The sequence below is a fragment of the Caballeronia novacaledonica genome (assembly GCF_900258035.1).
Lineage (GTDB): Bacteria > Pseudomonadota > Gammaproteobacteria > Burkholderiales > Burkholderiaceae > Caballeronia > Caballeronia novacaledonica.
In genome coordinates this window covers 1-54791 of record NZ_OGTP01000009.1, presented here as the reverse complement: position 1 = coordinate 54791, position 54791 = coordinate 1, and the positions used below count along the sequence as shown (strand labels likewise).

The window sequence follows — 54791 nt, the reverse complement described above, 5'->3', positions numbered from 1 at the left end:
CGCGCATCCGTTCGACCCTTCCAAGGCGCTGCGGCTCGCGGTGCTGGCGAACGGCGAAATCTCGCGCGTGCGCGAAATCTTTCGGTACATCTGGCGCGAGGGGCGCGATCCCGCGACGCCGGAGGGCTTTCGCGCGTTGTGCGAGCATGTCGGCATGCCGGAGGGCGAAACGCGCATCGAGGACGAGGACGTCAAAGCGAAGCTGCGCGATAACAACGACCGCGCCGTGTCGATGGGCGTGTTCGGCGTGCCAACCTTTCTCGTCAACGATCAGATTTTCTGGGGCGAGGACACGCTGCCGATGGTGCTCTACGTCGCGCGCTCGCCGAACTGGCTCGAAGGCGCGGAAGTGAAGCGCATCAGCGCGCTGCCGATCGCGCCGCGCGACGCCGATTTCGGCTGACGGCGGCCGGGCCGGCGGGCGCGCCTATGCCGCGCATAGCGCGCTCGCTATGGCGTCAAAATTGGATAAGCGTTTAACTTCGGGTGAGGGTTTGCGAGTTCGCGCCCGCGCCCTGAATCCAACCGCTTCGCAGCCCATGAACGATCCCGCCGACTCACTCGACATCTGGCTCATCCGCGTGTTGCGCACGCTGTTGCTGGAACGCAGCGTGACGCAGACCGCGCAGCGGCTGAACCAGACGCAGCCGGCGATCAGCACGGCGTTGCGCCGTCTGCGCGAAATCCTGAACGATCCGATTCTCGTGCGCGGCAAGCAGGGCATGGTGCCGACGGAGTACGGCGAGTCGCTGCTCGCGCCGGCGCAGCGGGCATTGCGGGAAGTGGAATTCGTCGCGACGCCGCACGGCGATTTCGATCCGCAAAGCTCGCGCCGCACCTTTCGCGTCGCCGCGCCCGATTATCTGAACGATTTCTTCATGCCGACGCTCGTCGCGGCGTTTCGCGATGCGGCGCCGAATGCGCGTCTGGAAATCGAATCGCTGACGCCGATGCGCGATCACGAGCGCATGCTCGACGAAGGCGAAATCGATCTGATGGTCGCCAACTGGACGAAGCCCGAGCCGCGCTTCGAACGCCAGGATCTGTTCACCGACGTATTCGTCTGCCTGATGCGCGCGAACCATCCGCTCGCCCGCGAGCCGCTGACGGCGGAACGCTACGCGCTCGCCGCGCATCTCGCGCCCACGCCGTATAGCGGCGGCAGGCGGCATCCGATCGACGTCGGCCTCGCGCGCGCGGGCATCGAGCGGCGCATCGTCACGACGATTCCCTACTTCGGCCTCGTGCCGCAGGTGCTGCTGCAGTCGGACCTGATCTTCACCGCGCCGCGCCGTTTCGCGCAGCACTATGCCGCGATGCTGCCGCTCGCCGTGCTCGATTCGCCGGTGCCGTTTCCGCGCATCAAGTGCTATCAGCTTTCGGTGCCGCAGCCCGATCAGCCGACGGATGTCGCCTGGCTGCGCACGCTGATGTCGGCTGTGTCGGATTCGCTCACGGGCAAAAAGACCGTCACGGCTCCTTTGGGCGACGAGACGCGCGAACTGGGCGAAGTCGCGAAGTAACGCGTGTCGGGCGGGACTTCGGTACTATCCGGAACGACACCTTCGGCCCGATCCGCTCACATGGACGCACTCGACAAACTGATCCAGCTTGCGAGCCTTTCCGGCGCGCTCGATCTGCGCTGCCTTTTGAGCGGCCCGCTGGAACTCGATCACGCGCCCGCGCCCGCCGGCGAAGCGGTGTATCACGTCGTGCTCGATGGCGCGTGCACGGTGCTTCGCAAGGGTCACGCGCCGCTGGAATTGCGGGCGGGCGACATCTTTTTCCTGCCGCGCGGCGACGCGCACGTGCTGAGCATTCAGCCACGCGAAAAAGGCGCGGCGAAGACGGAGATGGAAATGCGCCACAACGGCGCGGTCACGGTGGAAAGCAATTGCGGCGGGCGGGAACCGGGCGTGGACTTGCTGTGCGGGCGCTTCCTTTACGCACCGCGCGCGCTGCTGATCGACGTGCTGCCGGATGTCGTGCACGTGTCATTTACCGATGCATCCGCGACGTATCTCGCGCCGCTCGTCCAGACGATGCGTCGCGAGGCGGAAGAAGCGCAACTCGGCGCGCCTTCGATCGTTACGGCGCTATCCACCGCGCTCTTCACGATGGTGTTGCGCGCGTGGCTCGAAGGACAGCCGTCGCTTGCGGGCGTGCTCGGCTTGCTGGCGAACCGGCGGCTGGGCGCGTCGATCATCGCGATGCTGGAACGGCCCGCCGAGCCGTGGACGCTGGAAATGCTGGCGAAGGAAGCGGCGATGTCGCGCGCGACATTCATGCGCGCGTTCTCCGCGCATTCGGATAGCTCACCGCTGGCGCTGCTGAGCCACATGCGCATGCAACTCGCGAGCACGATGCTCACGCATACGAAGAAGAGCATCGCGGATGTCGCGGCGGATGTGGGGTATCAGTCCGAGGCGGCGTTTTCGAAGCGGTTCAAGGAGGTGTATGGGGTGGCGCCGGGACGCTTCAGGCAGACCAACGGCCTCACCTGAAACGCGGACATTCAGACGGCGAGACGCGCCGCCTTGAACGCCGGCATCCCCACCCGCGCCGCCATCTCCCTCACCCTCAACAACTGCGCCGCGACGGCCAGCCCGATCGACCACGGCGCTTTATCGACGATCCCTTCCACGCCGATCGGACACGTGATCTCCGGCAAGCGATCCGCCGCGACACCGCGCTCCATCAAACGCCGCTCGAACTTCACGCGCTTCGTCTTCGAGCCGATCAACCCGAAGTACGCAAAGTCATCGCGCCGCATGATGCGCTGCGTGAGCGAGAAGTCGAGCGAATGATCGTGCGTCATCACGATGAAGTACGCGCCCGCCGGCGCCTCGTCCACGATCGCATCGGGCAGATCGGTGGCTTCGATCTGCACGTTCGCCGGCACTTCGTCGGGGAAGAGTTCGTCGCGCGCATCGACCCACTGCACGACGCACGGCAGCGTGCCGAGCACCTTCACGAGCGCGTGGCCGACGTGGCCCGCGCCGAACAGGACGACGTGCATCATGACCGCGCGCTCCTCACCGCATTGACCGCTTTCAGGATCTCTTCCGCCGTCGCGGGTGCGTTCAAGGGCGGATTCACCTTGTGATCGCCGACCGCGGAAACGGCGTCGCGGATCGCGAAGAACACCGAGAACGGCAGCAGGAGCGGCGGCTCGCCCACGGCCTTCGAGCGATGGATGCTGTCCTCCGTGTTGCGGTTCTTGAACAGATCGACGCGGAAATCGGCGGGCATGTCGTTCGTCGTCGGAATCTTGTAGGTGGACGGCGCGTGCGTCATCAGCTTGCCCTTGTCGTTCCACCAGAGCTCTTCCGTCGTGAGCCAGCCCATGCCCTGCACGAACGCGCCTTCGACCTGGCCCTTGTCCAGCGCCGGATTCAGCGACGCGCCCACGTCATGCAGCGCGTCCGCGCGCAGCACGCGCATTTCGCCGGTCAGCGTGTCGATCACCACTTCCGACACCGCCGCGCCATACGAGTAGTAGAAGAACGGGCGGCCCTGCATCGTCGCCTGATCCCAGTAGAGCTTGGGCGTCGCGTAGAAGCCGTCGGACCACAACTGTACGCGCGCGAGATACGCCTTCTGCACGACTTCGCCGAACGGAATCGCATCGTCGCCGACGATCACGCGATCGTTCGCAAAGCGCACCTGCGCAGGCGTGACCGCGCCGCCGCCGAACTTCTCCGACGCGAACTTCGCGAGCCGTTCGCGCAACTGGCGCGCGGCGTCTTGCGCTGCCTTGCCGTTCAAGTCCGTTCCGGTGGAAGCCGCCGTCGCCGATGTATTCGCGACCTTGCTCGTGTCGGTGGCCGTCACGCGCACGCGCTCGAAGTTCACGCCCAGCTCGTGCGCGACGACCTGCGCGACCTTCGTGTTCAACCCCTGGCCCATCTCGGTGCCGCCGTGGTTCACGAGCATCGAGCCATCGGTATAGATGTGAACCAGCGCGCCCGCCTGATTGAAGTGCGTCACGTTGAACGCGATGCCGAACTTCACCGGTGTCAGCGCGAGGCCTTTCTTCAGGATTTCGTTGTTCGCGTTGAATTCGTCGATGGCCGCGCGGCGGCGACGATAATCGCTCGTCTCTTCCAGTTCGGCGATCAGTTCGTGGATGACGTTGTCCTCGACCGTCTGGCCGTAAGGCGTCTTGTTGTTTTCGGTCTTGCCGTAGAGATTCGCGCGGCGCACGTCGAGCGAGTCCTTGCCGACCGAACGCGCGACGTTGTCCAGGATGTACTCGATCGCGAACGCGCCCTGCGGCCCGCCGAAGCCGCGAAACGCGGTGTTCGACTGCGTGTTGGTCTTGCCGCAATAGCCTTCGATCTTCACGTCCGACAGCCAGTACGCGTTGTCGAAATGGCAGACGGCGCGCGTCATCACCGGACCGGACAAGTCGGCGGAGAAGCCGCAGCGCGAAGTCATGTCGACGGAAACGCCTTCGATCTTGCCGTCGTCGTCATAGCCGACTTCGAAGTCGTAGATGAAGTCGTGGCGCTTGCCGGTGATCATCATGTCGTCGTCGCGGTCCGGACGCAGCTTCACCGGGCACAGCAGCTTCCACGCGGCGAGCGCCGCGCAGCACGCGAAAATGCCCGACTGCGATTCCTTGCCGCCGAACCCGCCGCCCATGCGACGGCATTCGACCAGCACGTTGTGCGAATGCACGTTGAGCACGTGCGCGACGAGATGCTGCATTTCCGTCGGGTGCTGCGTCGAGCAATAGACGTGCATGCCGTCGTCGTCCTTCGGCACGGCGTAGGCGATCTGGCCTTCGAGATAGAACTGTTCCTGACCGCCGAGCTTCATCGCGCCGCGTTCGTGATGCGCGGCTTTCGCCATGCGCCCTTGTGCGTCACCGCGCGACAGCTTCAGCGGATTCAGCACGTACGATTCGGCACGGCGCGCATCCTGCGGCGTGAGAACCGGCACGAGGTCTTCGAACTCGATCGTCGCGCGGCGTGCGGCGAGGCGCGCCGTATCGTGCGACGTCGCGACGACGATGAACATCGGCTGGCCGACGAACTGCACGATCCCCTGCGCGAGCACCGGATCGTCGTGGATGATCGGGCCGCAATCGTTCACGCCGGGAATGTCCTCGGCGGTGAAGACGGCGACGACGCCCGGCGTCGCGCGCACGGCGTCGAAGTTCATCGACACGATCTTCGCGTGCGCCTTCGGGCTCGTGCCGAGCGCGGCGTGCAGCGTGCCCGCGACGGGCGGAATGTCGTCGGTGTAACTCGCGCGGCCGCTCACGTGCAGATGCGCCGATTCATGCGGACGCGACACGTGGACCTGCTTGAACGCGTCGATTTCGTTCGCGAGCGACTGGGCTTCGGCGAGAAAGGCTTCGGCTTGCTGATTCATTGTCTTGTTCTCCTTCTTCGCTTACTTCGCTTCGACCAGTTCGATTGCACGCACATCCAGCTTCGATTTATCGAGCGGATTCTGCGGACGCGTCTCCAGCCAGAAGCGATACAGCAGGCTCTTCGCGGTGTCGAGCCGATAGTCGCTGCTCGCGCGCATGTCGGTGAGCGGCTGGTAATCCTTCGCGAGCGCGATCATGGCGGCCTGGGCGGTGGCTTCGTGCCAGAACGCATCGGCGAGAACGGCTTCGGCGTGCGCCGCGCGCTTGGGCGTCGCGGCCATGCCGCCGTAGACGAGACGCGGCTCGCGAATCGTGTCGCCATCGGCGATGAAGCTGTACGCGGCGTACACGGCGGAAATGTCGGAGTCGAAACGCTTGCTCAGCTTGTACGCGCGGAACTGGAGATTCGCGCGCTTGCCGTGGCGCGTCGGCACGCGGATGGCGGCGACGAATTCGTTCGGGTGCATGTCCTTCTTCTGATACGCGACGTACAGGTCTTCGAGCGCCATCTCGCGCGTGCCGTCGACGCTCTGCAAAACGACGCGCGCATTCAGCGCGATGAGGCCGGGCATCGAATCGCCGATCGGCGAGCCGTTCGCGACGTTGCCGCCGAGCGTGCCCGCATTGCGGATCGGCAGCGACGCGAAGCGCAGGCGCGTTTCTTCGAGCTCCGGATAGATCTTCACGAGCTCGTCGTACGCGCGATCCACCGACACGCCCGCGCCGATCTCGATCCACTCTTCCGTCGTCCCGACGTGTTTGAACGATTCGATCTGCCCGACATAGACGATGTCGCCCAGATCGCGCAGTTGCTTCGTGACCCACAAGCCGACGTCGGTGCTGCCCGCGAGAATGCGCACGTCCGGATTCTCGTCCTTGATCGCGGCGAGCGCCTCGGCGGTGCGCGGCGCCTCGAACTTGCGGCCGGCGTGCTCGTAGTGGAAGGTGTCGTCGCGCTTCAGGTTTTCGAGCGTGCGCGCGAGCGCCGGCACGTTGACGGGCGCGAGCGGCGCGTGATCGAACATCTGCTCGGCAGCTTCGATGATCGGCCGATACCCCGTGCAGCGGCACAGATTGCCCGTCAGCGCGTCGCTGATTTCCTGGCGCGAGGGCTTCGTCTTCTCGCATGCGCCGGGGCAGCCGGTCGTCGCATGACCGTGCTTTTCGTAGAGCGCGAACATCGACATTGCGAAACCCGGCGTGCAGAAGCCGCACTGCGAGCCGTGGCAATCGACGAGCGCCTGCTGCACCGGATGCAGCGTGCCGTCCGGCTGGCGCAGGTCTTCGACGGTGAAGAGCGCGCGGCCGTCGAGCGTCGGCAGGAACTGGACGCACGCGTTCACGGCCTTGAACGCGACGCCGCCCGCGCCGTCCGGCTCGCCGATGACGACCGTGCACGCGCCGCAGTCGCCTTCCGCGCAGCCTTCCTTGGTGCCGGTGCAGCGCGCGTCTTCGCGCAGGTATTGCAGGACGGTGCGCGTCGTCGACGCGCCGCTCACTTCCTGGATCGCGTTGCGGTGATAGAAGCGGATCGGCTGGGTCATGGATGTCTCGGGGCTCTTCGATGCTTTTCTGCTGGTTGCGCGGAATACGCAGCCGGTGGCATTCGCGACTTCGGGGGACTTTTCGGAATGGTCCTGTCGCTTCGATGGTTCGAAAGCTATCACCACCAAAAACCGCAACCCATAGCCGACATTGCATGAACGACATATTCTTCGTCCGATATGTGCGCTGAGCCTTACGCAGCAAGGCTTCCGAACCCGGCGTCCGATCGTTCGGACAGGCGATTTGTCCCATCCGGTTACAAAACACGTGCGACGTTGCGCCGCAACATATGGGAGAATCACGTCTTCGCGCCGAATTCAACCCCGCAATTTCCCTATGTCTTCCGAGCCTCGCACCAAGCCGCAGGGCGATTTCGCAGTCACGCTGCGGATTCTGCCGGTCGTGCTGTACACGTTCCTCTGCTACCTGACGATCGGCATTCCGCTCGCGGTGCTGCCGGGTTACGTGCATACGGATCTGGGCTACGGCTCGGTGATGGCGGGCGCGGCGATCAGCGTCCAGTATTTCGCGACGCTGATGTCGAGGCCGCTCGCGGGCCGCACCGCCGATACGCTCGGCCCCAAGAAAACGGTGCTGTACGGCCTCGCGGCGTGTGCGGCGAGCGGCGTGCTGCTGCTCGGTTCGGCGCTGGCGGCGCAATGGCATGCGGTGAGTCTCGTGCTGCTCGTGATCGCGCGGCTGGTGCTCGGCTTCGGCGAAAGCTGGGTCGGCACGGGGTCGATTACGTGGGGCATCGGGCGCGTCGGCGTGACGAACAACGCGAAGGTGATTTCGTGGAACGGCATCGCGACGTACGGCGCACTCGCGATCGGCGCGCCGCTCGGCGTCGCGATCGATCATTCGCTCGGATTCGCGTCGCTGGGAGTGATCGTGATCGTGCTCGGCGGCTTCGGTTACTGGCTCGCGACGCGCATGGCGAGCGTGCCGATCGTGCATGGCGAGCGCATGTCGTATCGCAGCGTGTTCTTCCGCGTGCTGCCGCATGGACTCGGACTTGCGCTCGGATCGGCGGGATTCGGCTCGATCGCGACGTTCATCACGCTCTACTACGCCGCGCACAACTGGCCGAACGCGGCGCTGTCGCTGACGGTGTTCGGCACGATGTTCATCGGGGCGCGCTTGCTGTTCGCCAATACGATCAAGGCGTATGGCGGATTTCGCGTGGCGATCGTGTCGTTCGTTTTCGAGTGCGCGGGCTTGTTGATGCTGTGGCTCGCCGCCGAGCCGACGTTCGCGCTCGCGGGCGCGGCGTTGACGGGGTTCGGGTTTGCGCTGGTGTTTCCGGCGCTGGGCGTCGAGGCGGTCGGACTCGTGCCGCCTGCGAGCCGGGGGGCGGCTTTGTCGGCTTATTCGGTGTTTCTCGATTTGTCGCTCGGGCTGACCGGGCCGCTCGCGGGATATGTCGCGGGTGAGTTCGGGTATGGATCGGTGTTCTTGTTCGCCGCGATGGCGGCGGCGGCGGCCGTGGCGCTCTCGGTCGCGCTTTATATGCGCGCGGGGCGCGGGGTGGGGGGAGCGGCGACGGCTTGAGGCGGCTTCGTCGCCGGTGATTCTTGGTTCGCTTGGGTTTTCGCCGGATCCCGATTTCGCGTCGGTTTGTTAGCGTTGCCCCTGTGCGGGGCGGCATCTGGTTTCGCTTCTCTGCGGTGATTTTAGTTCGCTTGGGTTTTCGCCGGATCCCGTTTTCGCGTCGGTTTGTTAGCGTTGCCCCTGTGCGGGGCGGCAGTCACTTTCTTTGCTGCTGCAAAGAAAGTAACCAAAGAAAGCAGCTTTCCCCATCCAAAGTGCTTCATGCCGGCCGCGGCACAGGCGATTGACGAATGGCCCCCAGAGTAGCGAGTGCCCCCACAAAACTCGCGCGGCTTGGATCGCGGACCCACTGCGGCATCGCGCCGTTCAACAAGCTGGTGCAGCCATTGCACGTTCCGGCCCGCTTCGCGGCCGACAGGTACATCGGGTCTGCGCGCACTTCCTTGCTGACGTCTCCGTCGCGTACTTACTCGCACGAGGGTTTCCCTTGCATACCCGACGGCAGCGCGTAGCGCTGTGCCGGCGCTATTTCGTGCTGAACCAGCGCGTTGAAACATACGGTGCCGCAGACCGTGCGCGGGCCAAGCCGCGTGAGTTTTGTAAGAGCACTTGCTACTCCGGGTTCCATTCAGCCAATCGCCTGTGCCGCGGCCGGCATGAAGCACTTTGGATGGGGAAAGCTGCTTTCTTTGGTTACTTTCTTTGCAGCAGCAAAGAAAGTGACTGCCGCCCCGCACAGGGGCAACGCTAATAAACCACTAAGAAATCAGGATTCCACGAAAGCCGCCCCAGCACAGGGGCAACGTTACTAGAACGGGATCCAGCGAAACCAACCCACAAAAAAGCCCAAGCGGCCAGCAAACCTCCCGCCTTGCATGTTTTAAAATCCCCGCTGGCCCATCAGCGTCCGCTTTATGAACCCGACCTCGGAAGACCGCTGGCGCGACTTGCGCCCGGACCCGGACAGCGACACACCGCTCTATCTTCAACTCGCCCGCAAGCTCGCCAACGCCATCCACGACAATCGCTGGAACGCAGGCGAAGCGCTGCCCTCCGAGCGCGTGTTGTCCGATGCGCTCGGCGTCTCGCGGATCACCTCGAGAAAAGCGATCGCGCTGCTCGTCGAACAAGGGCTCATCCGCCGCGAGCAAGGCGCGGGCAGCTTCATCACGCCGCGTTACGAAGACCCGCTCTCGCGTCTGTCGAGCTTCTCCGAAATGCTGCGGCGGCGCGGCTTCAAGCCGAGTTCCAAATGGCTCTCGCGCACCATCGAGCCCGCCAATCGCGATGAAGTCATCCAGCTCGGTCTCTCGCCCGCCGCCACCGTCACGCGCCTGAAACGGCTGCGCCTCGCCGACGACATCGTGATGGCCGTCGAAAATTCCACGTTCCCGGCGTCGTGCATTCCCGATCCGCAAGCCATCGGCGATTCGCTCTACAGCTATCTCGATACGCGCGGGCTCTCCATCGTGCGCGCGCTTCAGCATTTCCGCGCGGTGAACGCGAGCGAGGAAATCGCGGCGCAAATGGGCATCGCGCCGCACGACGCGCTCCTGCTCATCACGCGCGTCGGCTACACGGCCGATCAGCGTGCGATCGAGCTCACCGACACCTACTGCCGCAACGACTACTACGATTTCGTTGCCGAGCTGAGAAAGTAAGCCCGCCCAATGACCGACACCGCCACAGCACAGCCGTCCGACCGATCGCTTTCCATCATGCTGTGGCTCGTCGCCACGGGCTTCTTCATGCAGACGCTCGATTCGACGATCGTCAACACCGCGCTCCCCGCAATGGCCCGCAGCCTGGGCGAAGCGCCATTGCGCATGCAAGGCGTCGTGATCGCCTACTCGCTCACGATGGCGATGATGATCCCCGTCTCCGGCTGGCTCGCCGACAAGCTCGGCACGAAGCGCGTGTTCTTCAGCGCGATTCTCGTGTTCACGATCGGCTCGCTCTTGTGCGCGAAAGCGCAGTCGCTGCAGGCGCTCGTCGCGTATCGCGTCGTGCAGGGCGTCGGCGGCGCGATGCTGCTGCCGGTCGGGCGTCTCGCCGTGCTGCGCGTGTTTCCGGCGGAACGGTATCTCTCGGCGCTCGCCTTCGTCGCGATTCCCGGTCTGATCGGTCCGCTCATCGGCCCGACGCTCGGCGGCTGGCTCGTGCAGATCGCGTCGTGGCACTGGATCTTTCTCATCAACGTGCCCGTGGGCGTGATCGGCTGCATCGCGACGAATCTGTACATGCCGGACAGCCGCAATCCCGCGACCGCGCCCTTCGATCTCGCCGGCTATCTGCTGCTCGCCATCGGCATGGTCGCGCTGACGATCTCGCTCGACGGCCTCGCCGATCTCGGCCTCGCGCACGCGATCGTCATCGTGCTGCTCGTGCTGTCCTTCGGCTGCTTCGTCGCCTACGGCCTGCACGCGACGCGCGCCGCCCAGCCGATCTTCTCGCTCGACCTCTTCAAGATCCACACCTTCAGCGTCGGGCTGCTCGGCAATCTGTTCGCGCGCATCGGCAGCGGCGCGATGCCGTATCTGATTCCGCTGCTGCTGCAGGTGAGCCTCGGCTACACGGCGTTCCAGGCCGGCATGATGATGCTGCCCGTCGCCGCCGCGGGCATGGCGTCCAAGCGCGTCGTCACGCGTCTCATCGAAAAGCACGGCTATCGGCGCGTGCTGGTCGTGAACACGGTGCTCGTCGGCTTGATGATGGCGAGCTTCGGGCTCGCGAGCGCGCATCAGCCGCTCTGGCTGCGGCTCGTGCAACTCGCGATCTTCGGCGCCGTCAATTCGATGCAGTTCACCGCGATGAACACGCTCACGCTGAAAGATCTCGGCACCGGCGGCGCGAGCAGCGGCAACAGCCTTTTCTCGCTCGTACAAATGCTGTCGATGAGCCTCGGCGTGACCGTCGCGGGCGCGATTCTTTCGACGTTCACGGGGCTCCTGCCGCAAGTGACCGAATCGAACTCGCTGCCGGCGTTCCACGCGACGTTCCTGTGCGTCGGCGTCATCACCGCGGCGACGGCGTGGATCTTCGGCCAGCTCGCGCCGGAAGTGCGCGCGGCGCGCCGCAAACCCGATCCGTCCGAATCGAATTGAATCGACGCGCGATCGCGCACCGTGGCGGTGCCGATCCGCACGATTGCGCGGCGCGCGCTCCCGGCTCTGCGGCACGACCGTCCAATCCGCACACGAATAGGCTCGATCGTCGCGAGCGACATCCCCGCCGACCCGCCTGGATATTGAATTTGCACGCTTTTTGCTCGAACTGCCGCGTGCCGATCCGGTAAACTATCTCGATAAAGTCACTTGCCTTGCGCCCAGACACCATGAGCATGGTTGATCTCGACCCTCCCCGCTTTCAGCCGCCCCGGCCCGTCGCCGGCGATGATGGATCGCGTCGCACCGTGCTGTACGGCGAGTACACCGTTTTCAGCGTGTTCCAGCCGGTGTTTTCCGTGTCGCACCGGCGCGCGATCGGCTATCACGCGTCCTTGCGCGCCCGCGACGACGCGCATCGCCACATTCCGTCGCACGAAGTCTTCACGCAAGCGGCGCGGCGCGGCGATCTGCTCGAACTCGGCCGGCTCGCGGAATCGCTGCATCTGGGCAACTTCAATGCGTTCGACAGTCATGACGAATGGCTCTTCCTGAGCCTGCACCCCGCCGCGCTCATGGACACGAGCTACGGCGATGCCCTGCTCGCCGCGCTGAAGGACATCGGCCTGCCGCCGCAGCGTGTCGTGCTCGAAGTCCCCGAACAGGCGGGCGGCGAGACGACGCGCTTCGCCGAGATCATCGATTCGCTGCGCAAGTCGGGTTTTCTGATCGCGCTGGACGGCTTCGGCGTGAAGCATTCGAACATCGACCGCGTGTGGCAACTGCGTCCCGATATCGTCACGCTCGACCGCTGCATCCTGCAGCAGGCGACCGAGCATTCGCATATCGAGCGCGTGCTGCCGCGTCTTGTCTCGCTGCTTCATGAATCCGGCCAGCTCGTGTTGATGGGCGGCCTCGCGACCGAGCGCGACGCGTTGATCGCGCTCGAATGCAACGTCGACTTCGTGCAGGGCGCGTATTTCGCGCAGCCGAGCGTCGAGGCCGTGCACAGCGAAGTCGCGGCGGCCGTGATGGACGCGCTGTCGGCGGCGTCGCGCGAGCGCGTCGCGGCGCGCGAACGAGCGCAGTCCGCGCGTCTCGGACCGTACGTGAGCGGGCTCGAACGCGCTTCCGTCAAGCTCATGGAAGGCGAATCGCTCGTCATCGCAACGAGCGAGTTGCTGCAACTCGCCGACACCGCCCGCTGCTTCCTGCTCGATCAGTCCGGACGGCAGATCGGCGACAACGTCGTGCCGATCGTGCGCACGTCGCAGCGCGCGAAGCGTTTCAGTCCGCTGCTGCATTCGGAAGGCGCGAGCTGGGAACGCCGGCCGTATTTCATCGAGGCGCTGCGCGCGCCGGGGCGCGTGCATCTGACGGCGCCGTATCTCTCCATCAACGATGCGCACCTTTGCGTGACGGCGTCGATCGCCGCGCAGACGCCTTATGGATTGCAGGTGCTGTGCGTGGATATCAACTGGGAAGGCGCGAAGCAGCGTTAGCGCTACGCGCCGTTGCCGGATTCGGGGCGAAGCAGATCGAAGCCGGCGAGCACGAGCACGCCGGAGAGCACGATGAGCGCGGCGGAATGGCGGCCGAAATACAGCAGCGCGGCCGCCGACCAGGCCGCGAGGCACAGGCCTGCGAAGCGTTTCATGATGGCGATGCGATTCGGAACAGTGCGACAAGCCCACATTCTAGGTCCGCGCCCCGAACCGCGCAGCGACGGCCGGCGTTCACGCGCCGAGTGTCGCCCTGCCGCGCTGCTTTCCGCGCGTCAGATACCGGCCTAGTCGAATCGACGGCTTTTCGACCGCGTAGTATCCGGCGATGCCGACGGGCAGAATCAGCACGGCGGCAATCAAGAGCGAGATACGCTGATACGTCTCGCCGAAATAATGCAGAACGCCCAGCAGCACGATGCAGTGCAAGAGATACAGGCTAAAGGAAATCTGGCCGAGAAACACGAGCGGCCGCGCGGTCAGGATCGTGGCGAATCGATCGAAGGAAATCGCCAGCATCAGAATCCCGGCGACTGCCGGAAGCACGACCCAATCATCCGCAAAGCTGCGCAACACGTCGTCGGAAATCAGATGGCGAGTCACGGAGTTGACGAGGCCATATAGCGCGAGACATATCGCCAATGCGCAGAAAAGCCAGCGCGGAGAAAAAGCGGCGAGCTTCGACGTGATGACTTCGCGATATCGCGCGATCGCTGCGCCCAGCACGAATATCGAAATATAGTGAATGGTCGGAATCCATTCGCCCTGAATACTCGCGTCCATGATCGTCCGATGCAGATCATGGTAATAACCGAAGGCCGCGAGTGACAGACAGGCACTTAGCGCTACGGAAAACCAGATCGGCATGGTGCACACGACGACGGCCAGAATCGGGAAGAGCAGCGAGATACGCATCTCGTAGACCAGTGACCAGAGCACCGGGTCCAGCGTGCAGTTGCTGAACGGAATCAGAAAGACGATGTGGTTCAGCAGATCATGCCCGTCGATGCCCGCATGCCATGCCTGATTGACCCACTCGCCGGTCCACGACAAATCCGACCGGTAAAGCGCGCAATACGCCGCATAAGCGGCCAGTACCGCCACCAGATAAGGGATGTAAATACGGCACACGCGCTTGACGATGAACTCGCCAAAACTCGGCCTGTTGTCTCCGGTGATCTGCAAAGTCAGCGCAAATCCGCTCAGCGCGAAGAACAGAATCACGGCGGAATGTCCCTCGGCGATTACGCGCCATGGAACGTGCTGGAGCCAACGTGTCGGCGCAATTTGCGCATAGTGATTGAATACGACGGTCAAAGCGGCAATGCCGCGCAATGAATCGAGTTGATGATAGCGTGTCGTCAAATTTCAGCTCGCGTCTTTGTCGGCCGGGCCGACATGGAAATCGAAAACCTGATCCCTTTAGACTGAGTGAGACTTCGACGTTCCCCGAAAAGGCCGGCAACGCAAATTTCCGGACGCATAAATTGAAAAAGCCCTCTTTCGAGGGCTTTCATTCCGATTGCGGCTTTCGATTTTCAGGCGTACTTACGCACCGAAATTCTTCGCAGCGAAATCCCAGTTCACGATATTCCAGTAAGCCTCGATGAACTTCGGACGCGCATTGCGATAGTCGATGTAATACGCATGCTCCCACACGTCGATGGTCACGAGCGCCTTGGCGTCGGTCGTGAGCGGCGTGGCGGCGTTGCTCGTCGAGACGATATCTACCGTGCCGTCGGTCTTCTTCACGAGCCAGGTCCAGCCCGAGCCGAACGTGCCCGTTGCGACCTTGGCGAATTCTTCCTTGAACTTGTCGAAGGAACCGTACTTTGCGTTGATCGCGTCAGCCAGCGCGCCGGTCGGTGCGCCGCCGCCATTCGGCGACAGGCTGTTCCAGAAGAACGTGTGATTCCAGACTTGCGCTGAGTTGTTGAACACGCCGCCCGACGACTTCTTCACGATCTCTTCGAGCGGCAGGTTCTCGAATTCGGTGCCGGGAATCAGCTTGTTCAGGTTCGTCACATAGGTCTGGTGGTGCTTGCCATAGTGATACTCGAGCGTTTCTTCCGACATGTGCGGAGCGAGCGCGTTCTTGTCGAACGGCAGCGGCGGGAGCGTATGTTCCATGATGCGAGCTTCCTTTCTATGTGGATTGTGGGGGATGGTGAGGCGTGAAGCAGTGGAGCAATGGATTGTAGGCGAGTTGGGATAACCCAGCAAACCGTGTGCCCTTTATGAGTAAGATTGCTTTGCATACGCCTCGCACGGCGTAAAAAGTGCTCTGACGAGCATCTTGAGGCACGTCTAATGTACGCTGATTTCGCGTGTCGCGTCGGGCTCAGAATTCGTCCGACAGACGCGGCTGGACATCGGCGAGCAGCACGTCCGCGGACCCTTGCGCGAGATGAACGGTGAGCGGCCGCTTCGGTTTCAGCGCATTCGGCGCGCGAACGGCGCGGCCCGTTTGAGCGTCGATCAATGCGGCATAACCGCGTTCCAGCGTGCGCTGCGGGCTCAGCACCTGCAAGCGCGCCGCCAGTTCCGAAACGCGCGCTTTTTCCCGCTCCGCGCGCCGCTCATGCGCGCCGCCGATCCGTTGCGCGAGCCGCAGCAGATGCTCACGTTCGGCGGCCACGTCCGGACGCCTGCGCTGCCAGCGGAAATGCACGAGCGCGAAGTGCGCGCGCGCATCGCGCACGGGCCGCGCGCCCGCCGCACCGAGACGGCTCGCCAGTTGCCGCAGATGCGCCCGCTGCCGCGCGAGCCGTTCCGCGGGACTCACGAGCCTGCGCGCGAGCCAGTCGAGTTGCTGCGCGCGACGCTCCATCATCCGGCCGAATCCGCGTGCGAGCGCCGCATGCCGATGATCGAGCTCGCGCAACAGCAGCACGCGCTGCGGGCTGACGAGTTCGGCGGCGGCGGTCGGTGTCGGCGCGCGCACGTCGGCGGCGAAATCGGCGATGGTGAAATCCGTTTCGTGACCGACGCCGCTCACCACCGGCAACTCGCTTGCCGCGATCGCGCGCGCGAGCACTTCTTCATTGAACGCCCACAGATCTTCGATCGACCCGCCGCCGCGGCACACGATCAGCACATCGACTTCGCGGCGCGCGTTCGCCGCTTCGACCATCGCCGCGAGCTTCGCGCCGACGCCCGCGCCCTGCACCGGCGCCGGATACACGACGATCGGCACATGCGGCGCACGGCGCGCGAGCGTCGTGAGCACGTCGCGCAAAGCGGCCGCCTGCAACGACGTCACGATGCCGATTCCACGCGGATGCACGGGCAGCGCACGCTTGCGTTCGGCCGCGAAGAGTCCTTCGCTTTCGAGTTGCGCCTTCAGCCGCAGAAACGCTTCGTAAAGCCTGCCCTGCCCCGTGCGCCGCACCGCTTCAACGTTGAGCTGCAACTCGCCGCGCGGCTCGTACATCGTGACGAGCGCGCGCACTTCGATCTTGTCGCCCTCGCGCGGCGTGAACTCGGCATACTGCGCGCGGCCACGGAACATCACGCAGCGCATCTGCGCGTTCGCGTCCTTGATCGAAAAGTACCAATGACCGCTCGCCGCTCGCGTGAAGTTCGACACTTCGCCCGACACCCAGACGAGCGGAAACGACCGTTCGAGCATCGTGCTGATCGCGCGATTGAGCGCGGAAACGGGGATGACGGCATCGCCGCTCTGCGACGGCAGGGAATCCGGAGTCATGTCTTGATGGGAAAATATTTTGGCTGCGCCGCCGTGTCCGATAGACAAACGCCGCTGAACGAGGTACGCAAGTGTAGCAAGTGTCCACACAGAAAGACTTACCGCCGCGCGTGCCGCAGCGTCGCCGGAAGCCCGTGACTTCGTCCCAAGCCGCTGATTTTCAAGCAGTTTATTTTCCTGAACACCGTAATCCCCGGAGCAACTCTTTCCTGACGCGGTTTCGCGCTTTTCGCGCCGCAAGTTCTTCACAGAGTTATCCACAGGCGAAAGAATTGCGCCGCGTCCGAATCCTGGCCCATGCTCGCGACTGGCGCCCGCGGCTCACGCGCGCTAGAGTGCCGGGTTCCAGCACCCGCCAACCGTCATCCGAGGAGCTGCCGTTGCACGCCACGCCGTACCCGACTCGCCGCCCGCCAGCGTTCAGCGCGAAGGCGGTCCATGTCTGATTTCAAGCCGCCGATCGAGAATTTCCTCGCCCGCGAATGGCGCCGCCGCGGTCCGGTCGCGTGGGCGCTGACGCCCTTCGCGTGCATCTTCGGCGCGATCGCCGCCGCGCGGCGCGCCTGCTACGAGCTCGGCTGGTTCAAGCGCGTCGATGTCGGCGTGCCGGTGATCGTCGTGGGCAACGTGACCGTCGGCGGAACGGGCAAGACGCCGACCGTCATCGCGCTCGTCGAGGCGTTGCGCGCCGCCGGGTTTCAGCCGGGCGTGGTCTCGCGCGGCTACGGCGCGAAGGTCGCGAAGCCCACGAGCGTCGCGCCGACCTCCGCCGCCGCGCAGGTCGGCGACGAGCCGCTGCTGATCGCGCGGCGCACGCACGCGCCGGTGTTCGTCTGTCCGGACCGCGTGGCCGCGGCGCAAGCGCTGATCGAAGCGCACCCGAACGTCGATGTCCTCGTCTCCGACGACGGCCTGCAGCACTATCGCCTCGCGCGCGCGTTCGAGCTCGTCGTGTTCGATGCGCGCCTCGGCGGCAACGGTTTTCTGCTGCCCGCCGGTCCGCTGCGCGAGCCGATGTCGCGCCGCCGCGACGCGACGCTCATCAACAGTCCGTACGAGCGCACGCTGCCGCCTTGGCCGGACACGTTCGCGCTCGAACTCGAGTCCGGCGACGCATGGCTGCTCGACGATCCGCACCAGCGCCGTCCGCTCGATCAGTTCGCGGGCGAGAAAGTGGTCGCGGCGGCGGGGATCGGTTCGCCCGAGCGCTTCTTCGCGACGCTGCGCGCGGCGGGCATCGCGCCGGCGACGCGCGCGTTCCCCGATCACTATTCGTATCGCGAGAATCCGTTCGCCGGCGTCGAAGCTGACGCGATCCTGATCACCGAAAAGGATGCAGTAAAATTTGGGGCCTGGCGCGACGCACGCATCTGGGTCGTTCCGGTGCAAGCCGTGCTGAGACCGCGCCTCATCGCTCTTGTTGTGGAGAAACTCCGTGGACGCACGTCTGCTTGAAATCCTCGTTTGCCCGATCTGCAAAGGCCCGCTCAGTTACGATCGCGCGGCGCAGGAACTCGTCTGCAGCGCCGACAAGCTCGCCTATCCGATCCGCGACGGCATTCCCGTGATGCTCGTCGACGAAGCGCGCCAGACGGTCGAAGGCACGCCCGTCGAGCCGATCAAGCCGGCCGGCGACGCCTGAGCGCCGACATGTCCGTTCCGTTCATCGCGGTCATTCCCGCGCGCCTCGCTTCCACGCGCCTGCCGAACAAGCCGCTCGCCGATATCGGCGGCAAGCCGATGGTCGTGCGCGTCGCCGAGCGCGCGCGCGAGTCCGGCGCGAGCCACGTGCTCGTCGCGACGGATTCCGATCGTGTGGTCGAAGCCGTGCGCGATCACGGCATCGAAGTGATGATGACGCGCCCGGATCATCCCACCGGCACGGACCGTCTCGCCGAAGTGGCGACGCGTCTGAACTGGGATGACGACACGATCGTCGTCAACGTGCAGGGCGACGAGCCGCTCATCGATCCGCAACTCGTGCGCGAAGTCGCCGATCATCTCGCGGCGCATCGCGAATGCGCGATCGCCACGGCCGCGCATCCGATCCACGATCCGGCGGACGTGTTCAATCCGAACGTGGTGAAGGTCGTGCTCGACGCGAAGAGCGTCGCGCTCTATTTCTCGCGCGCGCCGATTCCCTGGACGCGCGATCTCTGGCAGCCGCACTGGCCGGACGTCGCCGCGCTCGGAAAGCTGCCTGCGGTGCCGGAGAACGTGCTGCGTCACATCGGGCTCTATGCGTATCGCGCGAAGTTTCTGCGCGACTTCCCGAATCTCGCGCAAGCGCCGATCGAAGCCGCCGAAGCGTTGGAGCAACTGCGCGCGCTGTGGCACGGCGAGCGCATCGCGGTGCGCGTGACGCAGGACGCGCCGCCGCCGGGCGTCGATACCCCCGCCGATCTCGAGCGCGTCCAGGCGCTCTTCCCCCAAGCCGACTGAGCGTTTTCGCACAACCCGTGTAAACCCCGCCGACGCCCAAGCGGCGGGGTTTGTGGGCTTTTCTATCCGCGTTATTACGGTCGCGATCGTAATGAGCCGTGGCATAATCAAGCGATTGCGCGAGCCTTCCGGTCAGCGCCACGCTCAACGTTGCGCCGCTGTCCGCAGGTGCCCGCCGTCTCTCCTTTCGGCTGCGCGCGCTGTCGTCGATGCCGCACGAGCCGCGCCACCGGATGTCAAATCAGCCTCGCGGCTTGAAGCGGTTTATAGACGATTCGGAGAGATCACCATGCGTTTGATTTTGTTGGGCGCACCCGGTGCGGGCAAGGGCACCCAGGCAAACTTCATCAAGGAGAAATTCGGCATTCCGCAGATTTCGACCGGCGACATGCTGCGCGCGGCCGTCAAGGCAGGCTCGCCGCTCGGCGTCGAAGCGAAGCGCTACATGGACGCGGGCGAGCTGGTGCCGGATTCGCTCATCATCAATCTCGTGAAGGAACGCCTGCAGGCGGACGACTGCGAGAACGGCTATCTGTTCGACGGCTTTCCGCGCACGCTGCCGCAAGCCGAAGCCATGAAGGACGCTGGCGTCGCCATCGACTACGTGCTCGAAATCGACGTTCCCTTCGAAGAAATCATCACCCGCATGAGCGGCCGCCGCGTGCATGCGGCATCGGGCCGCACGTATCACGTCACGTTCAATCCGCCGAAAGTCGACATGACCGACGACATCACCGGCGAGCCGCTGATCCAGCGCGACGACGACAAGGAAGAGACCGTGAAGAAGCGTCTCGACGTGTATGTCGCGCAGACCAAGCCGCTGATCGCGTACTACAACGACTGGGCGAAGAACGGCGAAGCGCCGAACGGTTTGAAGGCGCCGGCGTATCGCAAGATTTCGGGCCTCGGCGCCGTCGACGAAATCCGCACGCGCGTGTTCGACGCGCTGAAGTAAAGCGCGCCGCGCATCGCGCTCGAAGAAAACCCGCTCTCGACGAGCGGGTTTTTTTGCGCCCGCGATTTCGCATGACCGTCGTGCGAATTTGCAGCATGCGGCTTCGCTACAATCGACGCGTTCCCAAAAGGACTACATCGGCGCGAGCGGCCGGCACGCGGCCCTCGCGCGCACGATTCACATAAAAGGAGAAGAAGCATGGAGATGCAAGGCAATGTCTTTCTGATCACCGGCGGCGCATCCGGTCTCGGCGCGGCGACGGCGCGGCTCATCGCGGCGCACGGCGGCAAGGTCGTGCTCGCCGACATGAACGAAGCGGCGGGTGAAGCGCTCGCGAAAGAACTGTCCGGCGCGTTCGTCAAATGCGACGTGAGCCAGGAAAGCGATGGCCAGCGCGCCGTCGATACCGCAACGAGTCTCGGCACGTTGCGCGGCCTCGTGAATTGCGCGGGCATCGCGCCGGCGGCGAAGACGGTCGGCCGCGACGGTCCGCACGCGCTCGATCTGTTCTCGAAAGTGGTTTCGGTGAACCTCGTCGGCACCTTCAACATGATCCGGCTCGCGGCCGGCGCGATGTCGAAGAACGAGGCCAACGACGCGGGCGAGCGCGGCGTGATCGTGAACACGGCATCGGTCGCGGCCTATGACGGGCAGATCGGCCAGGCGGCCTATGCGGCGTCGAAGAGCGGCGTGGTGGGCATGACGCTGCCGGTCGCGCGCGATCTGAGCAAGAGCGGCATTCGCGTGATGACGATCGCACCGGGCCTGTTCGAAACGCCGATGCTGCTCGGCATGCCGAAGGAAGTGCAGGACGCGCTCGGCGCGATGGTGCCGTTCCCGCCGCGCCTCGGCAAGCCGGACGAATACGCCCTGCTCGTCAAGTCGATTTTCGATAACCCGATGCTCAACGGCGAAGTGATCCGCCTCGACGGCGCGATCCGCATGCAGCCGAAGTAACCGCACACGCGGCGACGCTCAGTCGCCGTTGTGCTGCGTGCGCTGCCGCAACTCGTGCAGTTCGCTTTCGACGACCGTCGCGTCCTCGGCATCCGGGCGCATCTCGATGTAACGCTGCAAATCTTCGAGCGCCGGACGCAGATAATCCAGGCGCGCGTAGGCAAAACCGCGGTCGCGCACTTCCTCGATGCTGTTCGGCAGCGCGATCACGAGCCGCTGCTGAACCGCGAGCAGACGCTGCCAGCGCTCCGTCTGCAAGTAGATGCCCTTCAGATTGCGCAACATGCGCGCGACGATCTCCCGCCGCGTCGCGGGCTGCAAGAGCACGCGCAGCGCGCTGCCGATCGATTCGCCCACGCGCTGCACATACGGCTCCAGCATCTCGACCATCTGCGCTTCGGAAAGCGTCTGACCGGTCGTCGGATCGAGCATCAGATCCTGGCCGGGCGTCGCGACGCGCAGCAGGAAATGCCCCGGAAACGACACGCCGCGCACCGGCAAGCCGAGTTGCTCGGCCATTTCCAGATAGATCACCGCGAGCGAAATCGGAATGCCGCGACGCCGGCGCAGCACCACGTTCAGATGGCTGTTGTCGGGATCGTAGTAGTCGTTGAGGTTGCTGGAAAAGCCCAGTTCGCGGAAGAAGTAACGATTGAGCGCATCGACTTTCTGCTTCATGTTCGCGTCGTCGGGCATGCGGCGGCGGGCGCGCACGACGAGTTCGTCGATCTCCGCGAGCGCGGCCTGCATGTCGAGATCGGGATACGCATCCTGCGCGAGCGACAAAGCCGCTTCCGTGAGCGGAAGGGTCTCGTCGTCCGCCATCAGCGAAGAGAAGTAGTCGAGGATACGCGTTGTCGTCATCAAAGCGTGCGTCTCTTGAAATAGGCGTACTTGAAGCCCATTGCGGACAGAATACCGAAATATAGCGCGGCGAACACGACGAGACTCGCGCCGAGCAGCGCGATGCGCAGGAACGGCGTCGCGCGCATGCCGATCCAGTCGAAATTGACCGCCACCCAATGCATCGTGCCCGCAAGAATCAGGCACGCGCCGACGAGTTGCACGAAAAAGCGCAGCCAGCCCGGCGACGGCTGGTAAATCTTGCGGCGGCGCAGGCCCGCGAACAGGAGCAGCGCGTTGGCGAGCGCGCCGAGGCCGATCGAGAGCGTCAGACCCGCGTGAGAAAAGATCGGCACGAAGATGTAATTGCTCACCTGCGTCATGATCAGCACGAAGACCGCGATCTTCACCGGCGTCTTGATGTCCTGCTTCGCGTAGAAACCCGGCGCGAGAATCTTGATGAGGATGAGCCCGACCAGCCCGATGCCGTACGCCGCCAGCGCGCGGCCGACCATCACGACGGAATGGCTGTCGAACTTGCCGTAATGGAAGAGCGTCGCGGTGAGCGGCTCGGCGAAGAAGAAGAGCGCGATCGCGCTGGGCGCGGCCAGCAGGAACGTGATGCGCAGGCCCCAGTCGAGCAGCGCGGAATATTCGACGTTGTTGGCATCGACGTGCGCTTTCGAGAGGCTCGGCAACAGGATCGTGCCCAGCGCCGCGCCGAGGAGCGCGGTCGGGAATTCCATCAAACGGTCGGCGTAGTTGATCCACGACACCGCGCCCGCCCCGATATTCGAGGCGATATTCGTGTTGATGATGAGGCTCAGTTGCCCGACCGACACCGCGAACATGGCCGGGACCATCTTCAGCAGCACGCGCTTCACGCCCGGATGCGCGAGCGCGCGGCGGAAGTTCAGCCCGACGCGCGGCGTCATGTCGATCTTCTTCAGGCCGGGCAGTTGCACGAGCAATTGCAGAAAACCGCCGACGATCACTGCGTACGCGAGCGCGTAGACCGGCACCTTCAGATGCGGCGCCACGAACACGGCCGCGAAGATGAACGCCACGTTCAGCAGCACGGGCGCGAACGCGGGCAGCGAAAACTGCTTGTACGTGTTGAGCACGCCGGAGGCGAGCGTCGTCATCGAAATGAGCACGATGTACGGAAACATGATGCGCGTCATGTCGACCGCGAGCGTGTATCCGATGCCTTCGTGCCGAAGCCCCGACGCCACCGCATAGACGACCCAGCTCGCGCCCGCCATGCCGGCAAGCGACAGCACGACGAGGAACCACGTGAGCACGGTCGACATGGCGTCGACGAGCGCCTTGGTCGGGTCGTGGCCCTTGCTGTTCTTGAACTCGGCGAGGATCGGCACGAACGCCTGCGCGAACGCGCCTTCCGCGGAGAGACGCCGCAGCAGGTTGGGAATGCGGAACGCGACGTAGAACGCGTCGGTGTAGAGACTGGCGCCGAAAGCTCGGGCGATCAGCGTTTCGCGGATCAGGCCGGTCACGCGCGACAGCAGCGTGAAGCCGCTGACCGTCAGGAGGGCTCGGAATAGATTCATGGGGCGCTTATTATACGGGCCGCGTGCGGCGCGCCCATGAGACTCCGCGTGCCGCCGACCAAATGCGCCAAATCACCCTGTGGCGGCGTGAATCCACGTGGCGCTTGTCACGTCTCATATTCCCTTGCTATAATTTTCGGTTTCGAAGCTCCAAAATTCTATTGGATCAGGTAGCTTTGCGTCTTTTCCGGCTCTGGCCGGCGATGTTTTAGAGGTTCTCGGGCAATCGTTCCCGGGATTTCAGATCAAAAGGCAGCGCGCTCGAGTGCCCGCGTCAGGGCTTTTCAAGGCCTCCGCCGGCCGCGCGCTCCGGACAAGTAACAGCAGAAACAGGACAAGGAAACCGCCATGGCAAATTCCGCTCAAGCTCGCAAGCGCGCCCGTCAGGCCGCCAAAGCAAACTCGCACAACTCGGCGCTGCGCTCGAAGTTCCGCACGGCCATCAAGGCAGTTCGCAAGGCTATCGACGCCGGCGATCAGGCCAAGGCCGCCGAAGTGTTCAAGTCGTCGGTCAAGACGATGGACATCATCGCGGACAAGAAGATCGTCCACAAGAACAAGGCCGCTCGTCACAAGAGCCGCCTGGCTGCAGCCATCAAGGGCCTGCAGGCCCCCGCTGCCCAGTAATTCCGGCTCGCTTCTGGCGGGCGTTTTCCGGTCATCGCGAGTTTCGCGGGCCGGGCGTTCGCCGGAGCAGCTTCCTGTTTCCGCTGCGCAGTAACGAGAAAGCCCGCTTCGGCGGGCTTTTTTGCGTCTGCGAATTTTGCCGATGTCTCAGGGCTGGTGATGCTGCGTCTGCGTGCCATGGTGCGGCGGCAGTTCGCACGCCTCGGTCACGAGCAGATCGTTGTCCTTTGCAAAGTTCAGCACGAAGTCGAAGGCCATCGGCTCGATGTCGCGCAGGCGCGAATCGACGATCACGACCTTGATGTCGTCGATCATCGTCGGACGGACGTAGATGGAGTATTGCAGGCGGGCATTGGGCCCTTTCGCCTTGGGACCGAAGCCCGACATGACACCGCACAGGCGCTCGGACCAGTCGCTCGGCCGAAACTTCCTCCCGTTTTTGGTGATGCCTTGTATGAAGTATTCGGTCGGAGATGTTTCAGCCATGTAGAAATACCTTTTGACGGCCGGTGACGCGCACCGGGACGCACATGCCTGACGCAGGGCACCGCAATGGCAGGCGCAGGAAGCGCGCCGGGCGGTTTCGCGCGGGTCGATTCTGTCGGAACCGTCCGCGCCCGCGGCAGGAATGGCGGACTCGACAGCACTGGGCAATCCACCGCGAAATCGAAACGCGCAAAGTCGCGCCGACCGGATTCTTACGAACCCCTTCGCCGCAGATGCGCGTGAAACGGTGCTGAGTGTTGCAGAACTGTTGAAAACGAGCGAGCGGAATTATACCGCAGCGACCGCTTTTCCGCAGCGCACATAGACATCGGTCGCGTCCATCAGGGGCACTACGGAGTCGTGCGCCGGGCTTGCGCGCCGGCCATCGTCCTTTTGGCCAGCCTCGTCAAACATCGCAAAATCCTTTATGCTCAAATGCGATACCACTCACGACGGCGGCGCCGTCCGGTCCTGACGCCTCATCGCGGAGCGGCCGGTTCGAAGCCGCCGCTTGCGTTTCATGACCGCCAAGAAAATTCGCCACTATCTTCAGTTCAAGGATTTTTCGCTCGACGACTATGAGTACGTGCTCGAACGCGCGCGCATCCTGAAGCGCAAGTTCAAGAACTACGAGACTTATCATCCGCTGCACGACCGCACGCTCGCGATGATCTTCGAAAAGAACTCGACGCGCACGCGTCTCTCTTTCGAAGCGGGCATCTTCCAGCTCGGCGGCCACGCGGTGTTCATGAACACGCGCGACACGCAGCTCGGCCGCGGCGAGCCGATCGAGGATTCGGCGCAGGTCATCTCGCGCATGGTCGACATCATCATGATCCGCACGTTCGGCCAGGACATCATCCAGCGCTTCGCGGAAAGTTCGCGGGTGCCGGTCATCAACGGGCTGACCAACGAATATCACCCGTGTCAGGTGCTCGCGGACATCTTCACGTTCTACGAGCATCGCGGCCCGATTCACGGGAAGACCGTCGCGTGGGTCGGCGACGCGAACAACATGCTCTACACGTGGATCGAGGCGGCGCACATCCTCGGCTTCAAGCTGCGCCTCGCCACACCGCTCGGTTACAAGCTCGATCCCGCGCTCGTCGCCGAAGAAAGCAAGCCGTTCTTCCAAGAATTCGACGATCCGAACGAAGCGTGCGCCGGCGCCGATCTCGTCACGACGGACGTCTGGACCAGCATGGGCTTCGAGGCCGAGAACGAGGCGCGCATGAAGGCGTTCGCCGATTATTGCGTCGACGCCGAGATGATGGCGCGCGCCAGTCCCGATGCGCTCTTCATGCACTGCCTGCCCGCGCATCGCGGCGAGGAAGTGAGCGCGGAAGTCATCGACGGTCCGCAAAGCGTGGTCTGGGACGAGGCGGAGAACCGTCTGCACGTCCAGAAGGCGCTGATGGAATACCTGCTGCTCGGCAAGCTTAACCACTGAGCCGGCGCACGAGACCAGCCCGCGCATCCCAAATTTACGGAAGCGCGGCTTTTTGATGTCAAAATAGCGTTTTTTCCGCGCACTTCATTGCCCGTCGCGTGCCCGGCGGACGCGAAGCGGCGCACAACCGCCGCACCTGGCTTTTCAGCACACGAGTTCACCATGAGCGATATCAAGAAAGTCGTGCTCGCCTATTCGGGCGGTCTCGACACCTCCGTCATCCTGAAATGGTTGCAGGACAACTACGACGCCGAAGTCGTGACCTTCACGGCCGACATCGGCCAGGGCGAGGAACTGGAGCCCGCGCGCAAGAAGGCGCTCCAGCTCGGCATCAAGCAGGAAAACATCTTCATCGAAGATCTGCGTGAAGAGTTCGTCCGCGATTTCGTGTTCCCGATGTTCCGCGCGAACACCGTCTACGAAGGCGAGTATCTGCTCGGCACGTCGATCGCGCGTCCGCTGATCGCGAAGCGCCAGATCGAAATCGCGCGCGCGACCGGCGCGCAGGCCGTCTCGCACGGCGCGACCGGCAAGGGCAACGATCAGGTTCGCTTCGAGCTCGGCTATTACTCGCTCGAACCGGGCATCAAGGTGATCGCGCCGTGGCGCGAATGGGACCTGCTCTCGCGCGAAAAGCTGCTCGCGTACGCCGAAAAGGCCGGCATTCCGATCGAAATGAAGCACAAGCAAGGCGGCGCGCCCTACTCGATGGACGCGAACCTGCTGCACATCTCGTTCGAAGGCCGCCATCTGGAAGATCCGAAGGCCGAGGCCGAAGCCGAAATGTGGCGCTGGACCGTGTCGCCGGAAGAAGCGCCGGATCAGCCGGAATATATCGATATCGAATTCGAGAAGGGCGATCCGGTCGCGCTGAACGGCAAGCGCCTGTCGCCCGCCGAAATGCTGACCGAGCTGAACCGCCTGGGCGGCAAGCACGGCATCGGCCGTCTGGATCTGGTCGAGAACCGCTACGTCGGCATGAAGTCGCGCGGCTGCTATGAAACGCCGGGCGGCACGATCATGCTGAAGGCGCATCGCGGCATCGAGTCGATCACGCTCGACCGCGAAGTGGCTCACCTGAAAGACGATCTGATGCCGCGTTACGCATCGCTGATCTACAACGGCTACTGGTGGAGCCCGGAGCGCCGCGCGCTGCAGGTGCTGATCGACCACACGCAGGACAAGGTCAACGGCTGGGTGCGCGTGAAGCTGTACAAGGGCGGCGTGTCGGTCGTCGCGCGCGATTCGAAAGAAACGCTGTTCGACAAGGCCATCGCCACCTTCGACGACGACGGCGGCGCGTACAACCAGGCCGACGCCGGCGGCTTCATCAAGCTGAACGCGTTGCGCATGCGGATTGCCGAGAACGCGCGCCGCCAGCGCGGCGTGTAATTCCCGCGTTTCTGGACGTAAAAAAACCCGCCGGACTTTCGTTCGGCGGGTTTTTGTTTGTCCGCTTCAGAGCGTGACCGGCTCCATCTCCAGTTCGACGTCGAAGCGCGCGAGCACATCGCGCTTGATGGCTTCGGCCAGTTCGAGCACCTGCGCGCCCGTCGCGCCGCCGCGATTCACGAGCACGAGCGCCTGACGGTCGTGGACCGCCGCCCCGCCGATGCCGCGCCCTTTCCAGCCGCATTGGTCGATCAGCCAGCCCGCCGCGAGCTTCACTTGCCCGTCCGCCTGGCGGTATGAGACGACGCCCGGTTCGCGCTGCTGCAGCGTCTCGAACGCCGTCGCGCTCACGACCGGATTCTTGAAAAAGCTGCCCGCGTTGCCGAGCACGGTCCAGTCGGGCAGTTTGGCGCGACGCACGGCGACGACCGCATCGAAAATGGCCTGTGCATCCGGTTTCGCGGCGCCTTCGAGCGCGCGCGCGACGTCCGCGTAGTCGGCGCGCGGCGTCCACGCCTTCGGCAACCTGAACACCACCGACGTGATCATGAAGCGTCCGCGCCCTTCCCGCTTGAAAAAACTGTCGCGATAACCGAAGGCGCACGCGTCGCGATCGAAGTCCACGCGCTCGCCGGTCGCGAGTTCGACCGCGCTCAAGCGCTCGAAGCGCTCGCCCATTTCGAGCCCGTATGCGCCGATGTTCTGAATCGGCGCCGCGCCGACCGTGCCCGGAATCAACGCGAGGTTTTCGAGGCCCGGCATGCCTTCCGCGAGCGTCCAGGCGACGAATTCGTGCCAGTTTTCGCCCGCGCCGGCTTCGACGAGCCAGGCATCGTCGTCTTCGCCGATCACGCGTTTCCCGGCGATGCAGACGACCAGCGCGACGCCTTCGAAATCGCGCGTCAGCACGATATTGCTGCCGCCGCCGAGCACGAGTTGCGGCAGATTCGCGATGCGCGCATCGGTGGCGAGCGCGACGGCCGCATCGACGGAATCGATGCGCATGGCGCGCCGCGCGCGGACATCGAAGCCGAACGTGTTGTGGGCGAGCAGAGAGAAATCGGAGAGAAGCTGGAGCGACATGAGCGAGGCGCGTCGGTAGAATGACGACAGGTCCGTGATTATAGCGATTGCGCGAGCGCGCTTCCCCGGCGCGCTCGCCTCAATGAAGGAGAAAGACAGATGCCATCGTTTGACGTCGTCAGCGAAGCAAACATGATCGAAGTAAAGAACGCGATCGAGCAGTCGAACAAGGAAATCTCGACGCGCTTCGACTTCAAGGGTTCGGATTCACGCGTCGAGCAAAAGGAGCGCGAACTCACGCTCTACGCCGACGACGATTTCAAGCTCGGCCAGGTGAAGGACGTTCTGCTGAACAAGCTGGCCAAGCGCGGCGTCGACGTGCGTTTTCTCGACTACGGCAAGCAGGAGAAGATCGGCGGCGACAAGCTGAAGCAGGTCGTCACGGTGAAGAAAGGCGTGTCGGGCGACCTGGCGAAGAAGATCGTCAAGATCGTGAAGGACAGCAAGATCAAGGTTCAGGCGAGCATTCAGGGCGACGCCGTGCGCGTGCAAGGCGCGAAGCGTGACGACCTGCAGGGCGCCATCGCGCTGCTGAAGAAGGAAGTCACGGACACGCCGCTCGACTTCAACAATTTCCGCGACTGATCCGCTGCCGCTTCAGAAGCGAAAAAGCCGTTCCGGTTTGCGCCGGAACGGCTTTTTGCATTATTCGGCGGCTTTCTTTTTGTCCCCGATGCGGCTTTCTTTCCCCGCCAGCAACTTCGAAATATTCGCGCGATGCCGCCAGATGAGCAGCAGGCTCATCGCGAGAACGGCGAGCGAGATGCGGCTCGGCCCGAACAGGAAGACCTGGAAGAACGGCGCGAACACCGCCGCGACGAGCGCCGCCAGCGACGAATAGCGGAAGAAAAACGCGATGATCAGCCACGTGAGCAGCGTCGCGATACCGAGCGCCGGATGGATCGCGAGCAGTACGCCCGCCGCCGTCGCGACGCCCTTGCCGCCCTGAAACCTGAAGAAAACCGGGTACAGATGCCCGAGGAAAACGGCGATTGCCGCGAGCGCCGTGGCCGTGTTGATGTCCGCGCCGTTCCATCCGAAGCTCGCGCCGAAATGCGCGACGATCCACACGGGCAGCCAGCCCTTGAACGCGTCGCCGATCAGCGTGAGGATCGCGGCCTTCTTGTTGCCGGTGCGCAGCACGTTGGTCGCGCCGGGATTGCCGGAGCCGTACGAGCGCGGATCGGCCAGTCCCATCGCGTGACTCACGACGACGGCGAATGAAATCGAGCCGATCAAATAGGACGCGACGGCGACGATCAGAAAAATCATGGTGTCTTTTCAGTGGTGGCGAGAGCGGAACGCATTCTAATCGACGCTCGCGCATTGAACGGGTTTCGCGTTCAGCAGCTCGGTCAGGACGGACGGTTTCAGGCTCACGAGATAGCCGCGCCGACCGCCGTTCAGATAGATCACGTCGAGTTCCAGAATGCTCGATTCGACGTACACCGGCATCGCTTTCTTCGTGCCGAACGGCGACGTGCCGCCCACGAGAAAACCCGAATGCCGGTTCGCCACTTCGGGCTTGCACGGCTCGATGCGCTTCGCGCCGGTCTGCCGCGCGAGGTTCTTGGTGGACACGGTGCGGTCGCCGTGCATGAGAACGACGAGCGGCTTCGCGTGCTCGTCTTCCATCACGAGCGTCTTGACGACGATATGCTCGTCCACGCCCAGTTGCCGCGCGGATTCCTCCGTGCCGCCGTGCTCGACGTAATCGTAGGGATGCTCACCGAACTCGACCTTGTGACGGCGCAGGAACTGCGTTGCGGGCGTTTCGGACACGTGTTTGGCTTTCGACATGCCACGCATTGTAGCGGCGCGCCGTGCCGCTCACCATCGGCCATTCGGACGAGTGTGAAAGGGCGCGGGGCCGTGGCACGATCGTTCGCGAACGCAGTCCTCACCCACGCGGATGATGCTCGCGATGCAGCTTCTGCAGTCGCTCGCGCGCGACGTGCGTATAGATTTGCGTCGTCGAGATGTCCGAGTGGCCGAGCAGCAATTGCACGACGCGCAAGTCCGCGCCGTGATTGAGCAGATGCGTCGCGAACGCGTGACGCAGCGTGTGCGGTGAGAGCGGCGCATGCACGCCGCCCTTCAGCGCATGCCGCTTGATGATGTTCCAGAACTGCTGACGCGTCATGCCTTCGCCGCGCGCGGTGACGAAGAGCGCATCGGCGGAACGCGCGCCGAGCAGCATCGGGCGTGATTCGCGCAGATAGCGTTCGAGCCAGGCATGCGCCGTCTGGCCGAACGGAATCAGACGCTCTTTCGAGCCCTTGCCCATCACGCGCACGACGCCTTCGTTCAGGCCGACCTCGACCGTTTTCAGCGTCACGAGTTCGGTCACGCGCAGGCCGCTCGCGTACATCAGTTCGAGCATCGTGCGATCGCGCAGGCCGAGCGGCGTCTCGATATCCGGCGCGCCGAGCAGCGCTTCGACCTGCGCCTCGTTCAGTGTCGAAGGAAAGCGCGGCGGCTGCTTGGCCGAGCGCAGCTTGAGCGTCGGATCGGACGATACGCGATGCTCGCGCAACGCCCACGCGTAGTAGCGGCGAAACACCGACAAGCGCCGGTTCGCGGACGTCGCCTTGTCGCCGCGACGCGCGGCCATGTAGCCGTTCATATCGGCTTCGGCGGCGGTATCGATCGTTGCGTCACGCGTCTTGCCGAGCCATTCGGCAAACAGCTTGAGGTCGCGCCGATACGCTTCGAGCGAGTTTTTTGCGAGCCCGTGTTCGAGCCAGAGCGCGTCGCAAAAGAGATCGATCGCGTCCTGACTCGCGCTCAGTTGCGGCGTTTGTATGTCTTCAGTCGTTGCGCCCGTCATGCGATCCGTACACCTTCATGCGCCAGCAACCAGCGCTTCACGTTGCGATAAAACCCTTCGCCGGGATGATGCGCGAAGCCGCCGATCCCGCCCGATGCCACTACCCGGTGGCAAGGTATCACGATCGGCAGCGGATTGGAGCCGCACGCCTGCCCGACCGCCCGCGGCACGCTGCCGATCTCGCGCGCAAGCTGGCCGTATGTCCAGACCTGCCCCGCCGCGATGCCGCCGATACCGCGCCACACGCGCTGCTGAAACGCGGTGCCGCCAATCGCGAGCGGCAGGTCGAAGCGCATCGACGGCGCGTCGAAGTAACGGCGAATCTGCGCGGCGGCGTCGCATGCGAGCGGCGTGCGCGGCTCGATATTTTCGACATCATCGGGCAGATAGACGATCTCGCGCACCGACTGCGCATCGGCGCGAATGCCGACTTTGCCGAACGGCGCGTCGATCACGGCATCGAATGGCTTCATGTCTGTTTCCCCTGTTCGAGCGCCCAAAGCACATGTTCGCGCACCAGCGCCGACGGATCGTCCGCACGCGCTTCCAATGCTTCGACAATGGCCTGCCGTTCGCCCGCACCGAGCGACGAAGCGCGCAACGCATTGCCCATCGCGACCGCGATATTGCGCAGCCAGCGCTCGTGCCCGATGCGCCGGATCGCGCTGCCTTGCATGCGCGTGTCGAAATCCCCGGCGCTCCACGCGAACAGTTCGACGAGCGTCGCGCGATCGAGCCCGTGCCGCACGTCGAAATCCGCGACGGGCGCGGCCTGCGCGAACTTGTTCCATGGACAGACGAGCTGGCAGTCGTCGCAACCATAGACGCGGTTGCCGATCAGCGGGCGCATGTCTTCAGGGATGCTGCCGTGCAGTTCGATCGTCAGATACGAGATGCAGCGCCGCGCGTCCACGCGATACGGCGCGACGATCGCGCCCGTCGGACATGCGCCGATGCAGCGCGTGCACTGCCCGCAATGCGCGCCCTCCTGCTCGGGATCCGGATCGACGGGCAAGGGAACATCGACGAAGATTTCGCCGAGAAAGAACAGCGATCCGGCATCGCGATCGAGCAGCAGCGTATGCTTGCCGCGCCAGCCGTTGCCCGCTTTCTGCGCGAGCGCGACTTCCAGAACCGGCGCGGAATCCGTGAACGCGCGATGCCCGAACGGCCCGATCTCCCGCTCGATGCGCTCGGCCAGTTGCTGCAGGCGATTGCGCATGACCTTGTGATAATCGCGGCCGCGCGCGTAAATGGAGACCATCGCTTCGGCGGGCTTCGACAAGCGCGACCATTCGATCGCGCGCCAGTCGTTCTTCTGACCATCGGCTGTCGCGACACTTTCATCGCCCGTTTTCGCGAGCGTTTCCATCGGCAGATAGGCCATGCGCACGGTGATGACACGTCGCGTTCCGGCCACAAGCTCGGCCGGTCTCGCGCGTTTCATCCCATGTTTGGCCATATAATCCATTTCGCCGTGATAGCCTGCTTCGAGCCACTCGGCGAGGCCTTTCTCGGCATCCGTCAGGTCGATATCGCTGATACCGACCGCACCGAACCCCAGGTCGCGCCCCCACATCTTGATGCGTTGCGCGAGTTCTGCCAGCGCGTTTTCATCGATATCGAAAACGCGAGACTCTGAAACGGATTCAGCGGCTGCGTCGCTGGACGCGGTCGTGACTTCAACGGAATGTTCCGGCAATCGGTTCATCACGACATTTTACGAGCAATGCCCGAAAGCCCCGCACGAACGACGCAAGACCTTCCTCCCGCGCTCCTCGAACGCCGCTTCGACCTGCGCGACGAAGCCGCGACGCTCGCTTTCGGAGAACGCTTCGCGCGCGCCATCGACGCCACGCGGCTCGCTGTATCGCATGCTTCGTCTGAACGATTTCACGGTCTGCAGGTCCAGTTGATCGGAGATCTGGGCGCGGGCAAGACCACGCTCGTACGCGCCACGCTGCGCGCGCTCGGTCACGGCGGCCGCGTGAAGAGCCCGACCTATACGCTCGTCGAACCGTACTCGCTCGTCATCGAAAGCGGTCCGATCGACGTTTATCACTTCGATCTCTATCGCTTCGCCGATCCGGCCGAATGGGCCGATGCCGGCTTCCGCGAATATTTCGATACGGGCGCGCTGTGCCTCGTCGAGTGGCCGCAACAAGCGGGCGGCCTGCTCGGCGTGCCGGACCTCGTGTTCCAGCTATCGCTGCCTGACGAGCACGGCTCGCCGGGCGATTCGAACGAAGAAGAAGGCCGCGTTCTGACCGCGCGGGCGTTCAGCGAAACAGGAAAGTCATGTCTCGAAAGATGTTGATCAAGCCATTTCATTCGATCGAAGCGGGTGCCAGCGCGCCGCACAACTGGCGTCGCCGACAAGTGCTGCGCGCGGGCGCCTCGACGCTCATGCTCGCGCTCGTCGCACCGAAACTCGCGCACGCGAGCAGCGTGCTCGGCGTGCGCGTGTGGCCCGCGCGCGACTACACCCGCGTGACGATCGAATCGGACCAGCCGCTGCAGAACGCCAATCAGCTTTTGCAAGGACCGGACCGGCTCGTCGTCGATCTCTCCGGCATCGATCTCGATCAGGCGCTGCGCGATCTCGTCTCGAAGATCACGCCGAACGACCCGCAGATTCAGGCGGTGCGCGTCGGGCAATATCAGCCGCATGTCGTGCGCATGGTGTTCGATCTGAAAGGATCGGTGAAGCCGCAGGTGTTCAACCTCGGGCCGATCGGCAGCTACAAGTACCGGCTCGTGTTCGATCTGTACCCGGCCGTCGCGCCCGATCCGCTGATGGAATTGCTCGCCCAGACCGAGCGCAAGCAGGAAGCGCTCGACCGCGCGAATCCGAATCCGTCCGCGCCGCCGCCCGCCACGCTTTCCGGCCCGGCGACCGCGCAAAAACCAACGACGCCCGATTCCACCGACGAGTTCTTCCAGAAGTACGCGCAGAACGACGCGCCCGCCGAGACCGCGCCCGCGCCGAAGCCCGCGGTGAAGCCGCAGCGCGTGCCGGCGCCGCCGCCCGTCATCGCGAAGAAGGACGACGACGACCAATACGCTTTCTCGGCGCCCAAGCAGGGCAGCGGCACCACGCGCCTCCTGACGGTCGCGATCGATCCGGGTCACGGCGGCGAGGACCCCGGCGCGATCGGCGGACAGGGCACGTACGAAAAGCACATCGCGCTCGATATCGCGAAGAAGCTGCGCGCGAAGATCGACGCCCAGCCCAACATGCGCGCGATGATGACCCGCGACGCCGACTTCTTCGTGCCGCTCAACGTGCGCGTGCAGAAGGCGCAGCGCGTCTCGGCGGACCTGTTCGTGTCGATTCACGCAGATGCGTTCACCTCGCCCGATGCGCGCGGCTCGTCGGTGTTCGCGTTGTCGGAGCATGGCGCGTCGAGCGCGGCCGCGCGCTGGATGGCGGCCAAGGAGAACTCGTCGGATCAGGTCGGCGGCATCAACGTGAAGTCGCAGGACGCGAGCGTGAACCGGGCGCTCTTCGATATGTCGACGACCGCGCAGATCCGCGATTCGATGCGCTACGGCAGCTTCGTGCTGAACGAGATCGGCGGCATCAACAAGCTGCACAAGGGTTCGGTGGAACAGGCGGGATTCGCCGTGCTGAAGGCGCCGGACATTCCGTCGATTCTGGTCGAGACCGCGTTCATCAGCAACCCGGACGAGGAAACGCGCCTGAACGACGACGCCTATCGCGACAAGATGGCCAATGCGATCATGAAGGGCATCAAGCGCTACTTCGCCGCGAATCCGCCGCTGGCGAAGGGCCGCATGACCTGAGGTTCAGCGCGCCGGCAAGATGCGCTGAACGAGCCGCGCGCCGAACACGTTCACCACGAGTCCGGCCATCACGAGCGCCGCGCCCACGACCTGCGCGGCGCTCAATCCCTCGCCGAGAAACACGGCGGCCGACGCAAGTCCGATCACCGGAACGAGCAGCGAAAACGGCGCGACGCTTCCCGCCGGATAGCGCGCGAGCAACTTTCCCCACAGGCTGTAACCGACGATCGTCGCGATAAACGCGAGGTAGCAGATCGCGAACACGGAAATGAGCGGGATCGACGCGAGACTCGCTTCGATGCGAGCCGGTCCTTCGAAGATCAGCGAAAGCGCGAGGAACGGCAGCGGCGGAATCAGGCTGCCCCACACGACGAGCGAGAGCAGATCGACCTTGCCCATGCGCTTCGTCACGACATTGCCGAGCGCCCACATCGCGGAAGCGGCCAGCGTGAAGAGAAAACCGGCGACGGTCATCGCCTGGCCGCCGCGCATGCCGATCAGCGCGAGGCCCGCCGCCGCGATCAGCAGTCCGGCGACGTTCGCCGCGCGGATGCGCTCGCCAAGGAACATCGACGCGAAGATGAGCGTGAAGAACGCCTGCGCCTGCAAGACGAGCGACGCGAGTCCGGCCGGCATCCCGACATACATGCCGTAGAACAGCAGCGCGAATTGCCCGAGCGAAATGGTGAGGCTGTATGCGAAGAGCCAGCGCAGCGGAATTTGCGGGCGCTTCACGAAGAACACCGGCACGGCGGCGAGCGCGAAGCGCAGTGCGCCGAGGAGCATCGGCGGGACACCGTGCAGCCCCAGTTTGATGACGACGAAATTGACGCCCCACGCGACAATGACCACCGATGCGATCAGCAAATCCTTTGGCGACATCGCCCTTCCCCTCGTGCCGTGCACTGTTGGCGAGCCGTAAAGTGTAGCGGAGCGGGCGGCAGCAGGCTTGTCAAATCCTGCGCGCGTGACGAAGGACGCAAAAAAACGCCCGCGCCGGGCAATCGGCGCGAGCGCTTTCTTCGGCGCGTCGGAACGGGCGCTTACTTGCTTTGTCCGCTGTCCGTCGCGGCGTTGTTGCCGGTTTCCGTCGCCGGCGTCTTCTTGGTCGACGCATGCGCCGATTGCTTGTGCGTCTTGTGCTTCTTCTGCGTCATCGGGGCCGCCGAATTGTCGGTGGCGGCGCCGGTATCGTTGCCCATCGCCGCCGACGAATTGCCCGACGACGTCTGCGCGAACGCGCCGGTTGCGGCGAAAAGGCCTGCGGTGAGGGCGATCAACAGCTTGTTCTTGCTCATGGCGAAACTCCTATCGAGGTTGCGAAAGTTGCGTGAAGCCGCACGCGGACCGATGAGCGCGGCGACGTCAAAAACGAGGGCCTCGGCGGCGCGTCTGCGCCGCGCGGCATCGGCCGGTAGAATCGACGGAGCCACGCGCGTCATTCCGGCGCGCGCTCTCCATCGGAACCCGCCATGCCTTCGCCGATCCGCGCATTGCTCAAGCCTCACGAACACGACGTCGGCGGCCTCATGGTGCGGCGCGTGCTGCCCGCGCTCGCGGCGCGCACCGTCGGACCCTTCATCTTTTTCGACCACATCGGTCCCGCAACGCTCGTGCCCGGCAAGGGACTCGACGTGCGCCCGCATCCGCATATCGGACTGGCGACGGTCACGTATCTGTTCGAAGGCGCGATCATGCATCGCGACAGCGTCGGTTCCGTGCAGAAGATCGTGCCCGGCGACGTGAACTGGATGACCGCAGGCCGCGGCATCGTCCATTCCGAACGCACGCCCGATGAAGAACGCGCGTCCGGCCAGACGATGCACGGCATCCAGACCTGGGTGGCGATGCCGGTGGCGAGCGAGGACATCGAGCCTGCGTTCGAGCATCACGCGGCGTCCGCGCTGCCGCAGATCGAGCGCGACGGCGTCACGCTGCGCGTGATCGCGGGCACGGCGTTCGGCTCGCAAGCGCCCACGCGCACGTTTTCGCCGACGCTCTACGTCGCCGCGCAGTTCGCGCCGGGCAGCGCGATCGCGCTCGACACCGAGCACGAGGAACGCGGCGTCTATCTCGTGAGCGGCGATCTGTCGATCGACGGCGAATCGTTGCCCGAACAGAGGATGGCGGTGCTCGCGCCGGGCGCGGACGTGAAGCTGCACAGCGCGAACGGCGCGGTCGCGATGCTGCTCGGCGGTGCGCCGCTCGACGGCTCGCGCTTCATCGAATGGAACTTCGTCTCCAGCTCGCGCGAGAAGATCGACGCGGCCAGGATCGCATGGAGCGAGCAGCGCATGGGCCACGTGCCCGGCGAAACCGAATTCATTCCGCTACCGCCGCCGCGCCGCGAAAATCGCACGCCCGAGGCATGAGGCGTGCGCGCTTGAGAGTCAGGCGGATCGTCCCAATGTGAATGGGATCGACCGCAAGCATTAGGAGAAAACGCATGGATACGACCCTCGCCACCTTCGAGCACGACGTCATCAACGCGTCGATGCTCGCGCCCGTGCTCGTCGATTTCTGGGCGCCCTGGTGCGGCCCGTGCAAGACGCTCGGGCCGATGCTGGAAAAGCTCGAAGCCGAAGCCGCGGGCAAATGGAAGCTCGTCAAGGTGAACGTCGACGAAAACCAGGAACTCGCCGCGCATTTTCAGGTGCGCAGCATTCCGCACGTCGTCGCGTTCGCGGATGGACGCGCGGTCGATCAGTTCATCGGCGTGCTGCCGGAAGGCCAGTTGCGCGAGTTTCTCGACCGTCTCGTGCCGCAAGGCGCCGACGCCGAGCGCCTCGCCGCGCAAGGCGCGTGGGCGGCGGGCAATCGCAAGCTGGCGATCGACACGATCAAGGCCGCGCTCACGCTCGATCCCGGTTACGACGACGCGCGTCTCGACCTGATCGAATGGCTGATCGCGGAACGCCGTATCGACGAGGCGAAGGCAGAAGACGAGCTGCTGTCGCCGAAGACGACGCAAGGCATCGACGCGCGCTACAACGCGCTGAAGACCGAACTCGACGCCGCCGATGCGGCAGCGGATCTGCCGCCCGCCGACGCGCTCATCGAAGCCGTGAACGCGAATCCCGACGATCTCGAAGCACGTTTCGCGCTCGCCAACCGGCTGATCGCGGGCCGCGATTACGGCGGCGCGCTGGAGCATCTGCTCGCGATCGTCGTGCGCGATCGCGCCTTCATGGACGACGTCGGCCGCAAGACGATGCTTTCCGTGTTCGAGCTTGCCGCGAATCAGCCGGACCTCGTATCGCAATGGCGGCGCAAGCTGAGCGCGGCGATCAACTGATCGTCCGCTTCAAGGGACGACGGCCGGCTATCGAAGCCGGCCGTTTTCGTTTCAGGCCGCGCGTTTCGCCAGATCGCGCAGCACGTGCGCGGCGGCCGCGAAGCCGAAGCTGGCCGTCACGCACACGCTCGATCCGAATCCCGCGCAATTGAGTCCGACCGGCCCGGCGTAGCCCGCGCCCGTTTCGAGATGCTCGGCGCCTTCGCTGATATCGCACGCGGGCGCTTCCGGATAGATCAGCGGCTCGTCGGAATACACCGCGCTGACCTTGAAGCGCGCCTTCGGTCCGCGCGGAAAGCCGTGCAGCTTGCGCAACTGGCCGCGCACCTTCGATAGCAACGGATCCTGAATCGTGAGCGCGAGATCGTCGATGCGAATGCGCGTCGGGTCCAGTTGCCCGCCCGCGCCGCCGACCGTGATGAGCGCCTGCTTGCGCGCCACGCACCACGCGATGAGCGCGGTTTTCGTGCGTACGCTGTCGATTGCATCGACCACGTAGTCGAAGCCGCCGCCGAGCGTCGCGTCGAAATTGCCGGGCTCGACGAAGTCCTCGATCTGCCGCACGTCGCAGGCCGGATCGATCAGCTTGATGCGCTCGGCCATCGCCGTGACTTTCGCCTTACCGTAGTTGCCGTCGAGCGCGTGAATCTGCCGGTTCGTGTTGCTTTCGGCGACATTATCGAGATCGATCAGCGTTAGCTTGCCGACAGCACTGCGAGCGAGCGCCTCGGCGACCCACGAGCCCACGCCGCCGATGCCGATCACCGCGACATGCGCGCTTTCGAACGCGGCGAGCGCGGGTGCGCCGTACAGGCGCGCGATGCCGCCGAAGCGCCGGTCGCGATCGGCGGCGTCTTCGGGAGGCGGCGTTACAGCGGTTTCGGATGAAGCGTTCATGGCGTGCGTGGATGAAGCCGGATACGTTGAAAGCAATCTAAAAGCTAGCAAAATGCAGCGCCCGTTGTGCGGCGTCAATCAATGCTTACGGGCGGCTGTCGAGCGTGCGAACTTGGGTGCCCGATCATGCAAAATGCGGGCGAATTGCGTATTCTGCCTTATCGAAACTCTGGACGTGATAGGTGCAAGCGGCGCACCGCCGGCACGCAACAGCTCCAGGGCTAATCAGGGCAAGATCGTTTCACCTTGGCTATACTGACCCGACTGTAGCGCTTGCATAAAAATGACGACCCTCGCAGACCTTCGCAAAAACTATTCGCGCGGCGCGCTCGATGCAGCCGACGTCGCGCCGAATCCCGTGAGCCAGTTCCAGACCTGGTTCGCCCAGGCACTCGACGCGAAGCTGCCCGAACCGAATGCCATGACCCTTGCGACCGTCGATTCGCAAGGCCGCCCGTCCGCGCGCATCGTGCTCATTAAGGGCGTAGACGAACGTGGCTTCGTTTTTTTTACCAATTACGATAGCCGCAAGGGCCGCGAGCTCGCCGCCAATCCCGCGGCGAGCCTGCTGTTCCACTGGATCGAGCTCGAGCGCCAAGTGCGCATCGAGGGACGCGTCGAAAAGACGAGCGACGAGGAAAGCGACGCGTATTACGCGTCGCGTCCGCTCGGCTCGCGCATCGGCGCGTGGGCATCGGATCAGAGCCAGCCGCTCGAAAGCCGCGAGGCGCTGGAAGCGCGCGAACGCGACATGATCGCCCGATACGGCGAAGCGCCGCCGCGCCCGCCGCACTGGGGCGGTTATCGCCTCGTGCCCGATACCCTCGAATTCTGGCAGGGACGCCCGTCGCGCCTGCACGACCGCATCGTCTATACGCGTGATGACGCGGGCGCACCGTGGCGAATCGCGAGGCTCGCACCGTAAGCAGAGCAGCGGCGAATCGGCAGGCAGCACGAACATGAAGGCACGAGCCTTCCCTTGATTTTCTTTAGCGCGGAGAAACAAGCATGTTCTGGGAGAAGAAGCTGACGCAGTGGGTTCAGGAAGTGCGCGACCGGGCCAATCTGCCCGCGCGGCTCGTGCTGTGGGACGGCCAGCAGCACGATTTCGGCCAGTTCGCCGCGCCTCAGGTGACGCTGCACGTGAAGAGCGCGACCGCGCTGCCGTATCTGCTCGAACCGAGTCTCGACAATCTCGGTGAAGCCTATGTGAAGGGCAAGATCGACATCGAGGGAAAGCTCTCCGACATCATCAACATCAGCTATTCGCTCGCGAAAAGCACGGTGACGAGCGCCGGCAAGCTCGCCCGCGTGCGGCGTTACTTCAATCACTCGAAGACGTCGGACAAGAAAGCCATTCAGTACCACTACGATGTGTCGAACGAGTTCTACGAGCTCTGGCTCGACAAGAACATGGTCTACTCCTGCGCGTACTTCGAGAACGGCGACGAAGACATCGACACCGCGCAGCTCAAGAAAATCGACCACATCCTGACGAAGATTCAGCTTGAGCCGGGCCAGCGTCTGCTCGATATCGGCTGCGGCTGGGGCGCGCTCGTGATCCGCGCGGCGCAGAAGTTCGGCGCGAAATGCGTGGGCGTCACGCTCTCCGAGAACCAGTTCAGGCTCGCGACCGAGCGCGTCAAGGCCGCCGGACTCGACAACCAGATCGAAATTCGTCTGCAGGATTATCGCGACATTCCCGGGCAGTTCGACCGCATCACGAGCGTCGGCATGTTCGAGCACGTCGGGCGCAAGAAGCTGCCGGAGTACTTCGCGAAGATCCGCGATCTGCTCGTCGACGACGGCATCGCGATGAATCACGGCATCACGTCGTCGGATGCCGACAGCGGCGAGACTTCGCTCGGCGGCGGCGAGTTCATCGACAAATTCGTGTTCCCGGACGGCGAGCTGCCGCACATCAGCCTCGCGCTCGAAAGCATGCAGCGCGGCGGGCTGGAAGCGCTCGACGTCGAGAGCTTGCGGCGGCATTACGCGCGTACGCTCGACATCTGGGCCGACAAGTTCGAGGAGAATTCGGAGAAAGCGAAGAAGCTCGTCGACGATGAGCACTTCCGCATCTGGCGCGTGTATCTCGCGGGCTGCGCGTACGCGTTCGAAAACGACGACGTGTCGATCTATCAGGTGATCTGCCGCAAGGCGGGGCGCAGCGCGAAGACGCTGCCGTGGTCGCGGCGCTATATCTACGAGAAGGCGCTCTGAACCGCGAGTTCGATCTTTTCGGCGAGCCTGCGTCTGCCTCTGCGCCGGCTTCGGCGGAACCCGCGAAACCGCCGAAGCAGCCCAAGGCGCGCGGCGTACTGCCCGCGCCATCGCAGCCGGAACTCGAATCCATCGCGAAGCGCCTGCCCGACGCGATCCATCTCGGCACATCGACGTGGTCGTTTCCGGGCTGGCGCGGCATCGTCTACGGCGGCGAGTATTCGAACAGCAAGCTCTCCCGCGACGGTCTCACCGCCTACGGCGCGCATCCGCTGCTAAAGAGCGTGTCGATCGACCGCTCGTTTTACGCGCCGCTGTCGCTCGCGGAATACGCGCGCTACGCATCGCAAGTGCCCGCGCACTTTCGCTTCATCGTCAAGGCGCCCGCCTCCGTCACCGATGCCTTCATCCGCGGCGAGCGCGGCACGCCGGACGCGGACAATCCGGCGTTTCTGAATGCGCGGATCGCCATCGATGAATTCGTGACGCCGTGCATCGGCGGTCTCGGCGCGAAAGCGGGCGCGCTCGTGTTCCAGTTCTCGCCGCTGCCCGATGCGATGATCGTCGATCCGGCAGGTTTCATCGAACGGCTGACGACGTTTTTGCACGCGCTGCCGCCGCTCGAAGGCGAGTCGTGCTACGCGGTCGAAATCCGCGACGCGGTCATGCTCACGCCGCGCTTCATCCGCGCGCTGCGCGAGGCGAATGTGCGCTACTGCATCGGCGTGCATGCGCGCATGCCGGACGTGCGCCGTCAGGCGAAGGCGCTCGCGTTGCTGGATGAGGAAAGCATGGGACCGCTTATCGTGCGCTGGAGTCTGCACAGCGGCTTTCGCTATGAACAGGCGAAGGCGAAGTACGAGCCGTTCGACAAGATCGTCGACGAAGACCGCGACACGCGCGAGGCGCTCGCCGAACTCGCCGCCCGCTATGCGATCGCGGGCCAGCCGGTGGTGATCGCGGCGAACAACAAGGCGGAAGGCTCGGCGCCGCTCACATGCTTCGAGCTGGCGCGCGGCATCGCGGCGGAATGCGAGCGCGCGCGCGGCGACTAGAAGCGCATCACGCCTTCAGGCGATGCGCGAACTTCTTGCGGAACTTCGCCACCTTCGGCCCGACGACCGCCGCGCAATAACCCTGATCCGGATGCTGCGCGAAATAGTTCTGGTGATACGCCTCGGCCGGAAAGTAGTCGTCGTCGAGCGGCACGACTTGCGTGACGATGGTCTTGTCGAACACGTCTTCGCGCCCGAGTTCTTCGATCACGTCGAGCGCGGTCGCGCGTTGCTCGTCCGAATGCGTGAACACGGCCGAGCGATACTGCGTGCCGACATCGTTGCCCTGACGGTTGAGTTGGGTCGGATCGTGCGTCGCGAAGAAGATTTCGAGAATTTCGCGATAACCGATGACGGACGGATCGAACACGACCTTCACCACTTCGGCATGTCCCGTGTCGCCGCTGCAAACCTGCTCGTACGACGGATTCACCACCCTGCCGCCCGCATAGCCCGATTCGACCGACTCCACGCCCTGGACCGCGAGAAACACGGCTTCGGTGCACCAGAAACATCCGCCGCCGAGCGTCGCGGTTTCGGTTCTGGCCTGCTCGTTTTGCTGCGTCATGCGCGACTCCTCATCAAGTGCATGCGGCCACGCCGCGGATCATGCATATGGATGCGCCCGGCCGTTTCTTCAATCGTCCGGACGCGATGAATCCGAGCTTACTGGGTTTGGCGAGCCCGCGCTGAAAGCCCCTTGGCGGCGGAAAACTTGCTGCCGGAATACGGTCATTTGGCGGCCGGCGACAGCCGATTCCGATAGAATCGACACAAATCTCCAGTTTTTACATGATTTCTGAAAAGGTTCTTCCGACTGAAGCGCGACGCGCGGCCGGCTCGGCAGCACACGACACACTCGACCGCCCATTTGCCTGCTCATCTGCCAAATGACACGCGCCAAAACCCCGAATTTCGATCCAACCACCTTTCGCGCCGCGCTCGGCCAGTTTGCAACCGGCGTCACCGTCATCACGACGCGCACCGAAAACGGCCAGTTGATCGGCATCACCGCGAGCTCGTTCAATTCGGTATCGCTCAATCCACCGCTCGTGCTGTGGAGTCTCGCGACCAAATCGGCGTCGATGCCGGTGTTCCGCGCGAACAGCCACTACGTCGTGAATGTGCTCGCGGCGTCGCAGATCGACCTGTGCCGGCGTTTCGCCACGGTCAAGGGCGACCGTTTCGCGGGCGTCTCGCACGCCGCCGGCGACACCGGCATGCCCGTGCTCGACGGCGCGCTCGCATGGTTCGAGTGCCACAACCGCAGCCGCTACGACGAGGGCGACCACGTTATTTTCGTCGGTGAAGTGGAGCGTTGCGGCGTGCGCGAAGACGCGACGCAGGTCGCGCCGCTCGTCTTCCAAGCGGGCGGTTTCCACACGCTGGGACCGCTGGAATAACGCTTAGGGCGTGTGCGCGCGCCCCGGCTGTTCGATCAGCGCGACCGGCACGCCCGCGTCGTCTTTCATCGTCTGAAGCACGATGTTCGAGCGGATGTCGATCACGCCGGGCGCCTTATAGAGCTTCGACAGAATGAAGTCGGAGTAATGCTTGAGGTTGTGCGCGAGCACGCGCAGCACGTAATGCGTGTCGCCGGTGACGACGAACGCGCCGACCACTTCCGGCCATTCGCGCACGGCCGCCGCGAACTTCTCGTGCCAGTTTTCCTGGTCGTTGCGCATCGAAACGTGGACGAACGCCTCCAGTTCGATGCCGAGCCGCTCGCGATCGAGGCACGCGCGATAACTCGCGATCACCCCTTCCTCTTCCAGCAGCCGCATTCGACGCAAGCACGCCGACGGCGAGAGCGAAATGCGCTCCGCCAGGTCCAGGTTACTGATCCGTCCATCTTCCTGCAGTACCGCCAGAATTCGGCAATCGGTTGCATCGAGCGTGAAGCCGGTCATTTTTGAGTCCCCTAGCCCATTTCATCGAATTATGTTCTAAGCGCGACACTTTTGGGTGGTTATTTCGCAAGCACCTTTCGAGATAACGCGACTATGATTTGACGCATCTTTACGATTTCTGCTAGGGCGCGTCATGACGCTTCTCGACATTTCCCCGCCGATCGATACTGGCACGCCCGTTTGGCCGGGCGACACGCCGGTCGGTATCGAGCGGGTGTGGCGCATGGAGGCGGGCTCGCCCGTCAACGTGGCGCGACTCACGCTCTCGCCGCACACCGGCGCGCACGCCGACGCGCCGCTCCACTACGACGAACACGGCAAGCCGATCGGCGCAGTCGCGCTCGAGACGTATATCGGCGCGTGCCGCGTCGTGCACTGCATCGGTGCTTCGCCGCTCGTGACGCCCGAACACATCGCCGCGCATCTCGACGGCGTCCCGGCGCGCGTTCTGCTTCGCACGTACACGAACGCGCCGCTCGATGCGTGGGACAGCGCCTTTACCGCCGTCGCGCCGGAAACCATCGACTTGCTGGCTGAAAAAGGCGTGAAACTGATCGGCATCGACACGCCGTCGCTGGATCCGCAAGACTCGAAGACGATGGACGCGCACAGGCGCATCCGCGTCCACGGCATGGCGATCCTCGAAGGTCTCGTGCTCGACGCAGTCGCGCCCGGCGATTACGAACTGATCGCGCTGCCGCTCAAATTCACGTCGCTCGATGCGAGTCCGGTTCGCGCCGTCCTACGTCCGCTTTCCTGATGATCTTCAAATTTATGGACTTTTCGATGAAAAATCGTGACGAAGCCGCCGCGCTCGACCGCGACGATCCGCTTGCCGCGCTGCGCGACCAGTTCGCATTGGTCGACGGCGTGATCTATCTCGACGGCAATTCGCTCGGCGTGCCGCCGAAAGCCTCCGCCGCGCGCGCCGCCGACGTGATCACCGCCGAATGGGGCGAAGGTCTGATCCGAAGCTGGAACACGGCGGGCTGGTTCGCGCTGCCCAAGCGCCTCGGCAACAAGCTCGCACCGCTGATCGGCGCGGGCGAAGACGAAGTCGTCGTGACGGACACGATTTCCGCGAATCTCTTCAAGATTCTCTCGGCCGCGCTCAAGCTCGCGAACGAGCGCGATCCGAAGCGGCGCGTGATCGTCTCCGAACGTTCGAACTTTCCGACCGATCTGTACATCGCGCAGGGTTTGATCGAGCAGCTCGATCGCGGCTACGAACTGCGTCTCGTCGACGATCCTTCGGAACTGCCGGCCACCATCGACGAAAACACCGCGATCGCGATGATCACGCACGTCAATTACCGCACCGGCTACATGCACGACATGGCCGCGCTCACGCAGACGATTCATCGCGCGGGCGCGCTCGCGGTATGGGATCTGGCGCATTCGGCGGGCGCGGTGCCGGTCGATCTGAACGGCGTCGGCGCGGACTATGCCGTTGGTTGCACGTACAAGTATCTGAACGGCGGACCCGGCTCGCCCGCGTTCGTGTGGGTGCCCAAGCGCCATCAGAACGCGTTCTCGCAGCCGCTATCCGGCTGGTGGGGGCACAAAAAACCGTTCGAGATGAACCCGGTGTATCGCCCGGACGACGGCATCGGCCGCTTTCTGTGCGGCACGCAGCCGATCGTGTCGATGTCGCTCGTCGAATGCGGGCTCGACGTGTTTCTGCAAACCGACATGCAGGCGCTGCGCCGCAAGTCGCTCGCGCTGAGCGATCTGTTCATTCGTCTGGTCGAGGAACGTTGCGGCGAATTCCCGCTCTCGCTCGCGACGCCGCGCGAGCATGCACAGCGCGGCTCGCAGGCGAGTTTCGAGCATCCGAACGGCTATGAAGTGATGCAGGCGCTGATCGCGCGCGGCGTGATCGGTGATTATCGCGAGCCGCGCATTCTGCGCTTCGGCTTCACGCCGCTCTACACGCGTTTCGTCGATGTATGGGACGCAGTCGAAGTCCTGCGCGACGTGGTCGCGACCGAAAGCTGGCGCGCGCCGGAGTTCGCCGAGCGCGCATCGGTGACCTGAGAGGAACGTCGACAATGAGCAATACGCAAGGCTGCCCGTTCGGACACGGCGCACAGAACGCGGCGCAAGAAAAAGGCTGGCACGACGCCAAGCTCGATTTCGCCGATTCGATGAGCTACGGCGACTATCTCGGCCTCGATTCGATCCTGAACGCGCAGCATCCGCTTTCGCCGGATCACAACGAGATGCTGTTCATCGTGCAGCATCAGACGAGCGAGCTATGGATGAAGCTCGCGCTCTACGAGTTGCGCGCGGCCCTTTCGGCCGTGCATCGTGACGAACTGCCGCCCGCGTTCAAGATGCTCGCGCGCGTGTCGCGCATTTTCGAGCAACTGGTGCAGGCGTGGAACGTCCTCGCGACGATGACGCCGTCCGAATACACCGCGATGCGTCCGTATCTCGGACAATCGTCGGGGTTTCAGTCGCATCAGTACCGGCAGATCGAGTTCATGCTCGGCAACAAGAACGAGCAGATGCTGAAGCCGCATGCGCATCGGCCGGAGATTCTCGAACAGGTGCGCGAAACGCTCGAAGCGCCCTCTTTCTACGACGAAGTGATCCGCTTGCTCGCGCGACGTGGCTTCGAGATCGATCCGAAGCGCCTCGAGCGCGACTGGGCGCAGCCGACGACGCACGATCCGTCCGTCGAGGCGGCGTGGCTCGCGGTGTATCGCGATCCGTCGCATCACTGGGACTTGTACGAGATGGCGGAAGAGCTCGTCGATCTGGAAGACGCGTTCCGGCAATGGCGCTTCCGGCATGTGACGACGGTGGAGCGCATCATCGGCTTCAAGGGAGGCACGGGCGGCACGGCGGGCGCTTCGTATCTGCGCAAGATGCTCGATGTCGTGCTGTTTCCAGAACTGTGGCACGTCCGCACCGTGCTCTGAATCGTCAAGCGAGACGCGCGGCCAGCGCTTTCAGTTTCGGGCCGATCGTCTCGCGAAAATACGCCTCGTCCATCGACGACGCCGGTCCGCTGCTCGACAGCACGAGCCAGCGTCCGTTGCGCAGATCGCGAAACGGCGCGGCGATGGCGTTCACGTCGTCGTGCCATTCGCGGAACGAATAGCAGCAGCCGTCACGCGCGAAATCGCCGATCGCGCGGCGGGCGGCATCGACCTTTTCCTCGCCTTCGTTTTTCCCGAGTTCGTCGAACAGCGCCTCGCGCGCCGCCGGTTCCTGCACGGCGAGATACGCGCGGCCCATCGAACTCGTGAGCATCGACAGGCGCGAACCGGGCGCGAGGCCGAGCGTCAGCGCCGTCTCGCTGCGGATGGTTTCGAGATAGATCATGTCGAGTCCGTCGCGGCAGCCGAGCGACACCGCCGCGCCGATCTCCCGCGCGAGCGCGCGCATGTGCGGCCGCGCGAGTTCCAGCGTGTCCGCGCCCGCAAGCAGCGTGAATCCGAGCGACAGCACGCCCGTGTCGAGCGCGTATTTGCCCGCGGGTTCGTCGAAACGCAGATAGCCGAGCGTCGTCAGCGTGTAGGCGAGCCGGTTGACGGTCGCCTTCGGCAAACCGGTGCGATCGACGAAATCGCGGTTGCCCAAGAGCGTCTCGCCGGGACGGAACGCGCGCAGCAGGTCCAGTCCGCGTGCGAGCGCGACGACGAACTTGCGCTCGTCGATGTCCTCGGAAGATAGATGGCGCGCGGAATTTCGGTTGGAATCTTTCGTCATCGGGTGATAGACTCGGAGCTGATTTGCAAAACATTGTTTCGCTTAGCGGAACTCATGTCAAGCGCCGCGCGCGCCGGCCGATCCCATCCGCTTCCGGCGCTTTTCGATGAAATCAGGAGATAGCACATGGCCGACGCCGCCCGATTCAACTGGGAAGATCCGCTCTTGCTGGATCAGCAACTGACCGAAGACGAACGCATGGTGCGCGACGCCGCGCGCGCTTACGCGCAGGACAAGCTGCAGCCGCGCGTGATGCAGGCGTTTCGCGAGGAAAAGACCGATCCGGCGATCTTCCGCGAAATGGGCGAACTCGGCCTGCTCGGACCGACGATCCCCGAGCAATACGGCGGTCCGGGTCTGAACTACGTATGCTACGGACTGATCGCCCGCGAAGTGGAACGCGTGGATTCGGGTTATCGCTCGATGATGTCGGTGCAGTCGTCGCTCGTGATGGTGCCGATCAACACCTTCGGCAGCGAAGCGCAGAAGGAAAAATATCTGCCGAAGCTCGCGCGCGGCGAATGGATCGGCTGCTTCGGGCTCACCGAGCCGAACGCGGGCTCCGATCCGGCCAGCATGACCACGCGCGCGAAGAAGGTGCAGAACGGCTTCTCGCTCTCCGGCACGAAGATGTGGATCTCGAATTCGCCGATCGCGGATGTGTTCGTCGTCTGGGCGAAGCTGGAAGAAGACGGCCGCGACGAGATTCGCGGCTTCATCCTGGAGAAAGGCTGGAAGGGGCTGTCGGCGCCGGCGATTCACGGCAAGGTCGGCTTGCGCGCGTCGATCACCGGCGAAATCGTGATGGACGAAGTCTTCGTTCCCGAAGAAAACATACTGCCGGACGTGCGCGGGCTGAAAGGTCCGTTCACGTGCCTGAACTCGGCGCGCTACGGCATCGCGTGGGGCGCGCTCGGCGCGGCGGAAGCATGCTGGCACACGGCGCGGCAATACACGCTGGATCGCAAGCAGTTCGGCCGGCCGCTCGCGGCGAACCAGCTCATCCAGAAGAAGCTCGCCGACATGCAGACCGAAATCACGCTCGGCCTGCAAGGCGTGCTGCGCCTCGGCCGCATGAAGGATGAAGGCACGGCGGCGGTCGAGATCACGTCGATCATGAAGCGCAATTCGTGCGGCAAGGCGCTCGACATCGCCCGACTTGCGCGCGACATGCTCGGCGGCAACGGCATCTCCGATGAATTCGGCGTCGCGCGTCACCTCGTGAATCTCGAAGTGGTGAACACATACGAAGGCACGCACGATATCCACGCGCTGATTCTCGGCCGCGCGCAGACGGGCATTCAGGCGTTTTTCTGAACGGGCTTAGTTCATAAGCGGGAGGGCCGGCGCGGCGTGCGCCGGCCCTTTGTCGTTTCGCCGCATGTAACTTTCGATACGCGCCTGAAACTTTTACGGGTCAGATCGAATCAATCCAGACATTGTCGATGCATCGACGAGGCGTCTGCCACTGGAACGGAAACTGCGTCAGTCCGCCCGGCAGGATGCACGCCTCCTCGTCAGCGACCCCATCTTTGGTTACGATGCGCGTAGCCTTACCGATTGGAGCCTTTAATGTCGGAAATCAACAAGGAGCGATTCATGTCGGATATCAAAACCGTTCTCGCTGACGCCGAAGATCTCTTGAAGCAAGCGGCTACCGCCACTGGTGAACGCGCTTCCGAGTTGCGCGAAACCGCCCTCACTCGTCTGAAGCAAGCGAAGGAAAAGGCCGCCGACGCGCAGGTCGTCGTGATCGAGCGAGGCAAGAAGGCCGCGCGCGCCACCGACGATTACGTCCACGAGCATCCGTGGGCGTCCATCGGGATCGCGGCGGGACTCGGCATGGTGATCGGGCTGCTGATCAACCGCAAGTAACCGCCGTCGCTGCTCAATGGCCCGCGGATTGCTAATCTGCTTTTTGTCGCGGTCCCCGCTGGACTGAACCGCGAGCGCCTTGCCCGGGCGCGCGGCTCGACACTCGCACCGGCCGGCCGCTTCACGCGCCGACCGGATCACAAAAAAGCGGCACCAACGCGCTTCTCGCATTCAAGCCATGACGACCGATCGGCCAACGCAGCAATCGTCCCCCGGACCGCTGCGACGAATTCTGAGCTCCGCCTTCGCCATCTTCGAGACGCGCCTTGAACTCATCGGGATCGAGCTTCAAGAGGAGAAGGAGCGGCTCATCGGCGTGCTTTTTCTCGGGCTCGCCTCCATGATGCTCGCCATGATGGCGCTCATCTCCCTCACGGTGCTGATCGCCATTTTCTTCTGGGACACGTATCGCTGGCAGGCGCTAGGCGGCATCACGCTTCTGTATGCGCTGATCGCGATTGCATGCGGTCTGCGCGCACGCAGCAATCTGCGCGATGCGCCCAACATGTTCGACGACACGCTCGCCGAATTCCGCAAAGACCGCGACACGTTCCGCTGATCTCCGCGCCCAATCGAAGCCATGAGCCAACACGACGACACTTTCAAATCGCCCAAGCGCACCAAAATGCAGAAGCTGCGCACGCCGCACATGCGCGCGCTGCGCAAGGAACTGCTGATCGCTCGCGCGGATGTCGAGCGCATGGAACTGCGCCAGGCAACACACGATCTGCGCTCGTCCGTCACGCATTTCAGCTTTCTGCGCTTTCTGATGCCGGGCGGCGGCTCGCGACGCTGGGGCAAGCGCCGCGGGACTTCCGGCGGTATCGGCGGCGTGCTCGGTTCGCTGCTTGGCTCGGGCAATATCGGTATGCTCCTCAAGCAGTATCCGATCGTCGGCTCGCTCGCGTCGCTCGTTCTCACGAAGCCCGTGAGGACGAAGCTCCTCAGCAGCGCCAAGCCCGTGCTCAAATGGGGCGGTCTCGCGCTCGCCGGATGGGAAGGCTGGCGCATCTATCAGCAGATGAAGTCCGCCGCGCCCGAGACTTCGAACGACGCCGCCGATCCAACCGTCTTCTGAATCACCGCCTCAGCCCTTCCCGGCCCAGCACGACGCCGACTGTGCCGCGTCGAGCGGCGTGGCCGAGCCGGGCGCGTGATTCCAGCGCAGTCCGGTCGCGTCGATGACGAAGGCGCCGCAGACGTCGTCCTGCATCGCGCCGGGTGAGATGGGCACGGCTTCGACCGCGTAGCCGCCATTCGCCGCCGATTCCGGCAACATGGCGACGCTGTACACCGCCGTCCCGCTCGGCGGCGCGCGATCGAGACCGGCGCCGAGCGCGATCGCCTCGCCACTTTCCGACGTTTGCGCGAGCCGCGCCGTTTCGACGTACTGAACGGCGCGCACCAACCCCGACGCCGCATCGAGCCGGTGCGCCTTCGCCACGTGCGTTCGATACGCCGGAATGGCGAATGTCGCGATGATCGCGGCGACGCCCAGCGCGATCATCAATTCCAGCAGGCTGAAGCCTTTTTCGCTGCTGCGTTCGTTCATGCCGGCTCCTCAAAAAGGCCTGGCGACGACGCGCCGCCAGTGCTGCGTGCGCGTCCCATCGGCGATATCGATGCGAAGTTGAAGCCACGCCTCGGAATCCGCCGTTGCGCCAAACCCTCGCGACGTGACGAGATACGACCCGCTCCCCCACGCTTCGATCAGACATTGCGGCGCGCGGCGCGCGTACGGCCAGACCGCAAACGGCACGATAGCCGCAGCGGTCGCTCCTTCGAACGATGTTTTCGCTCGCCATCGCGACGGTTCGTCTTTGGACGACTGGCTCGCCGGCGGCAGCGCAAGGGACAGCATCCGGCTGCATCGGATCAGCGCGCTGTCCGCCGCGTGAAACGCCTGCGCGCGCTCGCGTGTCGCGACGGTCGTGCGCGCCGCCACGAGCGATGTCTGCAACCACGCGCCCGCCGTGATGAGCATCATCGCGGCGAGAATCAGGACGATCGGCAACGTGGCGCCGTGCGTTCGGGAACGTCGCTTCATTGCGCGCCTCCGGATGTCATCGCGGGCGAATTGCGTATCGCGACGCGCCGCCAGAAAACCTGGCGTGCGCGGCCGTCATCGGCGTAGGCTGGCGAGCCGTTGCAATCGACGTAATTCGTTCTCCGCTTCGCGTTCACGGCGAATCCGCGCACGAGGACGCAAATGTCGGCGGCGTAGACATCGCGCCAGCCTTCGCGCGCCACGGCCGATGCATCCAGCGCCAACGGCGATCCCGCTCGCCAAACCATCACGCGAAGCCGTTCGATCCCTTCGACGATCGGCTGGGACTGCTTGCCGCTGCCCTCGCAAAAAAGCTCGGGCTCGCCGGTCGAACTGCTGGCCTTCGCGTAAAAGCGATTCGTGACGATGGCGTCGGCGACGTTCTGGCCGATGCAATCGGTCGGCATGCCCGCGCTCGACGGCCAGGTGGACACGACGTCGGCGGCGTATCGAATCTGCAGGCCGTCGGAATGACTGGCGAGCGACTCGCACGATGCCGCCGATTCCGTGCCGACGACGCGGCCTTGCGCGCAGCCGAATATCGATGCGTCCATGTTCGCGTCCGAACCCGGCGCGAAGCCGGCCATCTGAAGCTGCTGGCCCAGCATGTCCAGCGCGGTCGATGCGGCGTCGTGCATACGAGCGGCGTCGGCGGCACGATCGAACGCGGCGCGCTGCCCGCGATAGAGCGACAACGACGCGGTCACGATCAACATGCCGAGCGCGAGCGCGATCGTCATTTCGAGCAGCGTATGACCGCGCGATGAGAAGTCACGCGTAGTCATCGCGCGAACGCCATCGCAACGCACGACGTGAACGGCTTCGCCTGCGGCTCCGGACACGGATCCGACCGGTCGTCCGCGCGCCAGCTCACCGTCGCGATACGCACGCCGTCCGCGCGATCGGACACGGCGACATCGCCCGCAGGCAGCATCGACGACGCCCTCGCCTGCCATTGCGACACGATCGCTGAGCGGTCCGCGTCGCTGCGAATGCCTTCCGCCACCGAATCCGCGATGAACGTCGCGCGTTCCCGCAGCAACGCCGACCGCTCGCCGCGGGCAAGCGCGCTTTGCACCGCCACGAGCCCGAGCGTGCTGACGGCCGTGAGCGTCAACGCGATCATCACTTCGATCAGCGAATCTCCCCGTTGCGCGCGCTTCATGCCGACGCTCCGCAGCCGCCTTGCGTCATGCGCGCCCGGCCGCCTGCCGCGAGCCTTATGCATCGGCGCGATGCGGGATTCGCGGCGGGGTCGGCGCCGCGCGGACCGACATCGAAGCTGCGAAATCCGCCGATCACCTGCCCTGCTGGCGGCGTGAAAGACAGGTCGGTCGACGTCGCCGCGATGGCGATCGATGTCATCGCCGGCTGCATGCGCAGGAGCGTCGAAACGCCGTCGCGATCGACGAACACGCCCCATCCGCACGACCAGTCGGTGACGCCGGCCTCGCAGCTTCGTCCCGCCGCGAGGCAATGACGCGACGCGTCGATCCGGCACAGCGTGACGCGCGCGCCGCGCCTCACGGCTTCGGCATGCGCAAGTGAAAGAGTGGAAAAGAGCGAACGCGCCCGCGCATCGACCTGATCGCGCACCTGCCACGCGACGAACGACGGCGTGGCGAACGTCGCGAGGATCGCCATCACGGCGAGCACCACGCACAGTTCGACGAGCGTGAAACCCTGTTTTGAAGCGTTGACCATCTGCAATCCTCATCGATCGAATCGAGCCGAAAGACGCAATCTAGCGAGAAGGAATGCACGCCGCCATTAGCCGAATGGACGAGTGTTCACACCGCCCGATGCCCGGCACACTGCGCGAGCGAACGACAGGAATTCAGGTCTGGGAGGACAACGATGCGGAACGGATCAGCGCTTGCGCGAAGTCGATTTCTTCGGCGCGGCACGCCGGAATTCTTCGAGCACGTCTTCGAATTCGGAGACGTCTTCGAAACGCTTGTAGACAGACGCGAAACGCACGTAGGCGATGGTATCGAGCTGCCGCAACTCGTTCATGACGAGTTCGCCGAGCCGTTCGCTCTGCACTTCGCGCTCGCCGCTGCCGAGCAACTGATACTCGATGCGGGACGCGGCGGCGTCGATCGCGTCGGCCGCGACCGGGCGCTTTCTCAGCGCAAGCTGCATGCTCGCGACAATCTTGCGACGGTCGAACTCGGTGCGGCTGCCGTCCTTCTTGACGACGGTCGGCAGCGCCAGTTCGACGCGCTCATAGGTCGTGAAACGCTTGTCGCACGAAGGACAGCGCCTTCGCCGCCGAATGGCTGCGCCATCCTCCGACACGCGAGAATCCACGACCTGGGTATCTTCGTGTCGGCAGAATGGGCAGCGCATAGGCGTCGGGCTCGCGAATTAACGGTAGACCGGGAAACGCTTGGTCAGATCGGCCACTTGCGCACGCACGCGCTCGATGGTCGCCTGGTCTTCCGGATTGTCGAGCACATCGGCGATCAGGTTACCGACGATCTCCGCTTCCTTCACGCCGAAGCCGCGCGTGGTCATCGCGGGCGAGCC

Annotated in this window: 59 protein-coding genes and 1 pseudogene (1 of these 60 running past the window's edge); 31 read left to right on the top strand and 29 right to left on the bottom strand. The window is 64.2% G+C overall.

Annotation, left to right across the window (positions count from 1 at the left end):
* The 3 genes from NOV72_RS15055 to NOV72_RS15045 all read left to right on the top strand — a co-directional run.
* Positions 1-403 carry the 3' portion of a 2-hydroxychromene-2-carboxylate isomerase gene (locus NOV72_RS15055; RefSeq protein ID WP_106855405.1) on the top strand. 257 nt of this gene lie to the left of the window's left edge, so only the last 403 of its 660 coding nucleotides appear in the window; its start codon lies off the left edge, out of view; the stop codon is at positions 401-403.
* 136 nt (positions 404-539) lie between these two features.
* Positions 540-1523 (top strand): LysR family transcriptional regulator, encoded by a 984-nt coding sequence (locus NOV72_RS15050; RefSeq protein WP_106855404.1) that lies wholly within the window; start codon positions 540-542, stop codon positions 1521-1523.
* A gap of 60 nt (positions 1524-1583) precedes the next feature.
* Positions 1584-2504, top strand: a complete 921-nt coding sequence (locus NOV72_RS15045; protein WP_106855403.1) for an AraC family transcriptional regulator — start codon at positions 1584-1586, stop codon at positions 2502-2504.
* Between the two features lie 11 nt (positions 2505-2515).
* Here the strand turns inward: NOV72_RS15045 and xdhC are convergent, their stop codons facing one another.
* Genes xdhC through xdhA form a run of 3 tightly spaced genes read right to left on the bottom strand, consistent with a single transcriptional unit; the run spans position 2516 to position 6927 of the window.
* A complete protein-coding gene (xdhC, locus tag NOV72_RS15040) occupies positions 2516-3022 on the bottom strand; it encodes a xanthine dehydrogenase accessory protein XdhC (RefSeq protein WP_106855402.1) in 507 nt (168 codons plus the stop codon).
* A complete protein-coding gene (gene xdhB, locus NOV72_RS15035; protein WP_106855401.1) occupies positions 3019-5382 on the bottom strand; it encodes a xanthine dehydrogenase molybdopterin binding subunit in 2364 nt (787 codons plus the stop codon). Before xdhB ends, xdhC begins: the two co-directional genes overlap by 4 nt.
* 21 nt (positions 5383-5403) lie before the next feature.
* A complete protein-coding gene (xdhA, locus tag NOV72_RS15030) occupies positions 5404-6927 on the bottom strand; it encodes a xanthine dehydrogenase small subunit (RefSeq protein ID WP_106855400.1) in 1524 nt (507 codons plus the stop codon).
* Positions 6928-7264: 337 nt separating this feature from the next.
* Between xdhA and NOV72_RS15025 the strand changes: the two genes are divergently transcribed.
* From NOV72_RS15025 to NOV72_RS15010, 4 genes are all read left to right on the top strand, one after another.
* Positions 7265-8479 carry an MFS transporter gene (locus NOV72_RS15025; RefSeq protein WP_106855399.1) on the top strand — a complete coding sequence of 405 codons (1215 nt, stop codon included), beginning with the start codon at positions 7265-7267 and terminating at the stop codon, positions 8477-8479.
* Between the two features lie 914 nt (positions 8480-9393).
* Positions 9394-10140 carry a GntR family transcriptional regulator gene (locus NOV72_RS15020; RefSeq protein WP_106855398.1) on the top strand — a complete coding sequence of 249 codons (747 nt, stop codon included), beginning with the start codon at positions 9394-9396 and terminating at the stop codon, positions 10138-10140.
* A gap of 9 nt (positions 10141-10149) precedes the next feature.
* Positions 10150-11583, top strand: coding sequence for a multidrug transporter subunit MdtD (gene mdtD, locus NOV72_RS15015; protein WP_106855397.1), 1434 nt, complete (start codon positions 10150-10152; stop codon positions 11581-11583).
* Between the two features lie 230 nt (positions 11584-11813).
* Positions 11814-13085 carry an EAL domain-containing protein gene (locus tag NOV72_RS15010; RefSeq protein ID WP_106855396.1) on the top strand — a complete coding sequence of 424 codons (1272 nt, stop codon included), beginning with the start codon at positions 11814-11816 and terminating at the stop codon, positions 13083-13085.
* A gap of 2 nt (positions 13086-13087) precedes the next feature.
* Here NOV72_RS15010 and NOV72_RS32310 read toward each other — a convergent pair whose 3' ends face one another.
* The 4 genes from NOV72_RS32310 to xseA form a co-directional block, all read right to left on the bottom strand.
* Positions 13088-13240, bottom strand: a complete 153-nt coding sequence (locus tag NOV72_RS32310) for a hypothetical protein (RefSeq protein ID WP_181291058.1) — start codon at positions 13238-13240, stop codon at positions 13088-13090.
* 79 nt (positions 13241-13319) lie between these two features.
* Entirely contained in the window at positions 13320-14450 is a 1131-nt protein-coding gene (locus NOV72_RS15005) for an acyltransferase family protein (RefSeq protein ID WP_106855395.1), read from the bottom strand.
* Positions 14451-14633: 183 nt separating this feature from the next.
* Positions 14634-15215 carry a superoxide dismutase [Fe] gene (sodB, locus tag NOV72_RS15000; RefSeq protein ID WP_061122600.1) on the bottom strand — a complete coding sequence of 194 codons (582 nt, stop codon included), beginning with the start codon at positions 15213-15215 and terminating at the stop codon, positions 14634-14636.
* Positions 15216-15426: 211 nt separating this feature from the next.
* On the bottom strand, positions 15427-16794 hold the full coding sequence (xseA, locus tag NOV72_RS14995) for an exodeoxyribonuclease VII large subunit (RefSeq protein WP_106855394.1): 1368 nt from the start codon (positions 16792-16794) through the stop codon (positions 15427-15429).
* A 438-nt stretch (positions 16795-17232) separates the two neighbouring features.
* On the opposite strand from xseA, the gene lpxK reads away from it, so the two are divergent.
* The 5 genes from lpxK to NOV72_RS14970 all read left to right on the top strand — a co-directional run bounded on the left by lpxK (position 17233) and on the right by NOV72_RS14970 (position 21148).
* Complete coding sequence (lpxK, locus tag NOV72_RS14990) at positions 17233-18249, top strand: tetraacyldisaccharide 4'-kinase (RefSeq protein WP_106855393.1); 1017 nt, start codon at positions 17233-17235, stop codon at positions 18247-18249.
* Entirely contained in the window at positions 18230-18436 is a 207-nt protein-coding gene (locus NOV72_RS14985) for a Trm112 family protein (RefSeq protein WP_061135290.1), read from the top strand. The genes lpxK and NOV72_RS14985 overlap by 20 nt, the downstream gene beginning before the upstream one ends.
* Before the next feature lie 8 nt (positions 18437-18444).
* Complete coding sequence (gene kdsB, locus NOV72_RS14980; RefSeq protein WP_106855392.1) at positions 18445-19236, top strand: 3-deoxy-manno-octulosonate cytidylyltransferase; 792 nt, start codon at positions 18445-18447, stop codon at positions 19234-19236.
* Positions 19237-19525: 289 nt separating this feature from the next.
* Complete coding sequence (adk, locus tag NOV72_RS14975) at positions 19526-20191, top strand: adenylate kinase (RefSeq protein ID WP_106855391.1); 666 nt, start codon at positions 19526-19528, stop codon at positions 20189-20191.
* A gap of 198 nt (positions 20192-20389) precedes the next feature.
* On the top strand, positions 20390-21148 hold the full coding sequence (locus NOV72_RS14970) for a 3-hydroxyacyl-CoA dehydrogenase (protein WP_106855390.1): 759 nt from the start codon (positions 20390-20392) through the stop codon (positions 21146-21148).
* 18 nt (positions 21149-21166) lie between these two features.
* Here the strand turns inward: NOV72_RS14970 and NOV72_RS14965 are convergent, their stop codons facing one another.
* Together NOV72_RS14965 and murJ are read right to left on the bottom strand one after the other, a co-directional pair.
* Entirely contained in the window at positions 21167-22012 is an 846-nt protein-coding gene (locus tag NOV72_RS14965) for a SirB1 family protein (protein WP_106855389.1), read from the bottom strand.
* Positions 22012-23562, bottom strand: coding sequence for a murein biosynthesis integral membrane protein MurJ (gene murJ, locus NOV72_RS14960; RefSeq protein WP_106855388.1), 1551 nt, complete (start codon positions 23560-23562; stop codon positions 22012-22014). The genes NOV72_RS14965 and murJ overlap by 1 nt, the downstream gene beginning before the upstream one ends.
* Positions 23563-23910: 348 nt before the next feature.
* Between murJ and rpsT the strand changes: the two genes are divergently transcribed.
* On the top strand, positions 23911-24189 hold the full coding sequence (rpsT, locus tag NOV72_RS14955) for a 30S ribosomal protein S20 (protein ID WP_061119392.1): 279 nt from the start codon (positions 23911-23913) through the stop codon (positions 24187-24189).
* A gap of 147 nt (positions 24190-24336) precedes the next feature.
* On the opposite strand, the gene NOV72_RS14950 is transcribed toward rpsT, so the two are convergent.
* Entirely contained in the window at positions 24337-24675 is a 339-nt protein-coding gene (locus tag NOV72_RS14950) for a DUF3579 domain-containing protein (RefSeq protein ID WP_106855387.1), read from the bottom strand.
* Between the two features lie 520 nt (positions 24676-25195).
* Between NOV72_RS14950 and argF the strand changes: the two genes are divergently transcribed.
* Both argF and NOV72_RS14940 read left to right on the top strand, forming a co-directional pair.
* Positions 25196-26125: an ornithine carbamoyltransferase gene (gene argF, locus NOV72_RS14945; protein WP_106855386.1), complete on the top strand. Its 930-nt coding sequence runs from the start codon at positions 25196-25198 to the stop codon at positions 26123-26125.
* 162 nt (positions 26126-26287) lie between these two features.
* On the top strand, positions 26288-27517 hold the full coding sequence (locus NOV72_RS14940; RefSeq protein ID WP_106855385.1) for an argininosuccinate synthase: 1230 nt from the start codon (positions 26288-26290) through the stop codon (positions 27515-27517).
* 66 nt (positions 27518-27583) lie between these two features.
* Here the strand turns inward: NOV72_RS14940 and murB are convergent, their stop codons facing one another.
* Positions 27584-28600: a UDP-N-acetylmuramate dehydrogenase gene (gene murB, locus NOV72_RS14935; RefSeq protein WP_106855384.1), complete on the bottom strand. Its 1017-nt coding sequence runs from the start codon at positions 28598-28600 to the stop codon at positions 27584-27586.
* Between the two features lie 99 nt (positions 28601-28699).
* Here murB and NOV72_RS14930 point away from each other — a divergent pair, with 99 nt between their 5' ends.
* The gene (locus NOV72_RS14930) at positions 28700-29185 is read left to right on the top strand and encodes a YajQ family cyclic di-GMP-binding protein (protein WP_106855383.1); all 486 of its coding nucleotides are present in this window, start codon (positions 28700-28702) and stop codon (positions 29183-29185) included.
* Positions 29186-29245: 60 nt separating this feature from the next.
* Here the strand turns inward: NOV72_RS14930 and plsY are convergent, their stop codons facing one another.
* From plsY to queG, 5 genes are all read right to left on the bottom strand, one after another.
* Complete coding sequence (gene plsY / locus NOV72_RS14925) at positions 29246-29872, bottom strand: glycerol-3-phosphate 1-O-acyltransferase PlsY (RefSeq protein WP_106855382.1); 627 nt, start codon at positions 29870-29872, stop codon at positions 29246-29248.
* Positions 29873-29908: 36 nt separating this feature from the next.
* The gene (gene ybaK / locus NOV72_RS14920) at positions 29909-30400 is read right to left on the bottom strand and encodes a Cys-tRNA(Pro) deacylase (RefSeq protein WP_106855381.1); all 492 of its coding nucleotides are present in this window, start codon (positions 30398-30400) and stop codon (positions 29909-29911) included.
* 100 nt (positions 30401-30500) lie between these two features.
* Positions 30501-31430 carry a site-specific tyrosine recombinase XerD gene (gene xerD, locus NOV72_RS14915; RefSeq protein ID WP_106855380.1) on the bottom strand — a complete coding sequence of 310 codons (930 nt, stop codon included), beginning with the start codon at positions 31428-31430 and terminating at the stop codon, positions 30501-30503.
* A complete protein-coding gene (locus tag NOV72_RS14910) occupies positions 31427-31903 on the bottom strand; it encodes a methylated-DNA--[protein]-cysteine S-methyltransferase (RefSeq protein ID WP_106855379.1) in 477 nt (158 codons plus the stop codon). Before NOV72_RS14910 ends, xerD begins: the two co-directional genes overlap by 4 nt.
* Entirely contained in the window at positions 31900-33141 is a 1242-nt protein-coding gene (gene queG, locus NOV72_RS14905; protein WP_106855378.1) for a tRNA epoxyqueuosine(34) reductase QueG, read from the bottom strand. Before queG ends, NOV72_RS14910 begins: the two co-directional genes overlap by 4 nt.
* An 18-nt stretch (positions 33142-33159) precedes the next feature.
* Between queG and tsaE the strand changes: the two genes are divergently transcribed.
* Positions 33160-33747 carry a tRNA (adenosine(37)-N6)-threonylcarbamoyltransferase complex ATPase subunit type 1 TsaE gene (gene tsaE / locus NOV72_RS14900; protein WP_106855377.1) on the top strand — a complete coding sequence of 196 codons (588 nt, stop codon included), beginning with the start codon at positions 33160-33162 and terminating at the stop codon, positions 33745-33747.
* On the top strand, positions 33729-35237 hold the full coding sequence (locus NOV72_RS14895; protein WP_106855376.1) for an N-acetylmuramoyl-L-alanine amidase: 1509 nt from the start codon (positions 33729-33731) through the stop codon (positions 35235-35237). Before tsaE ends, NOV72_RS14895 begins: the two co-directional genes overlap by 19 nt.
* Before the next feature lie 3 nt (positions 35238-35240).
* Here the strand turns inward: NOV72_RS14895 and NOV72_RS14890 are convergent, their stop codons facing one another.
* Together NOV72_RS14890 and NOV72_RS14885 are read right to left on the bottom strand one after the other, a co-directional pair.
* Positions 35241-36119, bottom strand: a complete 879-nt coding sequence (locus tag NOV72_RS14890) for an EamA family transporter (protein ID WP_106855375.1) — start codon at positions 36117-36119, stop codon at positions 35241-35243.
* Positions 36120-36280: 161 nt separating this feature from the next.
* The gene (locus NOV72_RS14885) at positions 36281-36535 is read right to left on the bottom strand and encodes a hypothetical protein (RefSeq protein ID WP_106855534.1); all 255 of its coding nucleotides are present in this window, start codon (positions 36533-36535) and stop codon (positions 36281-36283) included.
* Positions 36536-36709: 174 nt separating this feature from the next.
* Here NOV72_RS14885 and NOV72_RS14880 point away from each other — a divergent pair, with 174 nt between their 5' ends.
* Both NOV72_RS14880 and trxA read left to right on the top strand, forming a co-directional pair.
* Positions 36710-37609, top strand: a complete 900-nt coding sequence (locus NOV72_RS14880) for a pirin family protein (protein WP_106855374.1) — start codon at positions 36710-36712, stop codon at positions 37607-37609.
* A gap of 74 nt (positions 37610-37683) precedes the next feature.
* The gene (gene trxA / locus NOV72_RS14875; protein ID WP_106855373.1) at positions 37684-38532 is read left to right on the top strand and encodes a thioredoxin; all 849 of its coding nucleotides are present in this window, start codon (positions 37684-37686) and stop codon (positions 38530-38532) included.
* A 51-nt stretch (positions 38533-38583) separates the two neighbouring features.
* Here the strand turns inward: trxA and NOV72_RS14870 are convergent, their stop codons facing one another.
* Positions 38584-39429, bottom strand: a complete 846-nt coding sequence (locus tag NOV72_RS14870; protein WP_106855372.1) for a tRNA threonylcarbamoyladenosine dehydratase — start codon at positions 39427-39429, stop codon at positions 38584-38586.
* Between the two features lie 283 nt (positions 39430-39712).
* Here NOV72_RS14870 and pdxH point away from each other — a divergent pair, with 283 nt between their 5' ends.
* The 3 genes from pdxH (at position 39713) to NOV72_RS14855 (ending at position 42707) form a co-directional block, all read left to right on the top strand.
* The gene (pdxH, locus tag NOV72_RS14865) at positions 39713-40354 is read left to right on the top strand and encodes a pyridoxamine 5'-phosphate oxidase (RefSeq protein WP_106855371.1); all 642 of its coding nucleotides are present in this window, start codon (positions 39713-39715) and stop codon (positions 40352-40354) included.
* An 83-nt stretch (positions 40355-40437) separates the two neighbouring features.
* Positions 40438-41652 (top strand): SAM-dependent methyltransferase, encoded by a 1215-nt coding sequence (locus NOV72_RS14860; protein ID WP_106855370.1) that lies wholly within the window; start codon positions 40438-40440, stop codon positions 41650-41652.
* The gene (locus NOV72_RS14855) at positions 41616-42707 is read left to right on the top strand and encodes a DUF72 domain-containing protein (RefSeq protein ID WP_245933053.1); all 1092 of its coding nucleotides are present in this window, start codon (positions 41616-41618) and stop codon (positions 42705-42707) included. The genes NOV72_RS14860 and NOV72_RS14855 overlap by 37 nt, the downstream gene beginning before the upstream one ends.
* A 7-nt stretch (positions 42708-42714) precedes the next feature.
* Here NOV72_RS14855 and msrA read toward each other — a convergent pair whose 3' ends face one another.
* The gene (gene msrA / locus NOV72_RS14850) at positions 42715-43275 is read right to left on the bottom strand and encodes a peptide-methionine (S)-S-oxide reductase MsrA (RefSeq protein WP_106855368.1); all 561 of its coding nucleotides are present in this window, start codon (positions 43273-43275) and stop codon (positions 42715-42717) included.
* Between the two features lie 322 nt (positions 43276-43597).
* Between msrA and NOV72_RS14845 the strand changes: the two genes are divergently transcribed.
* A complete protein-coding gene (locus tag NOV72_RS14845; RefSeq protein ID WP_106855367.1) occupies positions 43598-44110 on the top strand; it encodes a flavin reductase family protein in 513 nt (170 codons plus the stop codon).
* Positions 44111-44113: 3 nt separating this feature from the next.
* On the opposite strand, the gene NOV72_RS14840 is transcribed toward NOV72_RS14845, so the two are convergent.
* On the bottom strand, positions 44114-44617 hold the full coding sequence (locus tag NOV72_RS14840) for an Lrp/AsnC family transcriptional regulator (protein WP_061119413.1): 504 nt from the start codon (positions 44615-44617) through the stop codon (positions 44114-44116).
* 133 nt (positions 44618-44750) lie between these two features.
* Here NOV72_RS14840 and kynB point away from each other — a divergent pair, with 133 nt between their 5' ends.
* The 3 genes from kynB to kynA are packed head-to-tail and all read left to right on the top strand — an operon-like array spanning position 44751 to position 47544.
* Positions 44751-45377, top strand: coding sequence for an arylformamidase (kynB, locus tag NOV72_RS14835; protein ID WP_106855366.1), 627 nt, complete (start codon positions 44751-44753; stop codon positions 45375-45377).
* A 26-nt stretch (positions 45378-45403) separates the two neighbouring features.
* Entirely contained in the window at positions 45404-46654 is a 1251-nt protein-coding gene (gene kynU, locus NOV72_RS14830) for a kynureninase (protein ID WP_106855533.1), read from the top strand.
* A 14-nt stretch (positions 46655-46668) separates the two neighbouring features.
* Positions 46669-47544: a tryptophan 2,3-dioxygenase gene (gene kynA / locus NOV72_RS14825; RefSeq protein ID WP_106855365.1), complete on the top strand. Its 876-nt coding sequence runs from the start codon at positions 46669-46671 to the stop codon at positions 47542-47544.
* A gap of 4 nt (positions 47545-47548) precedes the next feature.
* Here kynA and NOV72_RS14820 read toward each other — a convergent pair whose 3' ends face one another.
* The gene (locus NOV72_RS14820) at positions 47549-48337 is read right to left on the bottom strand and encodes an IclR family transcriptional regulator (protein ID WP_106855364.1); all 789 of its coding nucleotides are present in this window, start codon (positions 48335-48337) and stop codon (positions 47549-47551) included.
* Positions 48338-48463: 126 nt separating this feature from the next.
* Here NOV72_RS14820 and NOV72_RS14815 point away from each other — a divergent pair, with 126 nt between their 5' ends.
* From NOV72_RS14815 to NOV72_RS14800, 4 genes are all read left to right on the top strand, one after another.
* Positions 48464-49654 (top strand): acyl-CoA dehydrogenase, encoded by a 1191-nt coding sequence (locus NOV72_RS14815; protein ID WP_106855363.1) that lies wholly within the window; start codon positions 48464-48466, stop codon positions 49652-49654.
* 255 nt (positions 49655-49909) lie between these two features.
* The gene (locus tag NOV72_RS14810) at positions 49910-50212 is read left to right on the top strand and encodes an ElaB/YgaM/YqjD family protein (RefSeq protein ID WP_016346183.1); all 303 of its coding nucleotides are present in this window, start codon (positions 49910-49912) and stop codon (positions 50210-50212) included.
* Positions 50213-50390: 178 nt separating this feature from the next.
* Positions 50391-50771, top strand: coding sequence for a phage holin family protein (locus NOV72_RS14805; RefSeq protein ID WP_106855362.1), 381 nt, complete (start codon positions 50391-50393; stop codon positions 50769-50771).
* A 21-nt stretch (positions 50772-50792) separates the two neighbouring features.
* Positions 50793-51290, top strand: a complete 498-nt coding sequence (locus tag NOV72_RS14800) for a DUF3318 domain-containing protein (protein ID WP_106855361.1) — start codon at positions 50793-50795, stop codon at positions 51288-51290.
* 9 nt (positions 51291-51299) lie between these two features.
* Here the strand turns inward: NOV72_RS14800 and NOV72_RS14795 are convergent, their stop codons facing one another.
* The 7 genes and pseudogenes from NOV72_RS14795 to glyA all read right to left on the bottom strand — a co-directional run.
* Complete coding sequence (locus tag NOV72_RS14795; protein ID WP_106855360.1) at positions 51300-51764, bottom strand: type IV pilin protein; 465 nt, start codon at positions 51762-51764, stop codon at positions 51300-51302.
* 9 nt (positions 51765-51773) lie between these two features.
* On the bottom strand, positions 51774-52259 hold the full coding sequence (locus tag NOV72_RS14790) for a pilus assembly PilX family protein (protein WP_106855359.1): 486 nt from the start codon (positions 52257-52259) through the stop codon (positions 51774-51776).
* On the bottom strand, positions 52256-53044 hold the full coding sequence (locus NOV72_RS14785; protein WP_106855358.1) for a PilW family protein: 789 nt from the start codon (positions 53042-53044) through the stop codon (positions 52256-52258). Before NOV72_RS14785 ends, NOV72_RS14790 begins: the two co-directional genes overlap by 4 nt.
* Positions 53041-53424 carry a type IV pilus modification PilV family protein gene (locus NOV72_RS14780; protein ID WP_106855357.1) on the bottom strand — a complete coding sequence of 128 codons (384 nt, stop codon included), beginning with the start codon at positions 53422-53424 and terminating at the stop codon, positions 53041-53043. Before NOV72_RS14780 ends, NOV72_RS14785 begins: the two co-directional genes overlap by 4 nt.
* A complete protein-coding gene (locus NOV72_RS14775) occupies positions 53421-53963 on the bottom strand; it encodes a GspH/FimT family pseudopilin (protein ID WP_106855356.1) in 543 nt (180 codons plus the stop codon). Before NOV72_RS14775 ends, NOV72_RS14780 begins: the two co-directional genes overlap by 4 nt.
* 165 nt (positions 53964-54128) lie before the next feature.
* Positions 54129-54611, bottom strand: a complete 483-nt coding sequence (gene nrdR, locus NOV72_RS14770) for a transcriptional regulator NrdR (RefSeq protein WP_106855355.1) — start codon at positions 54609-54611, stop codon at positions 54129-54131.
* A gap of 18 nt (positions 54612-54629) precedes the next feature.
* A pseudogene (glyA, locus tag NOV72_RS14765) lies at positions 54630-54791 on the bottom strand (serine hydroxymethyltransferase); the annotation flags it as partial.

Coding starts and splice junctions, on each gene's coding strand:
- NOV72_RS15050 (WP_106855404.1), top strand. CDS start 540: ATGAACGATCCCGCCGACTCACTCGACATCTGGCTCATCCGCGTGTTG.
- NOV72_RS15045 (WP_106855403.1), top strand. CDS start 1,584: ATGGACGCACTCGACAAACTGATCCAGCTTGCGAGCCTTTCCGGCGCG.
- xdhC (WP_106855402.1), bottom strand. CDS start 3,022: ATGATGCACGTCGTCCTGTTCGGCGCGGGCCACGTCGGCCACGCGCTC.
- xdhB (WP_106855401.1), bottom strand. CDS start 5,382: ATGAATCAGCAAGCCGAAGCCTTTCTCGCCGAAGCCCAGTCGCTCGCG.
- xdhA (WP_106855400.1), bottom strand. CDS start 6,927: ATGACCCAGCCGATCCGCTTCTATCACCGCAACGCGATCCAGGAAGTG.
- NOV72_RS15025 (WP_106855399.1), top strand. CDS start 7,265: ATGTCTTCCGAGCCTCGCACCAAGCCGCAGGGCGATTTCGCAGTCACG.
- NOV72_RS15020 (WP_106855398.1), top strand. CDS start 9,394: ATGAACCCGACCTCGGAAGACCGCTGGCGCGACTTGCGCCCGGACCCG.
- mdtD (WP_106855397.1), top strand. CDS start 10,150: ATGACCGACACCGCCACAGCACAGCCGTCCGACCGATCGCTTTCCATC.
- NOV72_RS15010 (WP_106855396.1), top strand. CDS start 11,814: ATGAGCATGGTTGATCTCGACCCTCCCCGCTTTCAGCCGCCCCGGCCC.
- NOV72_RS32310 (WP_181291058.1), bottom strand. CDS start 13,240: ATGAAACGCTTCGCAGGCCTGTGCCTCGCGGCCTGGTCGGCGGCCGCG.
- sodB (WP_061122600.1), bottom strand. CDS start 15,215: ATGGAACATACGCTCCCGCCGCTGCCGTTCGACAAGAACGCGCTCGCT.
- xseA (WP_106855394.1), bottom strand. CDS start 16,794: ATGACTCCGGATTCCCTGCCGTCGCAGAGCGGCGATGCCGTCATCCCC.
- lpxK (WP_106855393.1), top strand. CDS start 17,233: ATGTCTGATTTCAAGCCGCCGATCGAGAATTTCCTCGCCCGCGAATGG.
- kdsB (WP_106855392.1), top strand. CDS start 18,445: ATGTCCGTTCCGTTCATCGCGGTCATTCCCGCGCGCCTCGCTTCCACG.
- adk (WP_106855391.1), top strand. CDS start 19,526: ATGCGTTTGATTTTGTTGGGCGCACCCGGTGCGGGCAAGGGCACCCAG.
- NOV72_RS14970 (WP_106855390.1), top strand. CDS start 20,390: ATGGAGATGCAAGGCAATGTCTTTCTGATCACCGGCGGCGCATCCGGT.
- NOV72_RS14965 (WP_106855389.1), bottom strand. CDS start 22,012: ATGACGACAACGCGTATCCTCGACTACTTCTCTTCGCTGATGGCGGAC.
- murJ (WP_106855388.1), bottom strand. CDS start 23,562: ATGAATCTATTCCGAGCCCTCCTGACGGTCAGCGGCTTCACGCTGCTG.
- rpsT (WP_061119392.1), top strand. CDS start 23,911: ATGGCAAATTCCGCTCAAGCTCGCAAGCGCGCCCGTCAGGCCGCCAAA.
- NOV72_RS14950 (WP_106855387.1), bottom strand. CDS start 24,675: ATGGCTGAAACATCTCCGACCGAATACTTCATACAAGGCATCACCAAA.
- argF (WP_106855386.1), top strand. CDS start 25,196: ATGACCGCCAAGAAAATTCGCCACTATCTTCAGTTCAAGGATTTTTCG.
- NOV72_RS14940 (WP_106855385.1), top strand. CDS start 26,288: ATGAGCGATATCAAGAAAGTCGTGCTCGCCTATTCGGGCGGTCTCGAC.
- murB (WP_106855384.1), bottom strand. CDS start 28,600: ATGTCGCTCCAGCTTCTCTCCGATTTCTCTCTGCTCGCCCACAACACG.
- NOV72_RS14930 (WP_106855383.1), top strand. CDS start 28,700: ATGCCATCGTTTGACGTCGTCAGCGAAGCAAACATGATCGAAGTAAAG.
- plsY (WP_106855382.1), bottom strand. CDS start 29,872: ATGATTTTTCTGATCGTCGCCGTCGCGTCCTATTTGATCGGCTCGATT.
- ybaK (WP_106855381.1), bottom strand. CDS start 30,400: ATGTCGAAAGCCAAACACGTGTCCGAAACGCCCGCAACGCAGTTCCTG.
- xerD (WP_106855380.1), bottom strand. CDS start 31,430: ATGACGGGCGCAACGACTGAAGACATACAAACGCCGCAACTGAGCGCG.
- NOV72_RS14910 (WP_106855379.1), bottom strand. CDS start 31,903: ATGAAGCCATTCGATGCCGTGATCGACGCGCCGTTCGGCAAAGTCGGC.
- queG (WP_106855378.1), bottom strand. CDS start 33,141: ATGAACCGATTGCCGGAACATTCCGTTGAAGTCACGACCGCGTCCAGC.
- tsaE (WP_106855377.1), top strand. CDS start 33,160: ATGCCCGAAAGCCCCGCACGAACGACGCAAGACCTTCCTCCCGCGCTC.
- NOV72_RS14895 (WP_106855376.1), top strand. CDS start 33,729: ATGTCTCGAAAGATGTTGATCAAGCCATTTCATTCGATCGAAGCGGGT.
- NOV72_RS14890 (WP_106855375.1), bottom strand. CDS start 36,119: ATGTCGCCAAAGGATTTGCTGATCGCATCGGTGGTCATTGTCGCGTGG.
- NOV72_RS14885 (WP_106855534.1), bottom strand. CDS start 36,535: ATGAGCAAGAACAAGCTGTTGATCGCCCTCACCGCAGGCCTTTTCGCC.
- NOV72_RS14880 (WP_106855374.1), top strand. CDS start 36,710: ATGCCTTCGCCGATCCGCGCATTGCTCAAGCCTCACGAACACGACGTC.
- trxA (WP_106855373.1), top strand. CDS start 37,684: ATGGATACGACCCTCGCCACCTTCGAGCACGACGTCATCAACGCGTCG.
- NOV72_RS14870 (WP_106855372.1), bottom strand. CDS start 39,429: ATGAACGCTTCATCCGAAACCGCTGTAACGCCGCCTCCCGAAGACGCC.
- pdxH (WP_106855371.1), top strand. CDS start 39,713: ATGACGACCCTCGCAGACCTTCGCAAAAACTATTCGCGCGGCGCGCTC.
- NOV72_RS14860 (WP_106855370.1), top strand. CDS start 40,438: ATGTTCTGGGAGAAGAAGCTGACGCAGTGGGTTCAGGAAGTGCGCGAC.
- msrA (WP_106855368.1), bottom strand. CDS start 43,275: ATGACGCAGCAAAACGAGCAGGCCAGAACCGAAACCGCGACGCTCGGC.
- NOV72_RS14845 (WP_106855367.1), top strand. CDS start 43,598: ATGACACGCGCCAAAACCCCGAATTTCGATCCAACCACCTTTCGCGCC.
- NOV72_RS14840 (WP_061119413.1), bottom strand. CDS start 44,617: ATGACCGGCTTCACGCTCGATGCAACCGATTGCCGAATTCTGGCGGTA.
- kynB (WP_106855366.1), top strand. CDS start 44,751: ATGACGCTTCTCGACATTTCCCCGCCGATCGATACTGGCACGCCCGTT.
- kynU (WP_106855533.1), top strand. CDS start 45,404: ATGAAAAATCGTGACGAAGCCGCCGCGCTCGACCGCGACGATCCGCTT.
- kynA (WP_106855365.1), top strand. CDS start 46,669: ATGAGCAATACGCAAGGCTGCCCGTTCGGACACGGCGCACAGAACGCG.
- NOV72_RS14820 (WP_106855364.1), bottom strand. CDS start 48,337: ATGACGAAAGATTCCAACCGAAATTCCGCGCGCCATCTATCTTCCGAG.
- NOV72_RS14815 (WP_106855363.1), top strand. CDS start 48,464: ATGGCCGACGCCGCCCGATTCAACTGGGAAGATCCGCTCTTGCTGGAT.
- NOV72_RS14810 (WP_016346183.1), top strand. CDS start 49,910: ATGTCGGAAATCAACAAGGAGCGATTCATGTCGGATATCAAAACCGTT.
- NOV72_RS14805 (WP_106855362.1), top strand. CDS start 50,391: ATGACGACCGATCGGCCAACGCAGCAATCGTCCCCCGGACCGCTGCGA.
- NOV72_RS14800 (WP_106855361.1), top strand. CDS start 50,793: ATGAGCCAACACGACGACACTTTCAAATCGCCCAAGCGCACCAAAATG.
- NOV72_RS14795 (WP_106855360.1), bottom strand. CDS start 51,764: ATGAACGAACGCAGCAGCGAAAAAGGCTTCAGCCTGCTGGAATTGATG.
- NOV72_RS14790 (WP_106855359.1), bottom strand. CDS start 52,259: ATGAAGCGACGTTCCCGAACGCACGGCGCCACGTTGCCGATCGTCCTG.
- NOV72_RS14785 (WP_106855358.1), bottom strand. CDS start 53,044: ATGACTACGCGTGACTTCTCATCGCGCGGTCATACGCTGCTCGAAATG.
- NOV72_RS14780 (WP_106855357.1), bottom strand. CDS start 53,424: ATGAAGCGCGCGCAACGGGGAGATTCGCTGATCGAAGTGATGATCGCG.
- NOV72_RS14775 (WP_106855356.1), bottom strand. CDS start 53,963: ATGGTCAACGCTTCAAAACAGGGTTTCACGCTCGTCGAACTGTGCGTG.
- nrdR (WP_106855355.1), bottom strand. CDS start 54,611: ATGCGCTGCCCATTCTGCCGACACGAAGATACCCAGGTCGTGGATTCT.